The following is a 57,671-nucleotide window of genomic DNA, read 5'->3' as shown; positions in this document are numbered from 1 at the left end:
TAGTTTTACATGAGCCGATTGCATGGCTGCAAATATGTCTTGGTCGCTTGGATTAGAACTCCACCCGGCGGTGTCCTCTTCAATCAGCTGGGTCAATTGGGCAACGTTAGTCACTGCCGAATGCGCGCTGATAGCCCTATAAGCATTGGGAAATTTGGCGCCAAGGCGAAGGGCCGCAAAGCCACCCATGGACAGTCCGGCCAAAAATCGGGGCGAGCCAGAACTGCAGGCCGATGTTAGTGCGTAAGCGATTGTTGGAACTTCCTCTAAAATCCATTTCTCATAATCAGCATCGGCATGCTTAATATAGCCAGACCCATCCCCCCAAAGACCATCGGATGGCATAAGGAGCACCATGGGCGGGATCAATTTCTGCGATATTAGCGCTCGCGCGGTCAGGTGCGCTTCACCTTTAAATGCCCAAGCCCAATGAGAACTGAAAACACCATGCAACAATGTAACAACTGGAGCGTCCGCCCATGCCTCAAGACCTTCGGGAATAAAAACTGTGACATCTGCCCGCCTGCCTAAGGCTTTACTTTTAACGGTGACATGAGACAGCCCAAATGTATCTGCTTTTAATTCCGCATTCTCAAAAGTTCTAAACATGGGCTCTGCCATTCTCAAAGATAACGACACCCTTTGCAGTGCGGCCTGCCAACATATCGTCGATGGCGTCACTAAGAGCTTCGAGACGATAGGTTTTGGAGATCATTGTCGATAAATGAAGCGTACCTTCAGCTGCCCAGTGCATCAAGCGAGGAAAGTCCCGATCAGGGACGCAGCCGCCATAAAGCGGAGTTACATACCGCTTATCCCACCAGAACATAGGCATTGGGACCTCAACTGGCCCATGGGCCCCACTTACTTGGACGGCCATCCCGCCATTGCGAATGAGTTTCAACGGCAAAAATGCTAACGCTGCAACACCTGTGGCTTCGAACGCAAAATCCACGCCGCGTCCCGCTGTCTTGGCTTTAACCTGTGCGGCCAGGTCATCATGATTGGAGTCCAATGGATCGACAAGGATAAGGTCTGTGGCCCCCATCTTGCGTGCGCGGTTCAAGCTTTCCTGCCGAAGGTCAATCGCTATAATCTTGCTGACACCGGCCAAGCGTGCACCCTGCACAACCGAAAGACCCACCCCACCACAGCCAACAATTGCGAGTGTATCGCTGGGACTTGGTTGCGCGACATTCAGAACAGAGCCCACGCCCGTCATAACGCCACAGCCCAGAATACAGGCATGCTCGACAGGAATTTCCGGCAAAAGTGGGGTTACAGCCGACCGGCGAACCAAGGTAAACTCTGAGAATGTGCCAAGATTAAAGGCACGCTCAATAGCTTGGTCCTGCCAAATGGTATGCCCTTGTCCAGCGCGACTTGTTCCGTAGGTTTCAGGATCAACCCCATGTGAACGCTCGCAGATGTTGGCGTGACCAGTTTCGCATTGCTTGCAGCGACCACAAGGTATTGCCCAGTTCAGCAGAACAGGAGTGCCAATTTCCAAATCAAAAACATCAGGTCCAACGGCTTCGACCCAACCGGCTCCTTCATGTCCGGCCACAAGGGGTCCCTCCCAAGATAGAGAAGCGTAGTCTGTATGGCATATACCGGAGGCACCAAGTGCTACCCTTACTTCGTCCCCAATTGGCGCCCGGACAGATACATAATCCAAAGCAAATCCGCCGCGGCCATCGGTAATCGCGGCCAGCCCCTTGCGGCTGCTTGTTTGGCTCGAACTCAGCATGTTGCACGCTCGTAGATTATGGGGTTTTTTGGTGTTTGGATGATTTCGCCAATGCGTGCGCCCGGACACCATTGGACCCAGTCCCCTTCTTGGATACCGTTTGTTGGCTTTTGCAGCACCATGTCTACATCCATGTAGATTATGGTCATCACACTTCGCGGCTTAGTGGAGACATTTGGTCCGGCCTTGTGGAACGTCCAACCCAAGTGAAAGCTGACATCGCCAAGCCCATACGGATTCTGGATTAACGGGAAGCGACGTGCTTCCATCATCGCTGTAATGGCGGCTTCGCTTTCATCGGAAATGCCGAGGTCTCGACCAAATGCTTCATGTTGACTACCGGCGTAAAAACTAAGCGGACCCATTTCTGCGGGGACGTCCTGTAATGGAATCCAAGCGGTAATTGTGCGGTCACTTGAAAGTGGCCAGTAATACTGATCTGCGTGCGCAGGCGTGATCCCACCACCAGGCTCTTTGTAGAGCGACTGATCATGATAAAGACGCACACCGCGTACACCCATCAGTTCTGTAGCGATACGACCCAAAGTTTTACCAAGAAGGAAAGCCTTTACACGCTCGCTTTGTTCCCACAGATTCATAACTTGTAAGAAGGCGCGATCATACGTCGTTCGCTCCTGCAGTGGTTTAGTCTGGGTGTTGAGCGTGATGGTCAATTTTGTGATCTCGCGACCATACTCAGCCAATACAGCTGGCGACATTACCGATTTCAAATGGATGAAGCCGTCTTTCTCAAACTTTTGGAGCTGTTCTGGCTTCAGGGCAAAGGGACGATCGAGATCAGGGTTGAGAACAAGACTCATGGACAGAATCCTTGGCTAGATAGCGAGGGAAGAGAGACCAGAAAGGCCGATACCGGACCGAGCAAGATTTCATTCCTGTCGAGCGATACTTTGCCGACAGTCAAAGCCGGTTGCTCAAGCAGCGACTTGGGAGCGGGGACTTTTTGACTCTGGCCTGAGAAATTGAAGCCCGCCAGGCAAGTTTCACCAGAATAACTGCGGGAAAAGATGAGACAGGAGTCATCCTCGTGAAGTACTTCGAAATCGCCGTGGCGCAAAGCAGCACTCGACTGGCGTAATCCAATAGCACGCTTCGCAAAAGCCAATACCGAGGCTCGATTCTTGGCTTGAAGGTTGATGCTATGGTCCCTATGTCCTTCTATAACTGGCAACCAAGGCTTCATGTCTGAAAAGCCCAAAAAGGCTTGATCATGGAGCCACGGCAGAACAGTCCTGCAACCGTCACGGCCTTTGTTAGCAGGCCAATTGGCAATCCCGAGTGGATCTTTTAAGTCCTCAAATCTGATTTCTGCTTGAGTAAGTCCTAACTCCTCCCCTTGATACAGAAAAATTGTGCCACGCAGAGCAAGGAGGAGTGCTAAAGCGAATTGAGCGACTTGATCTGATGGTGCATCGAGCTCCCATCGGCTGGCCACCCGCTCGCAGTCGTGATTGCTCAACGCCCAAGACGGCCAAGCTAGTGTGCCTAGCCCTTTAGTCCATGGTACCATCGCTTCGGTGAAGTGTCTCGGGTCAGCGCGATTGCTCAATAGCTGAAATGAATAGGCGGTATGTAGATGATCTGATCCGGCCGTGTATTCAATCATACGAGCGAGATTGTCATCGGAGCCAATTTCACCAACGACAAAGCTACCTGGAAACTCGTTCAACAATCCTCGAATTTGCTTCAGGAAAGGCAGATTTTCAGGCTGACAGACATTATATATGTGCCGCTGCATCGTGACCGGACTCTCCCCGGTCTTTGGCGGATTATTGCGAAGCTGCTTGTCGTGAAAGTAGTAGTTCACCGTGTCCAACCGGAAGCCATCAACACCACGTTCGAGCCAAAACCGCCCTATATCCAAAATGGCTTCCTGAACCTCTTGGCAATGAAAATTCAAGTCGGGCATCTGGGGTAGAAAGTTATGCAAATAGTATTGGCCGCGACGGGGTTCCCAAGTCCATGTGCCGCCGCCCATCCAGCTCTGCCAATTCGTCGGGCAGGATCCATCACACAGTGGTTCGGCCCAAACATACCAATCCGCCCTCGGATTTGTGCGACTTTGACGGCTTTCCTGAAACCACGCATGTTCAATCGCCGTGTGCGACCAGACCTGATCGATGATTACCCTTAGACCGAGAGAATGCGCTTTGGCGATCAGAGCGTCAAAATCTGACATGTTCCCGAACATAGGATCGATGGCGCAATGGTCACTGACGTCATAGCCAAAGTCCCGCTGGGGTGAGGCAAAAAATGGAGACAACCAGATTCCATCTACTCCAAGCTCTGCGACATAGTCGAGCTTGGAGGTTGCCCCCTTTAAATCGCCAATCCCATCGCCGTTTGAATCGGCAAAGCTTCGTGGATAGATTTGATATAGCGTTGCGCCACGCCACCAATTAGCATCAGAAAGTTGCATCGTTTTGTTTAATTCGGTTACTTTGACCATGCTGAATTAGCGTGACCTGACCAGCATAGGGACTTCACCCCTGGCACGTCACAAACAATGCCATCATCAGACACGCGAAAAACTATCGCGAACTTGACCCATTGGCCCGGTAGGTTATCCGCGCTGGTTCTTCAGGAAGACTTGCGACTGAAAATCAAGATATTTGGATGCAGCGAATAAGTGGCCCTACGGCCTTAAATTTGTCTCCAATATCAAAAGGAGGTGAATAACAGTTCAGATAGGCGGTTTTCACTTGGCGCGGCCAATGCATAAACCATTAATACACCAGTTTCTGCTTATCTACCCTTTACTACGTAAAGGTAACGGCCAGCTGTGTTGTTTTCAAGGGGACAGAGAACTAGGCGGCGCGGGGATCGCGGCAATTTAGCCGTGGTAACCGGCCTTATTGCGGTCCCTGTGGCCATGATTGTAGTGATTACAATTGAGATGGTGTCGCTTAGTAGCGAGAAAGCGAGAATGCAAGCTGCTGTCGATGCCGCCGCTCTCGCTGGTGCTCGCGAACTGGCCGTTGCTGGTGGCTCAGCCCGGAATGCCAATGGCTTTGCGGAAACGTTCGCGATGAACCAAGTCTCTGATTTGTCTCCGCGAATAGCCATGACCTTTAACGCAAGCCAGAATTCCAATGGTGGATTCCAAGTTAACGGAGTCGGGCTACGCGGCTCATTTTTCGGCAATATGGTTCCCCCCGGGGGCTTCAGAATCGAAGTGAGCGCGACTGCGGAGGCACTGAACCAACAGCCACTTTGCATATTGGCCCTCCCAGAGAATGAAGGCGACGACGAGCTTGTAGGCTTGAGTGCATCAAACAACAGCGGCGTCCAAGCGAATAACTGCTTAGTACATTCGAACGGCTCTATGGCAACCAAAAACAGGGCAACGATCACTGCGGGAACGATTCAAGCATCGCGAAGCGCGATCGGAACAGGCTTTACGCCCGCAGCCAATAATGGCGCGCTACGCGTCGCAGACCCATTCAGGAGCAGAAGCATCAAGCGGATGAATGCTTGTGCTGGCACACCAATGGTTAACTTTGTCGTTAGCGGTACAATGAATGTTACCCTCCCAGCTGGCGTGCACAAGCGAAACGTCTTGGTATGGGGGAACGGCACTCTAACCCTAGGTCCGGGGGAACATTATTTTTGTTATGACTTTACTGTTCGAGGAAATGGCACCCTTCGTGGCGACAATGTCGTGATGATCTTTGATGAAGAAGAGACATTCCACGCGACAGAAAGTTCAACCATTTCTCTAACCGGCCGAACAACCGGTGATTGGGCTGGTTTTGTGATCGTCACAACGAGAGACAATGAGGAAGACATGGAGATATCCTCCAGCTTCGTCGACAGACTTCTGGGTACCATTTATTTGCCCAATGCCCAATTGCTGATTAATGCTGCGGGTTCTGTGGCTGAAGACTCCAAGTGGAGCGTCGTTGTTGCCAAGGACATAATTTTAGATCGAAATGCCCGGCTTGTTATCAATACAGATTATGTGGGATCTGGTGTTCCGGTTCCGATAGGCGTGGGTGACAAAAAGTTAAACGGCAACGGAACAAGATTGCGCCAATGATCTGTCCACGGAAGAAGGTCATAGAATTATCGCCAAAAGACTGTTGTGGCGCTGTTCCATCGGAGTGTCAGGCAAGTGCGTCTGCATCTGACGGATAAACCAAACCCGGGCTATGCTGCCAACACATCCAACGAATTGGCAATTCCCCTCTTGATTGCAGCATCTTCCTGAAGTGCATTTGTGAGCACTTATGCGCTCGGCGAGGGCTGAGCGAGCTTTAGGCTCCAAATCAAGGTCGACCGCAAATCCTCGCTCGGCCAGTTGGCGATTTAGTTCTGCCATGTGGTTTCAAGATTCGAACTACCGCCACGGTAGAGGCCTGGGCATGGCCAACAAGGCGATCTCTTAGACCTGCACTCTGACCAATGTGTTTGGCGTGTTAACCAGAATATTGATTTTTTGACTGTTTCTGACTGCACAAAAGTGATTTTTTCTGGCCTAATAGGCCTTTTTCAAAAAATTTTATTGAATGGCTTAGTTACTCCTTCACCCCCTGTTACTAGTGAGAACACTTTGGTCCTTGCTTTTTTGCGCATTGGGAACAGGCTGGTCTATGTCTGGAGTTCGTAACCTAGCTGCTTTGGCAACTTCAGCCTCGACAAGTCGCGTGCTGAATCTAAACCTGGTTGCGAAACGCTACCCAGACGATCCAATGCGTAAAAAGGCACCTCTGTTTACCGATGATCTTCTAAACCGTTCGATCTTAGTTAAGCATAGGCTTCGACGAGACGAAGGGTATTTGTTGCCGAACTCCGCTGCGGTTGCCACCAAGATCATTTTTCCTTTGGATTTTGACGACCTCGAACTCGGCGGACGTTCGATATTCGTAAACCAGAAAGGCTTCCGCCAGGCCATTTGCGATTTGGTTGGTTATCGCGAGTTGGAGCTGGAGAAGGACTTCCTTGTGCTATCCTTGCTCAACGAATTGCCCTCCCTCGATCCATTTTTGGTCCGGGAACAGTTGCGTAGAAACCACCACCAGCCAGCAGACTGCTATTTTTCGATCTCTCCTGCTGACACAAGTCGCATGCAGAGCTTCACGAATGCTGAGATGGCCCCTCTGATCCGCATGGCGTTCCAAACAAAGGCGGGCGCAACTAGTGCTGGTCTGGTTGGAAAGTTGGCTGATGCCCTTCTTTCTGCGAATGCGGATACGCGACTCGACCCTTTGAGAGAGACCCTAGGTCTGCATGGCGATCAGTTCACCCAAGGCATCTTCAGCTGGAAGGGGTTCATTTATTACAAATGGCAATTCTCTGAAATGATTCAAAGCCTCATCCGGGTTACCCAAGAGATGGAACATATCAAGCCATCAGGCCGGAATGACGCTGCAACGCGTGAGGAAATTCGGGCTTTGAAGGCCTCTATCCGAAAACGGATCCGCGAAGCCGCCCGAAACTGCAGTCGAGTCTTGGCCCTCTATGATGATGCTTTTGCAGACCTTGTGCACCGAGGCAATACGGCGGCCTTCCGCCGCTTTCTTTTAGAGGCACCTATATTCTTTTTGGACCTCGGACATTCTATGGGCATGATTTCGCACATCTCGTCCTTTTGGGGTTACCGGTTTAAGGGCGGCTCAGCCGATTTACCAACCGCAGAAGAGTTTCGCGACATTTTGGTTGAGTTTGAGACCGGGCTTGCCCCGCGGCAATCCTATTCCCAACCATGGTGAACTAACGACCTAGCGCTTGCTCGGTGTGACTGGGTTCACATCATAGGCGGCCAAAGTCGCCAAGGTCACAATTTCAGACACTGGAGCCGAAAGCGAACAGATTTGCACAGGGTGCCTCAGGCCAACAATCATGGGTCCCAATACAGTCGCTCCACCCAAAAACTCCACCAGATCTGTTGAAATGCGGGCCGAGTGAATAGCTGGCATCACCAAAACATTGGCAGGACCTGACAACCTCGAGAAAGGATAAAGGCGATGTGAGTCAGCGCTCAGCGCCACACCAACTGACATTTCCCCCTCATATTCGAAGTCAATTTCTTCCATCCGGTCCAAGATAGCTGTTGCCTCACGGCATTTCTCGGAGCGCTCACCCATAGGGCGACCAAACGTGGAATAGGCCACAAAGGCAACACGGGGGACGAAACCCAAACGCTTAGCAGCGCCAGCTGCTTGAATCGCAATGCGCGCCAGATCTTCAGCGTTCGGCATTTCGGTCACGTTGGTGTCGGCGACAAAAATGGTTCGGCCCTTAGAAATCAAAACTGAAAGGCCGATTGGCTTAGTCCGAGGAGGCGCGTCAATCGCCAACATCACCTCGCCAAGCGCTTGGTCGGTCGTCCGAGTAGTCCCTGTAACCATTCCATCTGCATCACCCATTGCCACCATTGTTGCAGCGAATACGTTTCGATCTTGATTGATCATGCGCTGGCAATCACGCAACAAATACCCACGACGCTGCAGACGGCGATAGAGATAATCTGTATAATCAACGTTGCGATCAGAAAGGCGGGCATTGAATATCTGGAGGCCAGAGTCTTCAGGCACACCCACCAGTGACTTATTGCGCCGGACTTGTTCTTCGCGGCCAATCAAAATGGCCTTGCCCATTTCCAATTGTTCAAATTGATACGCAGCGCGGATCACTGCGGGGTCTTCGCCCTCTGCGAACACAATTGTCTTCGGGTTGGCACGAACTGTCTCCTGCAGACTTTGCAGTAACGAAGCTGTAGGATCAAGGCGCTGGGCCAATCGATCTCGATAGGCACCCATATCCTCAATCGGTTTTCGGGCTACCCCGGTGTCCATCGCAGCTTGCGCCACTGCTGGTGGGATAGCCGCGATCAAGCGCGGGTCAAATGGTGTCGGAATGATGTAGCCTGGACCGAACTTTAATTGGCGGCCATGATAAGCGGCCATCACTTCATCCGGCACATCCTCGCGTGCAAGCTCTGCCAAGGCTCGAGCCGCTGCCAGCTTCATTTCCTCGTTAATGGTTCTCGCGCGGACGTCGAGTGCACCGCGGAATATATATGGAAAGCCCAAAACATTGTTGACTTGGTTCGCATAGTCGGAACGGCCCGTAGCGATGATCGCGTCAGATCTAACTTCCATAATCTCTTCTGGGCGAATTTCAGGATCGGGATTGGCCATGGCAAAAATAATCGGATTTGGAGCCATGCTTGCTACCATGGCTTGGCTCACCGCGCCCTTGGCAGATAGGCCCAAGAAACAGTCAGCACCCCTCATCGCCTCTTCCAAAGTCCGAAGCGGGGTGTCGACCGCATGCGCTGACTTGAACTGATCCATGCCCTTTTCGCGACCGCGATAGACAACGCCATCTCTGTCACAAACAATGACATTTTGATGTGGCACGCCCAGTGTTTTGATCAAGGAAATGCATGATAGGCCAGCAGCGCCAGCGCCAGATACAACGACTTTGAGGTCTTTGAAGTCACGCCCCGTAATCTCACACGCATTAATCAGGCCGGCTGCAGCGATAATGGCGGTACCATGTTGGTCGTCATGAAAGACCGGAATGTCGCATAATTCTTTGAGGCGACTCTCAATGATAAAGCACTCAGGACTTTTTATGTCTTCTAGATTAATTCCACCGAAGGTGCAGGAGATATTTCGGACTGTCGTGATGATTTCCTCGGAATCCATTGAATCCAGCTCGATGTCGATGGAATCAATGTCGGCAAAGCGTTTAAAGAGGACGGATTTCCCTTCCATCACTGGCTTTGATGCCAGCGCGCCGAGATTACCCAAACCCAAGATTGCCGTACCATTTGAGATAACGGCGACCAAATTGCCCTTTGATGTATAGTCATAGGCTGTGTCGGGATCTTTTGAGATCGCCAGCACAGGCACCGCAACGCCGGGAGAATAGGCAAGCGACAAATCACGCTGAGTTGCCATAGGCTTCGACGCAACTACAGATATCTTACCCGGCGTTGGCAGGCTGTGGAAATCGAGAGCCTCTTGGTCTGTGAAAGTCTTGCGCTCACTGCTCATCAGATGTTTTTCGTCCTACGCTGTCCTATTTGATCCTTGCTAGACTGGGCCGAGCGTTCGATCAACGTGTGTCTACTTTGAAAACAGTCTTTGACACTTTGCCAGCAAAAGAATCCGCAGCTAAACCCTTCTGATGATACCCTCTGGAACCACACCCGTCATGGCGCAGTATCTGGCCGCCAAAGAACAGCATCGCGATGCTTTGCTATTTTTTCGCATGGGTGATTTCTACGAACTTTTCTTCGAAGATGCCAAAGCCGCAGCTTCAGCGCTCGATATTGCGTTGACCAAGAGGGGTCAACATCTGGGGGAGGATATCGCGATGGCAGGGGTTCCGGCCCATTCTGCTGACGCATACATCGCAAAATTGGTCAAAAAAGGCTTCAAAATCGCGATTTGTGATCAAACCGAAGATGCTGCCGAAGCACGCAAGCGCGGCTCCAAATCGGTAGTGCGGCGGGATGTGGTTCGTATCATTACCCCAGGCACATTGACTGAAGATGCTTTGCTGGACCCGCGTCACGCAAATAGACTAGCAGCACTGTCATACGCAGCAGGCGGGCTGGAAGCAGCTTTGGCCTGGGCCGATGTTTCGACTGGTGAATTTGCTGTGATGGAAGCCCCAGTCCAGCGCTTAATCGATGAAGCTTCGGCTTTATCAATTGGTGAGTTAGTAATTGTCGACAGCGATTTAAGCAAAGCCAGCGCAAAAGCCATTGCATCGGTTTCAGGTTCGGTTACGCCGCGCCCGGCCAAGACGGCTGACGCAAAGTCGGCGGCGCGTGCTTTGGAGCAGGGTTTCGGCGTTCAGACACTGGATGGTTTTGGCACTTTCGGCAAAGCTGAACTGATCGCGTTAGGTCTCATCTATGATTACATCAGTTTAACCCAAGCTGGGCTCGCCCCACGTTTGATGCCCCCCAAGCGGGTTGAGACTTCAGGCATCATGGCAATAGATGCGACAACGCGAGTAAGTTTAGAGCTAGATCGCTCACAACGCGGGACTCGGGAAGGCTCGTTGCTTGCCGCAATAGATCGCACCCGCACCGCTGCTGGTGGCCGTCTGCTGGCAGAGCGGCTTTGTCGACCTTTGCTCGATCTGCCTATTATTAAAGCTCGTCTAAACTCGATCGAATTTCTGGTCGGCGACAGCGATCAACGACGTGAGATACGCGAAACCTTAAGTCAAATCCCAGATGTTAGTCGGGCACTGTCTCGACTTGAACTGGGCCGAGGCGGGCCACGTGACTTAAGAGCGCTCGCGATCGCACTCGTTGAAGGGGCTCAAATTAGCGCACGTCTTGCGATTGATTTGCCCGAGGAACTGGCATTGGTACGGAGGCATCTTAGCCTAATACACCAGCCTGCCTTAGCTGCGTTGGCGCATAGACTAATGGCCATGATCATTCCAGAGCCTGGGCTCCTAACGCGTGATGGAGGTTTCGTCGCAGGAGGCTTTGATCCAGTTTTAGACGAAATTCGCCTGCTTTCGACGAATGCGAGACAAGTGGTTGCGAATCTTCAAGCAGAAGTATCGCAGCAATCAGGCCTGCCTCTAAAAATCCGAAACAACGCGGTCTTGGGATTTTTCATTGAAGCTACTCCCAAGCAAGCTGAAGCGCTGATGAGCCCGCCGCTCAATGCGCTCTTCATCCACCGCCAGACTACAGCCAGCGCAGTTCGCTTTACGAATCAAAGGCTGATGGAATTGGATGGTCAAATCGCACGGGCGTCAGAACGCGCGCTCGCCCGAGAGCTTGAGCTGTGGAACGAAGCCCTAGCAGAAGTGGTAGCCCACAGCGCAGGATTAAGGGATGTTGGCGATGCCCTAGCGACCTTGGACGTAGCCGCGGGGCTTGCCGAGTGGGCGGTAGAGGTAGACGCCTCGCGTCCGTTGTTGGATGAAGGTCTGAGCTTTTCGGTTCGCGGGGGGCGGCACCCAGTTGTCGAAGCAGCCCTGCGAAAATCAGGAGAGATCTTTACCGCAAATGCCTGCCATCTTGATGGTAGCGGCGCAGAAGCACCGCGACTAACCTTGATTACCGGCCCCAACATGGCTGGAAAATCAACCTATCTCAGGCAGAACGCGCTATTGGCAATTCTGGCCCAAGCAGGCAGTTTTGTGCCAGCTGAGTCTCTCCAAATGGGTCTTGTAGACCGGATTTTTTCCCGGGTCGGGGCATCTGACGACCTGACAAAAGGGCGATCAACGTTTATGGTCGAAATGGTTGAGACTGCAACAATTTTGAACCGCGCTGGCCCCCGCGCGTTTGTTATTCTCGATGAAATCGGACGAGGGACATCGACTTATGACGGCTTAGCGATTGCATGGGCAGTCGCAGAGCATCTGCATGAGTCCAATCAATGCCGCGCGCTATTTGCCACGCATTATCATGAGTTGACTGCTCTGGCAGAGCGTTTGCGTGCATGTGGCAATGCCAGCCTGCGCGCTAAGGAGTGGAAGGGCGAACTGGTCTTTCTGCATGAAGTGGTCGATGGAGCTGCAGACCGCTCGTACGGCGTACAGGTAGCTAAGCTTGCAGGTTTGCCCCCAAGTGCGGTTGCCCGAGCGAAATCAGTTTTGGCTAAGCTGGAGAAAACCCAAAACAATGGCGGCCCAAGCGCATTAAATGACCTGCCATTGTTTGCTGCATCCAACCCGGAGCCTGAAATCTCTGCGGTGCCGAATGCCGTGGAAAAAGCCTTGATGGACTTAGACCCAGACCAACTAACTCCCCGTGAGGCCTTGGACTTTGTCTATGCATTGAAAAAGATGCTCTAGCCTAACAAGTCGGTATTGTCGTGATTTTGTCACAATATTGAAGCGTGGATGTCATATCGGCAGACTAACGCACCATAAAATGCTCAAGCACCTCTCTCGCGCAGCCGCCCAGTTTGGATTGTTGATATGACCTTCAAGCACTTTAGCCTTACTACCCTGGCAATCGGCGCCCTAATCTTATCTGGCTGCGATCAAAACGGTGGGCGAGACCGCGTAACCGTTGTGGGCTCTTCGACACTGTTTCCTTTTTCAGCAGCAGCTGCAGAACAATTCTCTGCTCGCGGCCGCTTTAAGACTCCACGCGTAGAATCTACCGGTACGGGTGGTGGCTTTGCCATCTTTTGTCGTGGATTAGGCCCAGGGTTCCCAGACATCTCGAACGCTTCGCGCCGGATCAAAAAGGGTGAGTTTGAGACATGTCAGAAGAATGGTGTGATTGAGATTGTAGAGGTCAAACTTGGCTATGATGGGATTGTAATCGCGAATTCTAAGGCCGCGACCCCTGTGACCTTGACCAAGCAGGAAGTTTACCAAGCTTTGGCAAAAGAGATTTACGACCCTGTTAAGAAGGCCTTCATTCCAAATCCGTATATGAAGTGGAACGACATCAATCCTAATCTACCATCTATCAAGATCGACGTGATGGGTCCTCCGCCGACATCCGGCACGCGAGACGCTTTTGCCGAGCTCGTCATGGCCAAAGGCGCTCAAGAAATCCCAGAGATGAAAGCTCTGAAGGACAAGGACGACAAAGAGTTTCAGAAAAAAGCGCTAACCCTTCGCGAAGATGGCGCTTGGAAGGATTCTGGAGAGAATGACAGTCTGATTGTGCAAGCTTTGTCGCGTTCACCCGAACAGTTTGGAGTTTTCGGCTTCTCATCTTTTGAAGAGAACATGGACCGCCTACAGGCTGCACCCTTGAATGGTGTGGTGCCCTCCGCAGAGGCGATTATTGACGGAAAGTATGCCGCGTCACGATCACTGTACTTCTATGTGAAGAAGGCCAATGTCGGTGTTGTGCCCGGTTTACAAGAATTTGCCATGGAGCTTTTGTCGGATCACGCGGCGGGGCTGCGAGGCTATCTAAGAGGCAGAGGCATGGTTCCTCTGCACCCCGATGAACGTGCTGAGAATTTCCAAATTGCTAAAACCCTTCCTGCTATGATTGCGCCTGAAAAATAAGGTCTTGTTTCGCGTGATTGGTTGTTGCAAACAAATCTATGCGCCTTTCACTTCTGCCCATCCTTGCCCTATGTTTCGCAACCATGAATTCAATGTTTGCTAACGCTTCAGGTTTTGAAGAGGCGACATCAAAGTTTGCCAACCTTGCCCTTTCCTGCATTCATACAGAATATCCGAATAAAATCGCTCATGTTTTGAATTCGGCTGAAGATGCAAAGACGCCTAGTCAGTTGACACCTGCGTTTTATGGTTGTTTCGACCATCATTCATCGGTGCACGGACATTGGCTTTTGGCACGCCTAGCGCGACTTTACCCTCAGGCATCCTATGCTCCGGCTGCGCGTCAAGCTTTGACGAAGAGTCTAACCAAAGCCAATTTGGAAGTTGAGCTTGCCTATATGAACGCCCCAGGACGAGCCGGGTTTGAGCGCCCCTATGGCTTAGCTTGGATGCTGCAATTGGGTGCAGAATTGCGACAATGGGCAAAGCAAGATGCCAGCGTTGCGACATGGGCCGCTGATTTTGCGCCGTTAGAACAACGGGCGGCAGGCCAATTCAAAAGCTGGCTACCAAAGCTTAGAACCCCGATGCGGGTGGGAGAACATTCCCAAACCGCCTTTGCTTTGGGCCTTGCCCGCGACTGGGCGGTCGAAGTGCAAGATACGGACTTTCTGGCCCTGATCGATGAACGAGCCATGACCTATTATGGCAATGACCGGGATTGCCCTTTGCGGTTTGAGCCTGGCGGAGAAGATTTTGTGTCCGCTTGTTTGGGCGAAGCAGATTTGATGCGCCGCGTACTGCCACCGAAAGCCTACGCCAAATGGTTGAGCGTCGCATTACCTACCATCCCCAACACCGGAACTTCGGACTGGTTGCCTGTCGGCATCGTGACCGACCGAACCGACGGTAAGTTAGCCCATACCGATGGCCTCAACTTGTCGCGTGCTTGGATGCTAGAAGGGATGGCCTCAGGGCTCCCCGCATCAGATAAGCGGAGATTGGCATTGCTCGCTGCAGCCAAGGCCCATCGCGATATCGCATTGCCTGCGGTAACGGGCGAGCATTATGAAGGCGGTCATTGGTTAGGTACTTTTGCGACCTATCTGGTGACCCAGCGCGGCCTGACGGCTGGTCAATAAACCAAGTATCAGCCCTTAGGTTTGGCTTTGAGGAATATACCAATATGGGTGGCGACTGGCCTCTCTGTACCCGGAATACCGCCTTGAATGGGTCGATTCAAGACGCGAGGACCAAGTACGGGGTCGCGATAGACTAACGTCGTGGATCCGCCACCATCAAGATTGATAGCATTGGCCGCGCCTAAAGCCTGTAAAATGAGGGCGGTCTCTGCGAAACTTGCGCCCTCGCTAAATCCCTTTTGCCGACCGTCAATCGTCACGAGCCAAAGCCGGTCACCGGTGGCATTCACGCCGAGAGCGGAGCGGGGGTGACGGGTCAAGTTCTTTGGATCAACTTTGACGTCACCGGCCTGAACCAGTAATGGTCCAGCTGCGAGGCCGTTGGCAAAGTGATCAGGACAAGCCAAAGTTGCCAAAATCTGTACTTGCTTTCGGTCAAAGCACACAACAGCTTTGGCGACCCCAGCTGTTTCCGGCGCGGCGGCGGATGAAACGACTCGACCATTGGACTTCGCAAAACCTTGGGCGTCTTGCGGTTGGCCTTCGACTGCGACGACCGGGCCAAAGTAGCCGCCGTTGATTGCAACCACTGCTCCCGACTCTCGCAGATATGTCGATGTTGTCTTGGATCGGTATTCGGACGTGTCTGATAGGTCGCCGCCAGAAATAGCAAATGAAAGGCCTTGGGTCTTCAAGTCGATCTCAACGATTGCAACTTGCATAGGCACAGCGCCAGGCCAGGCCCTTTGACTATAGGAAATACCCTCTGCCACTAAATTCTGTGGCGGCGTCAGATCGTAAGGCTTGCCCGATGATAGCGGCGCACCGCTGGCACAGGCTGAAAGCAACAGGGATGTGACTAAGGCCAGATAGTTTCTCGCATGCCTCATCGTATCGGTAATCCTCTCAGGGGTGACACTGCGCGCATCGCTAGTGCCGTATTGACCCTAACAACGCTTGGGAGGCGAGTAAGTACTTCACGGTGAATGCGTTCTAGATCCGCCACGTCGCGGGCTGCGACCCGCAACAAATAGTCGGAATCCCCCGTCATCAGCCAGCATTCCAATACTTCTGGTGCGGCCCGAACGGCGCTCTCAAATGCTGCAAGGTCACGATCAGTCTGAGCACCGAGTGCGATCGAGACAAACACCGTTAAACTAAAGCCCAAACTTGCTGCATTCAGCTCAGCTCGATATCCTTCCAATACGCCTGACTTTTCCAAAACGTCCAGTCGTCGGCGGCACGCACTCTCTGATAAGGCAATTTTGTCAGCCAATGCCGCAATACTCGCCCTCCCGTCTCGTTGCAAAAGGCGAAGCAAAGCGCGGTCCTTATCATCAAGTGCAACGGTTTCCATTGTTAAACGTCCTTTTCGTAGCGCTTTCAGCTAACAGATCTGGAAAGCTTGGGCAAGTTTGCGCGGAACCGCCATTCGAAGCGTGCTAGCTTCGTTCAAAACAGGAGACAGACATGAAAATTGGCGTGCCCAAGGAAATCAAGCCTCAAGAAAACCGAGTCGGCGCCACTCCAGGCACCGTCGCCCAACTCGTTTCCGCGGGACATGAGGTCTTCGTCGAGTCCAATGCTGGTGCCGGAATTGGTGTTTCCAATGAGGCCTATGAAAAAGTGGGTGCGAAGATTCTCGCCAACGCCGACGCTGTCTTTGAAGCCGCAACCATGATCGTGAAGGTGAAAGAGCCTCAGCCAATCGAGTGTGCACGCTTAAGGCCGCACCATGTCCTGTTCACCTATCTCCATTTGGCCCCCGATCCGGAACAAGCCAAAGCCCTTATGGCCTCGGGCTGCACCGCAATTGCTTATGAAACCGTTGTGGGCCGCGATGGCGGGCTTCCGCTTTTGGCACCCATGTCCGAAGTTGCGGGCCGCATGGCGACCCAAGTTGGTGCACATTGTCTTCTAAAGCCACAAGGTGGGCTCGGGAAGCTTATGGGCGGCGTACCGGGCGTGGCCCCAGCTAAGGTCGTTATATTGGGCGGCGGCGTGGCAGGCCTCAATGCGTGCGAAATCGCACACGGTATGCGCGCGGATGTGACTGTTTTTGACCGGTCTAAAGCTGCCTTAGTCGCGATTGATCGCCAATTTGGCGGCATGGTCACTACCTTGATGTCGACCCCGGATGCGGTTGAAGAAGCTTGCATCGAAGCGGACCTAGTCATTGGTGCTGTCTTGATCCCCGGTGCTTCGGCTCCCAAGCTTGTCACCAAGGATATGCTGTCGCGGATGAAAGATGGATCTGTTCTGGTTGACATCTCGATTGACCAAGGCGGTTGTTTTGAAACCTCTCGTGCGACAACCCATGCAGAACCTACCTACGTCGTCGATGGCGTGGTCCATTATTGCGTAGCGAACATGCCTGGTGCTGCACCCTTGACTTCAACTTACGCCCTCAACGGCGTAACGGCGCCTTACATGTTAGCCTTGGCAAATAAGGGCGTCGATCAAGCCTTGGCCGAAGATCCAGGCTTTGCTCTGGGCCTTAATGTACGGGGCGGGCAGATCATGCACCAAGCCGTCAAAGAAGCGCTCGGCCTTTAAACTGCACCTTCGATCGGGAGAGCCAAGTCGGTTCTCCCGTATCGGCTAGGTCAAGCCAAGCGGGTGGCCACTTCTTCCCCAATCGCGAAGGAAGAGGTTAGGCCCGGAGAGTCGATCCCGAACAAGCAAACCAAGCCTTCAAGTCCATGGCTCGTTTGATCCAGAATCCGAAAGTCCTCAAACTGATTGAGTGCATTGCCGATCTTGGGCCGAATGCCGGTGTAATCGGGCTGCATCAGGCTTTCATCCAAGCCTGGCCAATAAGCGCGGATCGACTCGGCAAAGATGGCCTTTCGGCTTTCATCGACGCGATAATCCAAAGTCTCGACGGGCTGAACATCCGGGCCAAAACGGGCATGGCCGCTCATATCCGGTGTCACATGAATGCCCAGCCCACCAGCTGATGGCATTGGATAAATAAGGTGCGAAAAGGGGGCCTTACCGTTGTAAGTAAAGTAATTGCCTTTTGCGAACTTGGTATCTGGCACCAGATCGGGATCAAGGCCCTGCACCGCAAGACCAACTTGGGTAGACCAAAGACCGGCGGACAAAATAAGCTTGCGCGTTGTCAATGTCATCGGCTCATCGCCACCAACCCGGACTTCAAAACCACCAGAAATCGGTGTAGCGCCCAAGAAAGGTGCATTGCGAGCAAGCGCTCCCCCATGATCTTCGATCACCCCCAGCAGAGCCAACATATATGAATGGCTGTCTACAATCCCGCTCGAAGGGGACCAAATGGCGGCCTGGGCCACGATCTCGGGTTCCATTTCTTTGATCTTTTCAGGGCCCAAAATCTGTAAGTCCGGAATATCATTGGCGTGGCCGCGATCATGGATAACTTGCAGAGCGGCGACATCAGAGGCCAAAGGGGCGACTATCAATTTGCCAAGCGCCCGAGCGGATATCCCACGCTCAGCACAGAAGGCGTACATGGCATGTTTGCCCGCTACACAAAGGCGGGCTTTCAACGAGCCCGTTGGGTAGTACATGCCCGCATGTATGACCTCGGAATTGCGCGCTGAAGTCTCTTCGCCAAAGCGACCATTCTTCTCAAGCACAATGACACTTTGACCGCGGACAGCAAGCGCGCGGCCAACCGCTAGTCCCACCGCGCCGGCACCGACAACAATGACATCTGTGTCAGTCACGGCGTAGATTTCCTACTAGACTTCAACACCGGTCCCGATCGAGCAAGCCACGCCGGTCCCACCAATCCCACAGTAACCTCCAGGATTTTTGGCCAAATATTGTTGGTGGTAATCTTCAGCATAATAGAATTCCGGTGCCTGCATCACTTCGGTGGTAATCGGGCCATAGCCAGATTTTGCCAAAGCCTTTGCATACTGGCCACGCGTAGCTTCGGCAACCTGCAAGTCATGAATATCATTCACATAAATGCCAGACCGATATTGGGTACCAATGTCCCCTCCTTGGCGCATACCCTGCGTTGGATCATGACTCTCGAAAAAAACCTTCAGTAAAGCCTCTAAAGTGATCTCATTAGGGTCATATACTACCAGAACCACTTCATTATGCCCTGTCATCCCACTGCAGACTTCTTCATAGGTCGGATTTGGCGTGTAGCCAGCGCTATAGCCCACCGCCGTTACGTAAACGCCTGGCGTCTGCCAGAATTTACGCTCTGCGCCCCAGAAGCAACCCAAACCGAAAGTCACTGTCTTGAGGGGTTGCGGCCAAGGACCCTTTAGTGGCCGACCATTGACAAAGTGACCGGCGGGCACATCTAGCGGTGTAGGTCTGCCCTTCAAAGCTTCGTGAGCCGCTGGCATTTGTAATTTCTTCTGTTTGGAAAATAGCATAGTAATCGCTCCAGAGCTTTCCTAGATATAGGTCTCAAGATCGTTTACGCCAGATGCGTCTTTCGGGTTGCGTGTCAGTCTTTGATTAATCACATTCTGCCACACCTACTAGGATGAGTATGACAGCTGAACTTGCCACTCCGCGATTGCTTCCCCGCCGTTTTGGTTTGAGCAAACCAAAGTTGGAGGTGCATGAAGGCGATTTGGCGCGCGCTGACCTAATCTTGTCGCGGGCTACCTATTGCGACCCGCAGTCCAATGCAGCCCTGTTGGGCGACAAACGTTTGCTGTTTTCCCCCTCGGGTCGCAGCTTTTTGAGCTTTGCTCTAAAAGGGCGGACTTGGTTGGCCTTTGGTGCGCCAGTTGGCCAAGCAGAAGAAGCCACAGGCCTTGCACAGCGCTTTATCCACCTAGCTCGAAATCGTGGTGCAAAGCCGGCATTTTATGGGATTGGTCCAAATTTTGACCCCATTGCTGAAGCACTGAATTTGCATAAGGTAAAGACGGGCGAACGCGCAATTTTGGATCTCAAGACCTTCTCTCTTGACGGCAAACAACGCCAAGTCATTCGGACCCACCGTAATCGACACATTAAGAACCATTTTAGCGTGCGCATTGAAGGTCCGGGTGCCGTGCGTGCTAATCTCGCTCGTTTGCAGACAATCTCTGATCAGTGGCTGGCACATCAGGCAGGGGGCGAAAAGGGCTTTGGGCTTGGCCGATTTGATGTCCACTATATTGATCGGCTGCCTCTGGCGACCGTGCGTGCGGCCGATGGCCATATCGCTGCATTTGCCTGCCTTTGGCCTACCGCAGATAAATCTCGCATTGGCGTCGACCTGATGCGTTATGGAGAAGACGCACCGAACGGCGTGATGGATTATCTCTTCGCAGAGCTTTTCTTGTGGGCCAAATCGGAAGGCTATCAGGCGTTTGACTTAAATACATCGCCGCTGGCTGGCGTCGAGCCGTGTAGCCGCTCACCTTTCGTCACCAATCTCGCTAAGCTAATGTATGAACATGGCGAGAAGCTGTACAATTTCCAAGGCGTCCGGCGGTTCAAGAACAAATTCCATCCGGACTGGGAGGATGTGTATTTGGCTGCCCCAAAGGGTGTCTCACATTTTGTAGCTTTGGCGCGCGCGACCCTATTGATCAACCGGCCGCAATAGCTCTTCAGCCGTACGCCAAAATCCGCACTCGACTTCACAGAAAGCACGGCTAGAGTGTTCGCATGCGTACGATCCTCTTTGCTCTCCTGTCGTTTTTGACCTTATTTGTCAGTCCTGCTTCTGTAACAGCCAAGTCGTTCCAGCCAGAGATCGGCAAAGGTTGGCAGGAGGTGGTTGTTCATGTCTCAAAGCCTGGCCCTTGGGTTAGCTTCTTTACAGAAGACGCGGGATGGAAAGTGGCGTCACGTGGGCCGATCGACCCCGTTATTCTCAGAGCTTGGAAATTAGAAGGCACGGTTACAGGCACAGAAGTGCTGCTGGTGAATGAAGGTGACGCAAAAGGTTGGATCCGCTTGGTCACCTTGAAGGGCGTAAAATCAGAGCCAATCCGTCCGGCGGCACAGGCTTGGGATCCGGGTGGCTGGTTTTCGCTGATGACCCGCTCACGAGACGCGACCACGCTATATAACAAGGCGATTTCCCGTGGCTGGACGGCTTACAACAGTCCACAAGAGTTCAGCTTCGGTGGCGTTCAATTGCGCAATGTCGTGATCCGCGGACCCGATGGTGTCAATGTGTCGATCTATGAGCGGTTGGTACCTAAACTGGAAGGGTGGGAGACCATAAAGGGCATCAGTCGGGTGTTCAATGTTATGACCATGGTCAAGGATTTCGAAGCTGAACGCGCTTTCTTTCAAGAGGGCTTGGGCTTTGGCGCTTGGTTCATTGGAAATTATGAAGACACGACCGAAGTCGCCACCAATTTCGGCTTGCCCGTCAATTTCTCAACTCAAGTTCCGCGACGATCGGGGATTTTATGGGAGAGCCAAAGCGAAGATGGTCGGGTTGAGCTGATGCGCTTTGTTGGTCTCGAAGGGGTCGACCATGCCTCCCGCGCCCGCTTTTCAAATCGCGGGATTGTCGCCATACGGCTGCCCGTTGCAAATCTCGAGGTGTGGATCGCCAAGGTGCGGGCAAAAGGCATCGAAGTAAATGCCACGAATCTGACGGCACACCTCGCGCCATATGGCCGAGTGAAATCAGCTTGGGTGCAATCCCCCAATGGCGGAATCGTCGAAGCTTTTGAAGTTCTACCCTAGAAGGAACCGCCAAGGTTTGGAGGCCCGAAGGCAGCGATCAGTTTCGCAAAAGCCGCTTCCCGCATCTCGGCCATAGTTGCTCCAGCTTCCTTCATTTTCAGGCGCTCAGCGGCAAGAGCTTCCATCATCTCATCCCAGGCCTCAGGGAAGGCGGCAGCCAAACGTTCCCGCGCAAATGAGGCCGCCGCGGGACTCCCGCCGCCAGTCCCCGCGCTCAACACTAAACGGCCACGACGGACGATGGCTGGCGTATGGAAGTCACAAAGGGGAAGAACGTCTTCGGTATTGAGAAGCACTTTTGCAGCGCGCGCCACAGCCCCTAAAGCTTCGGCCTCTGCTGGCTCGAGATCTGCCACCCACAACACGTGCAGGGAAAGCAAATCATCGGAATTGGGCAAACGTGAAATCAATTCAGAGCCTGCTGCCGCTGCAAGGTCCGGTCCGGGGCAATCAGAGAAGAGCAAAGGGGTAACACCTAGACCCTGAAACCATCCCAATCGACGAACGGTCAGGGGGCCGCGCCCCACCAAGCCGATCCTAGTCTTCGCTGGGTCTAAATGAATTGGGATCATGCCGGCACCTCGTCAACTTTCAGCCCCATTTAGGCGGCTTTCTGTTTGGATTGAAGCCCACACGAGACTCAGAACCCAATGCCGGGCGGATTACGGCTGTGATTGCTCGACGCCGCTTCAAAATTGGCGCAAGTAACTGGCTCACGATTTCTTGATCAAGGAATAGAACCCCATGCCGCGACATCTTGGACATACCGAACGCCACGCAATTGCTCGCATTGGCTGGCTTCGCGCCGCCGTTCTGGGTGCCAATGATGGCATTGTCTCAACTGCAAGTCTCATTGTGGGTGTAGCTGCCGCAGCAGCAGCACGGGACTCCATCCTTTTGACCGGTGTCGCAGGCCTAGTGGCTGGCGCTATGTCTATGGCAGCGGGCGAATATGTCTCGGTTAGTTCGCAAGCCGATAGTGAGGCTGCCGATATCTCGAAGGAGCGTCAAGAACTGCTTGAGACCCCAGATCACGAACTTGCCGAACTGACAGCAATCTACATGGCTCGAGGTCTCGAACGGGACCTTGCGCATCAGGTCGCTGTCCAAATGACGGCTCATGATGCGCTGGCCGCCCACACACGTGACGAATTGGGCATTAGCGAACACACCACCGCCAAGCCCATTCAAGCTGCTTTGACGTCTGCCGCCACCTTTAGCGTTGGAGCTGCCTTGCCTTTGGCCACTGTTGTCCTTGTTCCAGCAACGATCATTATCCCGGCTGTGTCGATTAGCGCACTCGTTTTTCTTGGCGTTCTTGGCGGACTAGGCGCAACCACCGGCGGGGCTAAACCCTTACCCGCTATCATGCGTGTGACGTTCTGGGGGGCGCTGGCGATGGGGTTAACCGCAGGGATCAGCCATATGATTGGGGGGATCGTTTAAAGCATGGCATGTGCCTACTCCGGATGTGTGTCATTTTCGCAATGATGCCCAAGAAACGTGCACACGGCGTGATCACATTGAGGAAGTTCAGCTTCATAAAGCCGTTTGGGCGCCTCGCGACCCCACCGTCGCGCTTGCGCGGCAACACAACACAAGATTAGTATATTCTTTCTGATGGGGGCATCGGCAGTTACTGGCATCTGCGTCATGACCGAGATTCCCATACCTTTTGATGTTTTCGCATTGAGCTTTGGGAGAATAAGCCATGAAACTTCGCAACTGGGCACAGGTCGGTTTGTTGACCTGTTTAGCCGGCCCCGCGTTGGCACAAACAGCTGCCACCACACCAGAGGCCGAGGCCAAGCCGGTCGAAACGATTATCGTGACCGGATCTAGCATCCGCCGGCAAGTCGAGACGAGTGCCCTGCCTTTGCAGATCGTCAGCCGAGACGACCTCAGGCGCGAAGGTATAACCAGCCCCGAGCAATTGATCGCTTATCTAACCGCCAACGTTGCCGGTATCGACAACCTTGCCTCCAACGCTGACGTGACTGAGAACCGTGGCGCTCGTGGTGGCTCATTTGCAAACCTGCGCGGCCAAGGCTCGGCGGGGACTTTGATCCTACTCAATGGGCGTCGCGTCGCAGCGCACGGGATCAATGGTGGCGCGGTTGATATCAACCAATTGCCCGTTGCTGCCATGCAGCGCATAGACGTTCTGAAAGATGGGGCATCGGCAATTTATGGTACCGATGCCATCGGTGGCGTTATCAACTTCATCACACGGACAGATTTCCAAGGCTTGAACGCGCGCGTCTTCACCGACGTGACCGAGCAGGGCGGCGGGAACATTTATCAAGCCTCATTGTTGGGCGGGTATGGGGATATCTCGACCCAAAACTTCAATATTATGGCAACCGTCAGCTATCGGAAAAACGAAGAATTGCTGGCAAGTGAGCGCGACTTTATCGATACTTTCCAAATCAATCGCGGTCTGTCCGTCGACACACGTGGTACGCCTTTCGGGACTATTTTCCCGCTGGCAACCACCTCAGCCACCCCCTTTACGCCCAATGGTACACTCTGGGGCACCGCCGCAACTGCACCACTGGTCCCAGGCTCAACCACGCTGCGCTACACCAATGGTGTGAACCCATTGGCTTTACCGGGTGGCCTTGGCTGTTCGGCCATTAAAGATATGGACGATTACGCAGAGCAGCTTTGGTTCTCGCCCACCAATTCGGTAACGGCAAGTTTGGCTTGTTCTTGGGATTCAGGTGAGCAGGCCAGCATTCAACAAGAACAAGAGACCTTAAACGGTCTGGTCCGTGCTGTTTATCGTCTCGGCAATCATCAGATTGTCGGCGAATTCACCGCTTCGGATGCGACCGCGGACAATCGCTTCTCGCACATTCAGCTCATTCCCAATGCGACGGCAATCAGCGGTCCTGACTCAACCTCCTTGAACTTCGCTTATTTCCGAGTTCCAGGTGTAAATGAAGCAATCTATGACCGGATCGCAAATGCGCTGGTGGCTGCTTTCCCAACCGATACGGCTTTGGCTGGTCGCCGCGCACTGAACCTGCCAATCGCAATGCGCTGGCGCTGTATTGAGTGCGGACGTCGCGAAATCAGCACGAATACTAAAACCAGTCGCTTCTTCTTGGGTGCCGACGGCCCCCTGCCATTTGGTGACTGGAATTATCGCGTCGGCGCTTCTCAGGCCACCAGTGAAGCGGAGTCGACTTTGGGCAGCGGGTATTATTACCGCAACGCACTCACGGTTAATGGCGTTCAACGCAACAATGGCATTGTGAATGTCTTCAACTCTGGGGTCATCAATCCATTCCTGTTGCCCGGCCAACAGCAAACTGCCGCCGCGCTTGCGGCACTCGAAACAGCCTCTGCTCGCGGTGTCACCCTGTTTGGTGGCAAGTTCACCGTCACCCAATTTGACGGATCTATGTCCGGGCCGATTTTCGACCTTCCAGGCGGCAAGGCCTACGCGGCTATTGGTTTCGACTTCCGTACAGAAGAGTACGAGTTCAATGGCGATCGTCGTGTAGCTGCAGAACGGGCTAACATTCTGGGGGCCCCGTTTGATGATGCCAATGCTCTCAGCGCCGTAAGCCGGGATGTGAAGGCTGTTTTTGCTGAAATGGTTTTCCCAGTCCTTGAGAACCTTGAATTCACCATTGCCGGGCGGGTTGACGAATACGACGGATTTGGTCGGACAACCAATCCAAAATATTCATTCAAATATAAGCCATTGGACATGTTGCTGTTCCGTGGCTCCTATAGCACTGGGTTCCGGGTTCCATCGTTCAACCAAATCTATAATGGTGTAACAGCGGTCGACTTGGCTTTGGGCTCAGCAGTGGTGGATCCCAAAACCTGCCCAACCTTGGTTGTTTCAACCTTGCCCGGATGCAGCAACATTTTGGACCTCGGCCCAGTCCGTGAAATCACCGGCGGTAATCTGGGCCTCGGCCCCGAAGAGGCTGAGAATCTTTCCTTTGGCTTTGTCTTGAATTTTGCCAAGAATGCGTCGGCTTCGGTAGACTGGTGGCGGATTGAGCGCACCGGCACAATCGCAACCCTGACCCGCACGCAATTGCAACAGAACTATTCTGACTTCGAGGGCAAATTCGTTCGCGATCCTGTGTCGGGCCGTATCATAACCATCGACCGCCGTATCTTGAACGCTGGCGGCAATTTGATGGAAGGTATGGAAATCAGCTTGCGCAATAGCGGCGAGATCATGGGCACAAAGTGGAGCGCAGCGCTCGACGGTACCCATATTATCAACCGCCAATCTAAGCTGCTACCGTCAGCGCCCTATGGCGCGAATGAAGTCGATAGATGGACCCGCTTCCAAGACTTGACCCTGTCTTGGCGACACAATGCCTATGTGACGCTGACCCGCGGTGACTGGTCAGCGACTTTGTCGCAGTCCTACCGTCCCAGCTATTTGGACAATGCGAACTATCTGGGCATTGCATCGGGCGTATTTGTTCCACCAAACTATCAGCAACGCGTGAAGAGCTACACGACTTATAACACCACTGTGACCTATCGCGGGATCAAGAATATGGTGATCACGGGCGGCATCAAAAATCTGTTGAATGAAGATCCACCCTTCACCTTGAGCTATGATTCTGACTTGGGCAGCGGTAGCTCGTGGGACCCACGTGTAACCGACCCACGCGGTCGCGCGTTCACGCTTAGCCTCGAATATGAATTCTAAAGCCCGACCCGCTTTTGAAATCGCAGATATGAAAACGGGGCCTGATGGCCCCGTTCTTTTGCTTGAGGGATATAATCCCCAATGATTATCTTCAGGCTTAACGGCTGCCGATCGATGTACCGATGCTGTTGAAGCGAAGGCTCATATTGTTGCCAAGACGACCCAAGGAGGTAATCAACACAACAGCAATCAAGGCGGCGATCAAACCATATTCAATGGCTGTTGCGCCAGATTGGCCCTTCCGAAACTTTTGTAGAAACTTTTTCAACGGACTTTTCCTTCTGACATGCGCACGTGAGACGGTGCCTTCTATTCGAGAAACCTATCTCCACTGCGGACACACTTAGAGCAAAACTATAAAGATCAGGTAAAACTGATAGTGAATAACTTATCGTCCCTAGTATTAATATGGCTCTGCACCAAAATGGGCCAGATAACTATAGATCATCATTGGTATAAACCCGCAAATAAAACCCATTAGTAACTAGACTGGCACCGTTATATTCTTTCCGCCAAACACAGACTGCCAATTCTCAATCTCATTCACCACCACGTCATCTGTAGCATGAGCAAGTTCGGCGACATGCGCATAAGAAATGAGATCATCAGGGCCAGCAAGTAGGAGCGCTCCCCGCTCGGCAATCACATCAAGCTTTTCGGCTGTGACCTCTGAAATAGCGGAGAAACGCTCAAAATCACCGAAATAGCGAATAGATGCGATGGCACCGCCAAAGGTCGGCAGAAAGACACCAAGAAAGGTAAAGAGTTTTGAAAAATGGCTCGCCACTTCCTTGTCGATCACCTGGGTTGAGCCAGCAAGCTTTAGGGCAAGATAAAGAGAGACCGAAAGTACGGCGAGGGTGAAGAGGGCTTCGGACAATTGGTCTAAACGATGATGTGTCTTGTGCAGGCGCTTGGACTTCTGTCGGTGATAGGCACTCTGTGCCGCGACATGACGTAGAACAAGATCAGATAGCGCTGTCCGCAGATAAGCCGACGTGATGGTCACGCGCGGCAAACCAACATCTCGCAAGCCATGACGTACGTACCATTCTGGCCAAGACGTTTGGGTACCCCGTGGCCAGCGACCACTTGGACGCGCCACACCCAGCGTAAGGAGGATGGTTGCATGGCGCAAATATTCGGCAACACGGCGTGTTTCAAACCAACGCCTGTGCCACCGTCGCTTCTGACCAACCCACGTGATTGCGAGAATGCCGGCAAGCAAAACCAGCTCAAAGCCGGCAAAAATCCACTTTTGCTCACTCGATGCAATGGGCAGGTAGGCAATGCCCCCCACCACGGCGAAAGCTCCAAATAGGAAGTTCAACACCATCCCGCCGCGATAGGCATCGGATAAATGCGACGAGATGCCATCAGCCCATGCAAGCCGCTTTAGAATGTCGGTTGAAATCCTCGTAACAAAACTGGGGTCTTGCTGCAGAAGATTGCGGGCCGCCTCAATTTGCGATTGGCCGCTACCGGTCAAGATCGCGTCCGGGCTTTCATAGTGAATGGTGAGATTGCGAAACCGATCGCGCATCCGCTCTGAACCGAAGAAAGCCTCAACCCGACGATAACCATGCCATATAAACTGGCTCTTTGGTCGCCACTTTTCGGCATCGAGAGCCTTAAGTCCGTCTTCGTGGTCCCCTTTATGCGCCATGGTCTTACCAGGTGTTGGTCGCAAAACAGTTTCCACAAGCGCCCGCAATTCGGCTATCGGCTGGCGCGCTTCGCCTGCGGAGTGCGGCAAAGCGGCCAAATGCTCTGGCACTTGCAAGATGTGCCAATTCCGTGGGTTACGTGCGTCAATCCACAATACGGGCGTGCCCATTGATAATGCGAGCGCAATGGTATGTCCGGTACCCCCAACGAAGCTGGTGCTTCCACCATCCCAGACACCAACGACCATGTCAGATTGTTCAATCATCACCTGAGCAGCCAATGCAACACGCTCAGAAGCGGCAAAAGAATATGCCTGCGCCGCATCTACATCCGTCGGAGCGGAGAGCTTTGCCAAATAGAGACGCTCGATTAATGCATCTCGATCTGCCAACTCAAAGAGTCGAGCAGACTCGACAAGGTCGTCAATAATGGTAGCCCGCTCTTGCGTTGCCGCAGAACAGACCCCATCCCCCGAAAGAAGAAAACGAGCTTCGTCGGCATTTAGCGGATGGGCGTTAACCGCTGTGTTCAATCGACGGCCAAATGGCAATGGCGCGACCAATTCCCACGCGCGCCCTAGGGCTTGACGCGCTGCAATTTGATCGAGGCCATCAACCAACAAGGAATGCATCCGGGTCTCAGCAACAACCTTAGTCGGATTTGCCACGCGCTCGGCAGCGACCACCAAATCAAACAAATCGAATACTTCGGCTAAAGCTTCTTCTATGGCACTTCGATTAACTGAAAAGGCGGGATTGGCGTCGCGGTGACCAGTAACCCCCAAGCAAAGTCGGATCGAAGGGGCGGAAGGCGCTGGAAATCGAGCAGGGTTAGACATGGAAGCCGCCTAGCGGGTCTTCATGCAACGGGTTCTCCTTACTGGGCCAAAGGCTCTCGAGGCGACAATGTCGCACCTCCAAAACATCCATCTGCGCCACGTCGTCTTCCAACCTAGAATAACAATCCCTATGCCAGCGTTACAGGAGCCTAATGCTCTCGTCGAGGGTTTAATGAGGCCGAATTCGCCCTTTCACACCTTGATTTTTACACCACCTGATCGATACTCCATAGCTAATTGATCCATGGTGGATAACTTTTGTGTCTCCTTCAAGCTCCCCCCTCTGGATACGATTGTTGCGCATAGCATGCCTGGCGGTGGCCGCTATGGGCTCCAACGCGGCAGCACAGTCAGAAGAGCCAGATGCGCCCTTCGCTTTGCCCGAAACGATTCAAGGTGAGGCAGATCAGGACCTTGAGGTAGCCCCTTTTGAACGCTTAGATGTTTTGGGCGGGTGTATCTATTTCCTTGATGGCAGACCAAAATATTGCACCCATAAAGGCATTGGCGGCTTCTTTCTCGATAAAGACAAAGCGCCGTGGCAAGCACAGCTTTCAACCAATATCCCCGCGTCAGAATATCGCGCCACGACGCTTCGCAAGTATCCCCTATGGGAGCTTAATCATCTATGTGGCGGGTCGTTGATTGCGCCAAACTGGATCCTTACCGCCGCTCATTGTATCAAGCGTGACGAGATGCGGCGCTATGGCCTTACCGTCCGTCTCGGTGTTGGAGACCTATCAACACCCGAAGGTGTCGCGTTTCGAATTGATCGTGCCGTCGTCCACCAGGATTATGATCCGAAGACAAAACTCAATGATATTGCCTTGGTTCGCTTTGTTGATGAGCGCCCAAACAAAAGACCACTTCGCGAACTTGGCATAGAGCCCATCGCGCTGCACGGGAGCTTGCCGGAGGGCCCTCGCTTGAAGCCGGAAGAGGAGCTCATCACAATGGGTTGGGGGGTGACATCGGTAGGCCCGGACGGTCGCAATTCGAAGTATCTTTTAGGTTTCCAACTCAACCGGATGCCGAACGAGTTCTGCGCGCAAGCTTTGAAGGCACCCGAACGTGTCAATGCCAGCGTGATTTGCGCCATTGGGCCAGGTCGAGATGCGTGCCAAGGCGATAGCGGCGGCCCCTTAAACACAAAGGTTTATCACTTTGACAGCCGGCGGGTGATCGCGGTTCAGGTCGGCATTGTGAGTTGGGGCAAAGGTTGCGCCACCCCTGGTGTCCCCGGCGTCTATACCCGCGTCTCGGCTCATTTAGGGTGGATCAGGCGGGCTATGGCCGCACCCGAAACTGTCACGACACTCCGCTAGCGCGAACGGGTGGCGATATGAGAAAGGCGGGCACACGCATCCCTGCTTTGCACCCGCCTTTGAATTGCCGAACGCGACGTTCAGATCCTGCTGAGGATGAAGTCTTATTTAGGTTCGGAGCTGGCTGGAGCTCGACGGTCGGGGTTTGCGCGATCTTCTTCCGGTGGGACCGCGTCCTCGACAGTATTTGTCCCAGCATCGACAGCATTCATGCCTTCTGTAGGCATCGCGGCGGCCGCGTCCGTCGCGTTCATAGCAGCATCTGCTGCAGCATCAGCCGCAGGTGCAACTTCATTCGTGGCCGCTGCGTCAGCGGCAGGCTCGGTAGCCTTTGGTTGGCTGCAACCAGCCACTGCAATGCCGGCAACAGCGGCAAGCGCAATGAGTTTCAATTTCAACATTTCAGACCCTCCCAAACAATTGGACCTAGAGCTTATGCTGACCCGCCGATTTGGCAATGATGAAAATAGCAAGTCAGGCTCTTTTCAGGCCCTCATCCTGCCTCTCCGCTCCGATTTGTTTACCAGGGGGTCCGATTTTTGTTGCAGCCGCGCCAAAATGGGCAAATATGGGCAATCGCTTGCCTAATCTGATTTAGAAAATGCCTGTGGAGCCCTAAACATGACCCAGAACGCGGCCAATCCCAAACACGTCTTTTCGAACGTTCAGTTGCTGGCGGTCGCAGTGATCAGCGTGGTTATCGCCATCTCTCCCTTATCTGCCCAAGCCCAAGCGACAGCCGAACCAGAACCGGGTTCAGGGATTTTGGGGGGTGCGGAGTTGGACGCTGAGCCGACCCCCGATGGCATAAGCCAAACTCTGCCACCGTGCAGAGCGGGACAAAGCGCCCTTCAGTCGTGCGAAGAGACAATCATTGGTGGGCAAAGCGTCGGGCCAGGAGAAGCCCCCTGGCAAGTGCAGATCTTTCGGGCCTATGATCTCAAAGAGGGCAGGAATCCCTATCAGAATTGGAAGGACCATGTACTCTGCGGTGGCTCCTATATTGGTAATAATTGGGTTTTGACCGCGGCGCATTGTTTTGAGGATGCGAATTTCGATCTAAGCCAATATCGCGTACGACTTGGTGCCCGCGACATCAGCAAAGATGAAGGGGTAAGCTTTCGAATTGACCGGGCCGTGCGTCACTCAGGCTATAATTCGAACCAAAAACTCAACGATATCGCCCTTCTACATTTTGTGGATGAGCGGCTCCTGAAGTGGGACTTGTCACGCTATGGCGTTCAGCCCATCACTTTGCACGGCGATTTGCCTTCGGGCCCCTCTTTGACGCCAAATCAACTCTTTACGGTCACGGGATGGGGACTCACATCCTATCGAGACAAAGACAGCTTCTCCCCAATCTTGCAGAAGGTCCAATTACAGCGCATGCCAACCGCACCCTGTGCTGAGAAGCTTGCCTCTCCCGATCGGATCAATTCAACGGTATTGTGCGCGCGGGAACCAGATAGTCAGATGTTAAATGATCGCACCGGTGAGGAGAGCCAAGATGCCTGCCAAGCCGATAGCGGAGGACCAATGACGATCGTCAATGGGCAGGGCACGCCGATCCAAGTTGGCATTGTGAGTTGGGGAAAGGGATGCGGCTTTCGAGGATTCCCCGGCGTCTATACGCGTATCGCCATGCATATTGAGTGGATCAGAGCGGCCAAGCGCCTCCCTGAGAACCAAAGATCCTTCCCATAGAGACCTAAACAAAGCCGATTACTTTCAGGAGGCGCTGGTACTCTGAATTGCCCTTCAGCTTGTCGAGGAGGGGATCGGTATACAGATTGGCAAGACCTGCATCCTTGACCTCATAGGCCCGTCGTAATTGCGCCACTGCACGATCCAACTCACCCCACATAGCAAGCACCTGTGCCTGCTGATAGAGGCCCGAGTCCCCGGCCTCGCGAACAAGTTTTTCAAAATTGGCTTGCGCAGAAGCCTTCTGATCGGCCTGATGATCCAAAATTGCAAGACCCGGGAGGGCGAAGACGCGATTTGGTTCGGCTTCAAAAGCCTGTCGCGCTTCCCCTTGGCGCCCCAGCAGCATGAGAGCTGTTCCACGAAGGCTGGGTGCAACGCTCATCTTTGGGTTGATGCTCAAGGCCCGATCAAAGAAAGGGAGTGCTGCGGCGTATCGGCGAGCCAAGAGCTCAATTGTGCCAGCCGAGCGAAACACAGTTGGATTTAAGGGGTCCAAAGTTGCCGCGCGTGCAATCGTGGCAGCCGCCTCACCGAACCGACCCGTGCGGGCACAGAAGACCGCAAAACCAGTCAAGACATCACCATCGCCCCGCCCATATTCAACCGATTGTTCGAAAACCGTCTTTGCAGCTTTGACGTCCAACCCGACATTAAAGAGGCTAAAGCCCAAGGCCGAGTATCCGTCGGCAAAATCGGGGGCAATGGCCACAGCACGACGCGCTGCCTCAATGGCATCGAGTCGCATCCTTTCTGCCGTGCTTGATGCCATGGACTGCCCATATAACACCGAAAGCGTGCGCGAACGCCATGCATGAGCGGCGGCATAATTTGGATCAAGGGCGAGGGCAGCCTCAAATTCAGCCAAGGCATCAAGGTCGGTCTGCCCGCCTAAAGCGGACTCAAACAAGGCACGACCCTTAAGTTTATGCTCAAAGGCAGCAACATTTTCAGTGCCGCCAGAACTGACCCGTCCAGGCCCTTTGGCCAGCTTGCCTTCAGAGGCCTGGCGCGCGACGCGGTCGACCAGCGCGGTGGTAACCGATGCCGCAATCTCGCTCTGTACCGCGAACACATTATCAAGCGGGCGCTCAAAGGTTTCGGCCCACAAGCTGAAACCCGTACGACCATCAATCAATTCAGCATTCACTCGCACCGTGGAATCGGCCTTGCGCGCATTGCCATCGAGCAAATAGGCAACGCCTAACTTTTCTGCCATTTCCTTCGCGGACTGAGTCCGATCCTTGAAAGCGGAGGAAGATGTCTGCGCCGCCACTTGCAATGCAGCATTGCGCGCCAGCTCGGCGCGAACCTCTGCCGAAAGTCCATCGGCAAAATAATCCTGCTTCGGATCGCCACTCAGATTCTTGAACGGCAGCACCGCGACACGATTGTCTTCTGGTGCTGTCGACCCATGGAGACCGCCACTTTGCTCTTGGCGGTTTAGCCACCATATCAACCCAGTGCCGGCAAGACTTAAGCCTGCCACGCCACCGCCAATCAGCATGCGCCGATTGACGCCTTGCTTCGACTTTGGATCTGAATAAACCTCTTGAACGCTGGGCACTTCGCCAAGAGGGGCATCAGGCTTCTTCACCTCGTCGTCTTTGGATCGGGCAGCCAAATGTTGGCGCACATCGGCCAAGAATGACCGCCAAGCAGGATCTGCTCGGTCACCTGACCAATGGCTAAGTTCGGCCGTTTGAGTGAGTTCAAACATGATTGGGCGTTCGCAGGCCTCAATCATGGCGGGGACCAAGGTCTTCTGGCGGTGGGCGACGGTTGCCTCGGCGCGAACCCAGCGCGAAGCTACAGATTTTTTGGACCATAAGACAACGACAGCACCCGCATCGCGAAGCGCCCGCTCCGTCACTTCGTCATAAGCCTCACCGGCGCGGAGCGTTGTATCCCACCAAACTTTGAAGCCCTCAGCCGCAAACGCATCAGCAAACAGCCGCGCTTTGGCTTGGTCCTCTCGATTATAGGATAGGAAAATGTCCGGCACGCAAATTCCCCATGCTTTCGCTAAAGCCTCTATAGAAAGCTGGGCAGATCGTCGAGGCCTTTGGCCAAATAGGGGATCAAAATCAAGCGATTTGCCGTTGGTAACGGCACGTCAGCTGAACCTTAAGCACGGACTAAGCCCGATGCTGCATGCAACGCCGCCTCGTCGAGCCCAAGCGCCCCTAAGGCCGCAGCCTGAATGCCCTGACTATCAAGACCGGCTTCGGCGATCATCGCCGCCGGGCTTGCTTGATCCTGGAAACGATCAGGCAAGGTTAGCGTTCGAATGCGCAAGCCTTTGTCCAGCGCCCCTTCTTTGGCGAGGAAGTGGAGAACAAACGCGCCAAAGCCACCCACCGCACCTTCTTCAATGGTAATCAAGACCTCGTGCTCACGCGCTAAGCGGCGAACCAGATCCTCGTCAATTGGCTTGGCAAATCGGGCATCTGCCACAGTCGTCGACAAGCCCATGGCGTTGAGACGATCTGCGGCGCGCAAGGTGTCACTCAATCGAGCCCCAAACGACAAGAGCGCGATCTTTGTCCCCTCGCGAACAATTCGGCCCTTGCCGATTTCAAGCGGTGCAGGGTCTGCAGGGATTGCAAGGCCTAAAGCTTCACCACGGGGATAGCGTACGCCGCTGGGCCCATCATCATAGGCTGCACAAGTTGCAACCATCCGCGCCAGCTCCACCTCGTCTGCAGCCCCCATCATTACAAAACCCGGCAAGGCACCCAGGAAACCAATGTCAAACGAACCTGCGTGGGTGGCCCCGTCTGCACCAACGAGACCGGCGCGATCAATAGCAAAACGTACAGGTAGTTTCTGGATAGCCACGTCATGCACGACTTGATCATAACCGCGCTGCAAGAAGGTGGAATAGATTGCCGCAAATGGCTTCATGCCGTCGGCAGCAAGTCCGGCCGCAAAAGTCACGGCATGCTGTTCCGCAATCCCAACATCGAACATGCGATCTGGGAAAGCGGCTTCAAACACATCCAGTCCCGTGCCCGTCGGCATGGCGGCCGTGATGGCTACGACGCGAGAATCCTTCCGCGCTTCATGGACCAAGGAGTCGCCGAAGACTTTGGTATAAGAGGGCGGACCGGCCGGGGCTTTCTGCTGCTCGCCAGTGATGACGTTGAATTTTGAAACGCCATGATATTTGTCGGCTGCGCTTTCCGCGGGAGCATAACCCTTGCCCTTCTGGGTGCGAACATGAACAAGCACTGGCTTATGGTCAATCTCGCTGGCATTGCGCAAGATTGGGACCAGCGTATCGAGATCATGACCGTCCACGACCCCGATGTAATGAAACCCTAGCTCTTCGAAGAACGTGCCGCCTTGAACCATCCCACGGGCAAATTCATCGGCCTTACGGGCAGCATCTGCCAAAGGTAAAGGCCACACTTCGATCATTTTCTTGGCCGCCTTACGCAGCGATAGAAATGAGCGCCCCGACAACAAGCGCGCAAAATAATTGCTCATCGCGCCAACCGGTGGCGCAATCGACATATCGTTATCGTTTAAGATGACGATCAGTCGCTTGGTGGAAGATGCTGCGATATTCATCGCCTCATAGGCCATGCCGGCAGTCATAGAGCCATCGCCAATTACGGCGATGACATGATTACTTTCACCCTTGAGATCGCGCGCTACACAGAAGCCGAGCGCTGCAGAAATCGAGGTTGCCGCATGGGCTGCGCCAAAGGGGTCATATACGCTTTCACTGCGCTTGGTGAAACCCGAGAGGCCGTTGGCTTGACGCAGCGTTCGGATGCGGTCGCGACGACCTGTCAGAATCTTGTGGGGATAGGCTTGGTGGCCAACATCCCAGATCAGAATATCATTCGGGGTATCAAAGACATGATGAAGCGCAACCGTCAGCTCAACTACGCCCAGACCCGCACCCAAGTGACCGCCTGTGACCGAGACTGCATCAATCATGGTATCGCGAACTTCTCCAGCCAATTGGGTCAGTTCCTCGCGTTCCAAGAACCGCATGTCTGCCGGAGTTTGGATTCTATCCAAGAGCGGGGTTTCGCGCATGGCCTGCTTCCTTCTAAGGCAAGAGGGGCAATTTGGATGTTGCGAGGGCAACCAGCGGAGCCTGCGTTGCGAGGCTGGGGCTAAGTCGTCGGATATTCTCGAAAACAAAGATAATTGGGGCCAATGCACGTGCATTGGCCCCAAGGATACGCGTCAGCTTAACGCGGTGGAGCGTAATTATGGACTTCAGCCCAACCATACCAGTCGCTGACGACAGTTCCGGTCAACAAGATGCCAATGCCACCGGTAAGTGTTGTCAGAACGGCAAACCACCAGGCCCAACGGTGGATCGATTCCATCGAAGCATTGAAGCCCATGGTCCAACGCCAGAACAAGGCGGCCCGCTCTGAGGCCGTGCCCCGATCTGTGATCTGTTCGATCTCACGCTCACCGCCATATCGGCTGACCGCAAGAATGGTTGCACCATGCATCGCGAATAAGAGAGCCGACCCATAGAGGAAGACGATCGAGAGGCAATGGAACGGATTGTAGAACAAATTGCCATACGTGATGGAGAAGGCACCAGTCCAATCCAAATGGGTAAAGATCCCAAATGGCACCGCTTCACTCCAGCTACCCATCAAGGCTGGGCGAATGAAACCCAGAACGAGGAAGAGCCAGATTGCTGAAGCAAAAGCCCAAGCAACATGTGTGCCCAAGCCCAGTGCCTTCGCCCGGTTGTAGGTACGGACCCACCAGAGGATCAGGGACGTGGTCAAGAAGAACCCGGCCATGACCCACCAGCCGCCCTGGTCCAGTGGCGGAAACAGGTTGAAGCCTTGCTCGGGTGGGGGTGGATTAAGGGTCAACCAAGGCAGGCGCCGGATGAACTCAATCGGATCCCAGTTCACCGAAGCAAACATATTGAGACCAATGATTTCAAAGGCGAGGAAGCCAAAGAAGAGTGAAGCAATGCCGGTCCAACCCAGATAGATTGGCCCAATTTGCGCATTACCAATGATGCCCAAGAGACGAGAAATGCCAATAAAGCCTTCCCCATCGCGTTCCAAGCTGCCTTTCGGTAGCGGAACCCCGAGCTCGACGGGGCCGCGTACTTGGACTTGAGTAAAGATGTTTTGATAGCCAGCCATTGTGCGTGCTCCTGCCTATTAGCCCCAGATTGGGAGTTTAAGCCACATGTCCCACCACTCGGGCCAACCGAGCGACCAGACTGGACCACTGATGACGATACACACCGCACTCCAGAAGCCAGCCGATAGCGCCAAGAAAAGGCCTAAGCGGTGGATCCCAAGTGTACCGATGGAATAGCCAAGGACGTCGCGGAAGAATGTGTCTTCATGTTCCGGGGTTTTAACCACCTCGCCCTTGCCGGGATTGGTCGCAGACAGGATGAGAGAGCCGTGCAACGCCAATGCGAAGGTGTTCACAAAGAAGAAGCTGACAGCCACCATGTGCGCCGGATTATAGTGGAAGTTGATGTATTTGTAGCCGGTGTTGGACACCCAATCCAAATGCGTGAAAATCCCATAAGGGAAACCATGGTACCAAGCACCCATCAAAACTGGGCGAATGACGACCAAGGTCACATAAGCAAAGATCGCCATCCCAAAGGCAAAGGGCACGTGCAGGCCAATGCCAAGCTTGCGCGAAATCTCGACCTCACGCAGCGCCCAGGATGAGAATGCGCCGATGGCGCACATGGTCACGACTTGCCAGATCCCACCTTCTTTCAAGGGGGCCAAGCTAAGGCCATACGATTCAGCCGGCGGCTGGATGTCAATCAGCCACGGGTTCCATGTCGGCCCCAAGGACGCGCCATAGGCAATCAATGCCGTGCCCAGCACAGCGAAAAAGATTGCGGTTACTCCAAAGAAGCCCACGTAAAAGGGCCCCACCCAAAAGTCGAAGAGGTCGCCGCCAATCAGCGTCCCACCCCGAACACGGTATTTGCGTTCAAAACTCAGCAAGGCCATGATCCGCGTCCTCCTTGGCTCTGAGAAGCGCCTGCTTCAAAGAATTCGTGAGATGAATGAAATGCGGGGCAGACGAACAAAGCAGGGGGGCCTTGCACGTCTGCCACCACGGACGTGTCCGAAAGGATTTTCAGACACGCGCTGTTGGTTATGCTCAGGTATTTGCTGAGCCATCATGTTGCAGAGCTGCGGCTGGAGCTGGGGCTTTTGGGCCTTCGATCCAGTTGAACCGGTCAGTGCTGAGCAAGATGAAGTGGATGAAGATCGCCAGCGTGAACAGGAAGACCGTGAGGGCCACCAGGACACGGCGGGGATCAAACAGAAGCCAAATCCGATACATGAGTTATCTCCCTTAACCGAAAAAGGTCTGTGCCAGTTGGGCTGCATGCTCCACCGCGCCTTGGAGTTCGGCGTAACCGCCAACCCCAGGGAACCATGGACGCCACGACCAAACTAGGAAGTGTGCGACGATCGCGATCACAGTGAAACCGATGAAGCCCAGCATAAACAGGCGATGGAATTCCTTCGCCTCTTGTGCTGTCAGACCGGTCAATGTGTCTGTACTTGGGTCTCTAGCCATTAATTACCCTCCATTTTGATTGGGACGGCTATTGCTGTGGTAATCCCCACAGCTGGACCGGTCGCGGCGGAGCCCGTCGCGGCGGCTGGGAAGGCGCACATCATTTGCGCCAAAGGGGTCGATCCGCGGGCAGCAGCCCGGGAGGAGATGGGGTGGATCGTGGGGACGAAGGACATCATGATCGCTCCCTCACGCCATTTCTTGCTGGGTGCGCTTCACGCGCTCCAGAATTACGGTGGTTTCGCCAGCTAGGCGCGCAGCACGTTCGGCACTATCGCGCAGGCGCTTTGCGGCAGAAATGCGAACCAGAACAGGTTGTTTGTCGACAATGGCATCAAGTGCCGCTTTGGCATCATCATCCCAAGCCAATTCGACATGCCGACGCGCCGGTGTGGCCTCGACCTTATCCATTTGCCCAGCCAACGGCAGAATATGGAACAAGGCATCAAATAAGGCGTTGCAGACTTCTTGGATCAGATAGGTGGCGCCGGAATAGCCCATGAACGGCGTCCCAAGATGCCGCCGGATGATCGCCCCGGGGAAACTGGCTGGAATGAAGCAGGCGCGAGAGCCAAGCTCCGCCATATACATCCGCTCATTCACACTGCCGAAAAGGATCAGCGGCGGACTGGTCTTGAGGGCCTCTAAAACTGCTTGATTATCGGGTTTCACACCTGCTCGACGGCCGAAAGAGAAGGTGCAGGGCAGGCCCATATCTGTTTCAAGAAAATTACGGACGCCGCGAGCATAGGTCTCATTGGCCACGATGGCAAAGCTGGCTGTGCCAAAGAAATCTTGCGTGACCGAGCGCCACAAGTCCCAGATCGGTTTGATGGTGGTATGCTTTTCCTTGGCAATGAAAGGCTCTGGATCCAGGCCGGTCAGTTCACCCAGTTTGCGCAAGAATAACGTGGTGGATTCAAGGCCGATGGGGGCCTGCAGGTAAGGCCGCTCCAAGACTTCGCAAAGATTGCGGCCAAATTCGCGATACATGCAAATGTTGACTTCGGCCTCAGCCAATCGCTTCACGTCTGCTAGGTGCGATCCGAGCGGAAAGACCATGCCGACCTCAGCACCAATACCTTCGATCAGGCGGCGGATTTCTGCCAAGTCAGATGGCAGATTGAACATGCCATAAGCGGGGCCAATGATATTGACCTTCGGCTTTGCCCCTTCTTTGCGGGGCTTAAGTTTTGGTACTTTCTTGGTGCCAAAATTCGTCCAGAGCCAAGTCAGCGCCCGGTCTGCACTTTGCCATTGATCTTCATCGATGGTGCGCGGCAGGAAGCGTTGGATATTGGTTCCTTCTGGCGTCACCCCGCCGCCAATCATTTCGGCGATAGAGCCCGTCACCACAACGGCGGGCAAATGCGGGTCGAGTGCTTTCCAAGCCCGCTTCATCGCGGCTTCAGTACCCGTTTGGCCTAATTCCTCTTCGCCAAGCCCGGTCACAACGATAGGCAATTCGTGGGGAGGAAGGGCGTCAGTATAATGCAGGACCGACGTTACAGGCAGGTTTTCACACCCGACCGGTCCATCAATAATGACTTGTAAGCCCTTGATTGCGGTGAAGGCATAGACAGCCCCCCAATAACCACCAGCGCGGTCGTGATCGAGCACTAAGGTCATGTTCCCACGGCCTCCTCTGCTGCACGTGAAGCGGCTAAGGCTTTGGCATATTTGGCTTTGAATTCTGGCCGATCGACCGGTGTGTCCTCCCAGACCCCCGCTGTGTCGTGGGCACCAACACCTTCAAAGAATGCGGTCATTTTCTCAAACCGCGCGCGATTGGCTAATGCGGCGTTGATGACAGTCGCAAGCGATCCCGCACCGGCGGGGCCCATCAAGGGCCGAGCTGAAATCAGATTGGTGAAATACAGCGCGGGAATAGACAATTGCTTGGCATGCTGCACCACAGGTGTAGTCCCGATGGCAAGGTCTGGCCTGATCGCGTCAACGGCGGCAATGTCTTGCTCTAAGGATGCCCGATATTGAACCAGAACACCTTTGCTCTCGAGCCATTCCCGATCGGGCTCCGACCAAGGTGTGCGCGGACAAGCCGTGCCGACATAGGCCACTTCCGCCCCGCTTTCGATCAGTAAGCGCGCAACCAAAAGCTCCGACCCTTCATAGCCCGATACAGTTAGGCGGCCTTTGATAGGTGCGGTTAGCAAGGCAGCCTTGATGGCGGGCAAGAAGCGATTTTTCGCAAAGTCGACTTTTGCTTGGGCAATACCGCAAGCGTCCCCAATCGCGTCGAGCCATGCGGCCGTACCGTCCCGACCCACCGGCGCGGACCCGACGACTTTACGACCAGCCGTCTGAAACTCGCGGATGCTCGCGGTATAGAAGGGGTGGATAGCGGCAACAGCCGCGCAATCAAGTGCCGCGTAAAGTTCTCGCCACTCTCGCGTCGGCACAACGGGCCCAGCAGCTAAGCCCAAAGGCTCGAGCATCATGCCGATGCCGACAGGATCGGCGGGGAACATCTCGCCCAGAAGCGTGATGGTAGGCCGATCCTTGGACAGGTTCTGCGGAGCTTGAACGGGGCCAGCTTCTGCCTCGGTTCTGGCGTAGCGCAACATCGCGCCTGCCAAGACGTCTTTTGCCTCCGCATGGGTTGGGATGCCAAAACCTGGCACATCAATCCCGATGATGCGCACGCCATTAATCTCTTTTGGCAAAAGCTGAAGCGGCACGCCCGACGCAGTTGGCACACACAAATTTGTCACGACAATTGTGTCGTAATGGAGGGGGTCCGCGAGCTCGAATACCGCATCGCGGATATCTTCAAATAGCTTGCCGGTGACCAAGGTCTCAGAACTGAATGGCACATAGCCGACACTACGGCGCGCACCATAGAAATGGGACGTGAAAGTCAGACCATAGACGCAGCATGCCGAGCCAGACAAAACGGTTGCCGTGCGCCGCATCCGCAAGCCCACGCGCAGAGAGCCGAATGCGGGGCACATGCTTTGGGGTTGGTCGTGTGGACCTTTTGGATAATCGACTGCGTAGAGGTCGAGAATATCAGACTTTCCTGCTGCCTTGGCAGCCGCAGCCATGGTTTCTGCACCCGCATGGCATCCTCGCCCTGCTTGATCTTGGGAAGCAGGTCCATCATCCAGCAGCGGTCGGAAGGGAGCTTGATAGTCGGTCATCGCTGGTTACACCGTGTCATAGACCACCTCCAGCGTTGGCTTTTCAGCAAACACGCCGCCGCGCATGTCGGCTTGGGTCGCCGGGCGCAGAACGAAGTCGCCACCCGTCTGGTCAGGTGCAAACAGGCCGAGGAGGCCATCTTGGCTTAGGGGTGTTGGACGAACGGGTGGGGCCGAAGCTACGTTGGAGGCAAGCTCTTCAAACAAGGGGCCCCAGGTGTCACCTGGTGTGCCAATGATCTGATAATTGGCCGACTTCCGACGAATATCTTCATCCGCTGGAATAGCTGACAAGACAGGAATCCCAACGGCCTTTGCAAAGGCTTGGGCTTCGCCGGTGCCGTCATCCTTATTGATCAGCATGCCGGCCACACCGACATTGCCGCCTAATTTGCGGAAATATTCCACAGCCGAACAGACATTGTTGGCCACATAGAGAGATTGTAGATCGTTGGAGCCAACAACAATCACCTTTTGGCACATGTCGCGGGCTATCGGGAGACCAAAGCCACCGCAGACCACATCTCCCAGGAAGTCGAGGAGAACATAATCAAAGCCCCAATCATGGAAGCCAAGTTTTTCTAGAAGCTCAAACCCGTGAATAATGCCGCGACCGCCACAGCCGCGCCCAACCTCAGGCCCGCCCAACTCCATGGCGAAGACGCCATCGCGAACAAAACATACATCCTCGATACGAACTTCTTCACCAGCGAGCTTCTTCTTGGCCGAGGTCTCAATAATGGTCGGGCAGGATTTACCACCAAAGAGCAGTGAAGTGGTGTCAGATTTTGGGTCGCAGCCAATCAAAAGGACGCGCTTGCCCTGTTGCGCCATCATATAGCTAAGGTTGGAGAGAGCGAAGCTTTTGCCGCTGCCGCCCTTGCCATAAATGGCAATGACCTGCGTCTCTTTGGTGACTTCACCCGTGTGAACAGGATCAGGCTCCTGCGAAGCTTCTTCTACCAGTGCACGTCTATCCAATAGCGTTACGGTCATGCGCAGCCTCTCCAGTCCAGGATCATTTTTAGGCAGGCAGCATCGGTAAATGCTGTCCTGTAGGCACCGGCGGCACCTTGGGCTTCGACTTCGTGGGTGATGAGATCGTCCAAGGAAAGACGGCCATCAGCGACGAGCTCTAACGTCGCGGCCAGATCGGCCGGGGTCCATTCAGCGGCGATGCGGATACGTGCTTCGCGCATAAAGGCTGGGGGGAAGGCAAAGCTGATGGGCTGGTCGTAGAAGCCAGCCAAAACAATCTCGCCCCCACGGGCCAAGCGCCCGATCCAGCTATCAATCAGAGTGCCAGCACCGCTGGCGTCTAGGATGACGCGATAATCACGACGATCATCATCAGACGGATCACAAACGCCATAACCGATAGCCCCAGCATGCCGGTGGGGGTTGGTCTCCCAAACCACGGGGGCAGGATATCCCTCTGCCACCACGATACGGGCCAAAAGACGGCCCAAGACGCCGTGTCCAATGATCAATTCGGGGGGAAGCGCACCGTCGGCAATCGCATGGCGGGCTGTTGCCGCTAAGGCGATCAGCACACCGCGGCTGGCCAAATTCTCCTCAATCGGAATGACTCGCGTACTGGGTGCAACCAGACGCTGAGCCGCGCCGCCAAACAAACCGCGGGCACCGATGAAGCCCGTCGAACCGGGAATGAAGACCGTCTGACCAATGCGGTCTTTCGCATCATCACCAGCGTCCAACACGCGGCCAACAGATTCATAACCCGGAACGAGCGGATACCCCATGCCCGGAAATGGCGGCATCCGCCCGCTCCACAACAGACGTTCGGTACCCGTGCTAATGCCGCTAAAGTGAACATCCACAATGACGTCGTCGCGGCCAGCATCCTTAAGCTCAAGCGTTTTCAGCGAGAGTTTCTCGGGTGCCTCCAGAACAACGGCCAAAGTTTCCATGCCCATACTTCCTTCGTGAATGCAGCAGCCACACCCACTCTTCCAAGGTGTCACTCTAATTGGACGATTAGATATGTCAATTCAAACTGACGCAGAATCGTAACGATCACTGAGGGAAAGTTTTTTGGCAAAATGGCCGATTTATCGGGGCTTTTGGCCGGATCGACTTAGGGATAGGCAATTAAAACACGGACCAGCATGGGGGTTCTGGTTGGTTTGTTCACGATGCGGCTAAAGCCAGCCGCACGTGCCATCGCGCTAATCTCGGCAGGAGTACGGGCTTTGCCGCGTCCCATGGCCATCAAATAAAAGCCGAAATAGGCCTCGGCCATTGGATCCCGCGCGGGAAAGCCTGACATAGGCTCGGCAATCATCAAGACGCCGTTGGCAGGCAAGGCAGTATGGGCCGCACGCAAGAGTTTCATGACGGTTGGCTCATCATGGTCGTGCAGGATTCGCACCAAAGAGATGATGTCTGCCCCCTTGGGCAAAACGCCATCAAGAAAATTGCCGCCAAGCGCTTGAGCCCGATGGGTAAGCTGACTGGCTTCAAATGCAGCACGCGCCCGGTCGGCCACGGCGGGCAAGTCAAACACGCGCACGTTCAGGTGGGGCGCGTGGCGAGCTGCAGCCGCAGCAAAGGCCCCCTCGCCTCCTCCGACATCCATCAAGACCTGATGTCCTGTAAGTGGATAGGCATCCAAAATATCGCTGGCAATCATCGGTTGGGTGGCCCCCATCAGGGCCGAATAAGGGGAAATAGCTGCCGCTTCTGTTTGATCGGGCCGATCATAGGCCGCATAAGGCCAGAAGGATGCCAGCTGTCCTTGACCACCGCCCTGCTTCAAGAGCGCCACGGGATCGGCAAGGTCGGCATAAAACAAGGCATGATGGCGGATCATGTCGCCCAGCCCTGCATTGCCAAGAAGGGCGGCCCCCTGCATGCCCAAGGCATACCGATCCGCCCCAGCCAATTCCACCAAATCAAGCGATTGAGCAGCGGTCAGAAGCCGCGCGGCAGACACAAGCGGCAAGTCCATCGCCTCGGCCAAGGCTTGTGTGGTTTTGGGACCATCCGACAAGAGTTCCGGCAAGCGCAATTGCACACATGCCAATAAAACTTGAGAATAGACAAACCCTGCCACGAGACCAAACAATCGATCCGCGCTTGTGTGGGCAATCGGTCGGGTCAGGAAAAAGCCGGCAGCCCAACGCTGGAAGCTTGGACTGGAAACCAAGCGATTGCGCCAAGCCGTCCAAGCATCAAGCCAAGAACGCGGGATCATGGAAATCTAGGCGGCACTGCGGGCAAGTTGCTTTGGCACCAATCGTGTCGCCTGAACCCGCACCGTTTCGCGCAAGGCTTTCGCCCCGGCACAATCTGGAATGGAGTGGGCCGCCCGATCCAAATGCGATTCCAGCAAGGCCACTGCGCCTTGCACACCCAAAGCGGTCACCGCACTTGGCCGTTGAAGAGCATGGTCACGACCACTGGTTTTGCCCGACTCTTCGCAATCTCCCAAAGCATCTAAGAGATCATCCGCAACTTGATAAGCTGCACCCAATCCTTCGCCCAGAGCCCGCCACGGCGTGGGGTCTGCACCCGCGGCCAAAGCGCCTGCGGTCGTTGCGGCAACAAAGAGCGCACCCGTTTTGGCCTGATGATAGGCGTCAACCGGTGCGGACGCCTCACACTCCCAAGCTTGTCCGGCCACAATTCCATAGGGCGCACCAACGCCGCGTGCGATGCAGGAAATCAAGCCAGGTAGCCTTGCAGGGTCCTGCGCGCCGGCACGCGCCAAGACATCAAACGCCATGACGATCAGGGCATCGCCTGTCAAAAGGGCCAAGGGCACGCCAAACTTTGCATGCACCGTTGGCTTACCCCGCCGCAAATCGGCATCATCGAAACAAGGCAAATCGTCATGAACCAAGGAGGCGCAATGCAAGAGTTCAATCGAAGCAGCCGCCGCATCAGCCAGTTCCGGATTGGCCCCACCACAGGCAGCAGAGACGGCTAAGCAAAGCTGCGGGCGGACACGCGCGCCGCCCGGAAAAACCGCATAGCGCAGAGCGGCAGCCAATCCGGGCGCTGCATCATCCGCCTGCGCCATGGCCACGGCGGCTTCCAATGCCCGCTCAATCCGTGCTGTATGCGACATATCTCGCTCTCCAACCTCAATCTGTCATAGGATTTGGACACAGGTTAGCGTCTAGGTCAATTGACTTTTTGACGGTTTTACATGGAACTGACGTCTCAATGGTGCAGCTTTCTCCCAATCAAAGCCTAAAGGGCCCCAATTTTACCGCGCCGGTGGGCGGGGATGGCAGCTATATTTGGTGGTATCTGGATGCGGTCAGCGATGATGGCAAGTATGGCGTGACGCTTATTGCTTTCATCGGAAGTGTGTTTTCCCCCTATTATGCTTGGTCGAAGTGGAAAAACCCTTTTGACCATTGCGCGATCAATGTGGCCCTGTACCGTTTGGATGGTGCAGGCGGCCGATGGGCGATGACCGAACGGCGGGCAGATCAATTAGATCGGCGTGCCCACCATTTCTCCGTCGGCCCAAGTTCCTTGCATTATACGGGTGGTGAATTGGTGGCGGATATCTTTGAAGTTTGCGTGCCCATTCCCTCCCGCTTGAAGGGCCGGATTCGGCTGATCCCAGAAGTAGAGACTGAAGCCTGTTTTGATCTCGACCTCAACGGTCGCCATCAGTGGCGCCCCTTGGCGCCACGGGCTCGGGTCGAACTGAAATTCGATAGCCCAAACCTGTCTTGGTCCGGCGATGGTTATTTTGACACCAATTCTGGGCAGGAACCCCTCGAGAGAGCCTTTGTCGATTGGCACTGGGGACGGGCCCATCGCGGCGAGGACTTACGGCTATTCTATGATGTCACCAATCGAGCAGGGCCCCGCAAGGGCACATGTTTGAAGGTGACGCATGATGGCAGCATTTCAGAAACCGAACCGACCGCACAACGACGTTTGCGCCGAACATTTTGGGGGATAGATCGTGAAGCCTGGTCAGACGGGCCAGAGCCGGCACGCGTGATTAAAACCCTCGAGGATACCCCTTTCTATGCGCGATCCGCCCTCGACAGCCGGCTTGAGGGCGAGAAAGTTCTGATGATGCACGAGACCTTGGATCTGGATCGGTTGAAAATGCCAATTGTGCGGGCGATGTTACCCTTCCGGATGCCCCGCCGAACCTTTTAAAGCCGCCGCCTTCTCGGCTTCAGCCTGCTTCTTGGCCTCTTCGGCGGCAATCCGCTTGGGCGAAAGCGAGATGACTTGCCAGATTGCAAACACCAAAAATACGCCACTGAACAATAAGAACTCGAGGAAGAACATCAGATTGGGGTTCATCGACTTCGGCTCCCGGTGCGATCACGCAGTTCGAGGTCAGAGAACAGATCAATGACCCAATTGAGATCGTCTTTAATGCTCTGCCCGCGCTGATTTGCGGGACCAAAACCCGGTGGCGAATGAACAATCGCGGCCACCAAGGGTCTTCCGACCCCACGAGTAGTGGATAATTCACCCTTCGGGGCCGGACGTGCTGCCCGTTGCATGGCAGCACCGACCAGCCACGCCTTGCGGGCGGCTGTGGTGCTGGCGCGCTTTGAGACGGAGTCATAGCCTTGCGCCCGGATGACTTTGCCAATTTCGGCATAGAGCAAGCGCGCCGCAAAAATGGCGGGCCGAACTGTCGCCGGCAAGCGGGCAATAGCTTGATCTGCCCGACGATAAAGCTCATCTGCGCGCGCCAGTAAGCGCTCCGTCAACGCAGCAATGGCCGGCGAAAAATGAGGCTGCGCCAGCCAAGCTTCGGGATTGAGCCCGACCTCTCGCAACCAGCTGCGCGGGATATAGAGCCTAGCTTGCCGGGCATCTTCGCCGATATCGCGGGCGATATTGGTCAGCTGCATAGCCACGCCAAGATCACAAGCGCGTTCGACCATGGCAGCACCGCGCACCCCCATCAGGGCGGCCATCATAGCCCCGACTGAACCTGCAACCCGCTCGGCATATTCTTCGACATCGGCCAAAGTCTCATAGGTGCGCTCTGCCACATCCCATTCAAAGCCCTCGAGCAACGCGTCAAACACCGCGCGCGGAATACCATAGGCGCGCACAACATCGGCCAAACAACGATCAGCCGCTTCGGTTTGGGGGCGACCTGAATAAACACCATCCAACCGCGTCCGCAGCCGGGCAATGGCATCCCCTTGGCCGTTTTCCACGTCAACCGCATCATCGGACAAACGACAAAAGCCATAGAGGGCATAAGCGGCCTCGCGCAGCGCTTCTGGCAGCAACAGGGAAGCCGAATAAAAAGAGTGCGAGCCCGTTTTGATCAGATCCCGACAGGCGGCGCGGTCAGATGGGGTGGCATAGGGCAGCGCACGTGGCGCTGGCCCGGCCATATCCAAACTCTCGGCTGCGAAACTCAGCATGCCCATCCAATCTGTTGGTTTAGGTCCAAGACCTGCACGCGGCAGCTAATCATGGACTGAAAAACTAGGCAAGCGCGCATCAGGCAGCCTCCAACCGCTCACCCTCGAACCAAGAAATGTCTTGGGTAGAGACTTGGCCAAAGGTTTGTTGCTGGCGGATCGACATGGCGATGATCGAAAAAGCGGTGATCGGCATGGTGATAAAGGGCATGGGATCGCGGGCATCCCAGGTAACATCCTTGGCCGTACGCAGCACTTTCAGCCGCTCCCAATAATGCGGCCCTCTAAACATCGCGGCCTGCACTTCCGTCAGGGTCGGGTAGAATTGCTGCATCAGCTTGGCTTGTTTGAAGCGAATTGGCGTGGTGGCTGGAGTCAGAACAGCGGGGGCTAAATCCTCTGTCTCGATGAAGTGCACGCCACTTGTAACACGCGGATTGCATTCAATCGCCCAAGCTTTACCAGCTTCATCGACAAAAAAATCAAACGAGATAAAGCCACTATGGTTTTCGTGGCGAACGAAGCTCTCTACCCAGCCCTGGATAGCGGGAAGCTCTACGCGCTCAAAGGCAACGGCGACGCTGCCGGTCATCACCGCCCCTTGATAGATGACATTGACGAGAACCTTGCCGGCATGGGCGATGGCAAAGGTGCTATATTGTTTGCCCTTAACTTGGACTTGCACCACCGCGGGCTCGGTCAAGGTCGCTGCAATGCCGATCAATGACGTGCCTGCCGGGTGAAGACTGACCGCGCGGCCAGAGCATGAGAAAATGGGCTTCACAACAAAGTCGTGGCGGCTGGCAATGGTTTGGGCCTCGGGGGTTTCGATTAAGGCCGTTGCCGGCACCGGCAGCCCATGCGCTTGGGCACGGGATGGAAAGCGCGCTTTATCATGCAGCGCCAGAAGATGGTCGACCGGGGGTGCATAAAGGCGCGTTCGGCTGGGCAATCGGCCCGCCAGATGCGCCACATGCATGGTTTCTTCCGACAAGGGCAGGACGAGATCAATTGCTTCGTCCTCAATCAGACGCAAGAGCTCGACCAGATAGGCCTCTTTGCCCTTAGAGGGCGGAGGCACTTGAAAGGACCGATCAACGCACTTGGATGCACCGGTCAAATGCGACTTAAACGGCTCGGCTACCAAAACGCGCCAACCCGCCGCCTTAAAGGATCGGGCAAAGTCCAATGCTTTGGGCAAGCGGCCGATGGTGATCAAAACAGTTTGGCTCATGCGCGGCGTGTAACCTTCATTCTAATTTCTTGTGCCGGACGCGTGGTCAGACGCGCGACAGGACGCACGCGTTCGGGCTCTTGCACCTCAATACGATAAGTTCTCAAGATACGTGCAAGAATCAAGGTTGCTTCCGTTGTCGCAAAAGCTGCACCGACACACACACGCGGGCCCGCACCAAAAGGAATATAGGACCCAGAAATAATCTCATGCTCACGTTCTGGCGAGAAGCGGTCAGGGTCGAAAACGTCGGGGTTAGACCACAACAAGTGATGGCGATGCACCGCCCAAGGCGCGATCATCACCATGGTGCCGCGCTTGATTTTCTGCGTGCCGATTGTGGTCGCGCGGGCGGCAACCCTTGGAATAAAGGTAATGGGTGGATAGAGGCGCAAAGCCTCTTTAAAGACATTGCGGGCATAGTTGAGCCGCTTCACATGCTCAAATTCAATTGGGCCAGAGCCTGCCACATCAATCGCTTCGGCACGGATTTTATCGGCCACTGCGGGTTGCATCGCGGCAATGAAAAAAGCCCAAGTCAGCGCGCTGGCGGTGGTTTCATGGCCAGCCAAGAAGAACACGCCCAATTGGTCGATCAGTTCTTCGCGGCTAAAGCGCGTGTCGGTTTCAAGGTCGCGCGCGGCTATGACGGCGGCGGCAATATCATCAAATTGTGCGCCCGCCTCTAAATGCGTGTCGAGCAGGCGACCAATATGACCGCGAATGCGGGCGCAAGCCTCCAACACATCGGCACGCTGAGGTATCTCGTCAAACGGTTTGCCAAAGATCAGGCGCACCAATTCCACATGGGCCACACTGCGCTCAAAAAAGGCGAAGGATTCAAACACGTCGCGCGCCGTGTCATTGGCGAGCGAGGCCGAAAACACCGTGCGGCAGATAATATCGGCGGTTAGCTGTCCCATGGCGAGGTCTAGCGACATGTCCTGACCAGAAGCTGCCGCTGCCTGCAGACGGGCCTCAAAATCATCCAAAGCGCCGACCATAGACGGAAAGGCCTTCGCCAAACGAATATGGGAAAAGGCCGGATCGATCATCCGCCGTTGCTGCCGCCATAACGCGCCGCTCGACACAAACATGCTGTCGCCAACCAAGGGCGTCAGCGCACCAACCATCAGATCATTCTTAGGAAAAATGTCTTCGGGATCGGCCAGAATAGGCTTGGTCAAAGCCGGATCATTCACAATCTTGATCGAACGGCGCGAATAGCCCAGTGGCCCCATAGGCAACAAATAGGCATCGGCAGGCATCAGACTCAATAGATCACCATCGCCTTGCCGGATCACACGGACCAGACTGGCCAATGGCCCCATCGGTGCAGGCCGGGGCGGCTTATAGAATGCATCTTGCGCGTGAAAACCGTCCGCCGCCACCCGTCTACCCCAGCCTACTCATCCTGATCGCTCCGCAAAAAGCCGCGCCCAACCCCTTGAAGCCTAACGCTTGACGCGTCACTATGTCCAGCCCGTTAGACGCTCGCGACTGGATAGACAGTGATGCTTACCTTGTTTCACACGTTGGTTGCCATCCATATCGCATTTGGAGCGGTGGGGCTGGTTAGCTTTTGGGTTCCAGTGCTTGGCAAGAAGGGTAACCGAACTCACCGGCTGTGGGGTAAAATTTTTGCACGGTCCATTCTGGGTGCGGGCTGTGTAGCCCTATTGCTCAGCATTTGCACCCTGATTGATCCCTTAGGCACCCATCCACATTTGAAAGACGCTGTCTTTGTGCGCGGCATCTTTGGCATCATGATGTTCTACCTGGCGATCTTGACCATCAATCTGGCGTGGTACGGCTTAGAAACGATCAAGAATAAAGCCAATCACGCGGCCAATCGCCGAGGCCTGAACATAGCCCTACAACCGATTTTGATCGCCGCCGCTTTTGCCTGTGCGATTGAAGGAATACTCATCGGCCAATATCTGATGGTGGGCATGTCTATCGTCGGCTTTGCCACAGCCGGTACGAACCTCTTCTTCATGCTGAACCCCGCCCCCGGCCCGAAAGTCTATTTGATGGAACATGTGAAGGCGATCGTGGGGGCTGGCATCTCGGTCTATACGGCCTTTTCGGCGTTTGGCGCCGTGCGCCTCATGCCGTCCATGGCGTTGCATCCAGGCTTGTGGGCCATCCCTTTGGTGACGGGCCTTGCCATCATCCTCTACCACCACCGCCTGATCCGATTAAGCTTACGCAATCGTGTGAGCCAGACCGCAGGCGCGGCTTCGTGACAGCAAAGAAAATTATCGTCATTGGCGCCGGTATGGGCGGTCTTGCCGCCGCCATCGATCTTGCCCGCCAGGGCTATCACGTCGACGTTGTGGAAAGGGCCGCCGATGTAGGCGGCAAAATGCGCCACGTGCCGGTCGGGACTAGTCTCATTGACGGCGGCCCGACCGTCTTCACCATGAAATGGGTGTTTGACGGTCTGTTCGAGGATGCAGGCTTAGTCCTTGAGGATCATCTGACCTTACTGCCAGCCACCATCTTGGCCCGCCATGCATGGACACAGGGCGGTGATCTGGACCTTTATGCCGACCGCGAGGAGTCCGCCGAGGCGATACGCGAATTTGCTGGCCCCAAAGATGCCGAGGGCTATCTGGCTTTTTGCAAGCGCAGTGCGGCCATTTACGAGACGTTGCGTGGACCCTTTATCGCCAGCCAAAGACCAAACCCGATAGAGCTTGTCGCCCGGGTTGGCTTCAACCGATTGGGGGCGATGTGGCAGACCGCCCCGCATCAGACGATGTGGCGTGCCCTCGGGGCTTATTTCCGCGACCCACGCCTTAAGCAATTATTTGGCCGCTATGCCACCTATTGTGGCTCCTCGCCCTTTGCAGCACCTGCGACTTTGATGCTGGTCAGCCATGTCGAGCAAGAGGGGGTTTGGCGGGTTAAAGGCGGTATGGCGAAAGTCGCTGCAGCGCTGAAGGCGCTCGCGATCAGCCAAGGGGTGCATTTTCACTTTCAAGCCGATGTTGAACGCATTGAGACTCGTAATCGACATGTCAGCAGTATCATGTTGAAGAACGGTGTGGCCATGTCCGCCGATGCCATTGTGTTCAATGGTGACATTTCTGCCCTTGGTCGCGGTCTGCTAGGGCCCGATGTCGTGCCCGCCGCTAAGCCCGTCGCTTTGCCGCAACGCTCACAATCGGCCATTACCTGGTGCGCGAGAGCCACCACCAGTGGCTTGGCGCTCGCCCATCATACCGTCTTGTTTTCGAAGGACTACAAAGCCGAATTTGAAGATGTCTTTACCAGCCAACGCCCACCGCAGACCCCAACAATCTATATTTGTGCGCAAGACCGTGACGATGCGTGCCTGCCCCCCGATGGGCCCGAACGCTTGTTGATCCTGATGAACGCCCCCGCCACTGGCGACTGGGAGGAGTATGGACCAGACGCGCAAAGCATGGCGCAAGAAAGCGCGTGGGCGATGATGGCCAGTTGTGGCCTGGCGCTATCTGTTGACCAAGCTCAGATCACCACCCCACATGGTTTCAATGCCCTGTTTCCAGCCAGTGGCGGCGCGCTCTATGGGCGTGCCAATCATGGACCGATGGCCAGTTTTCAAAGACCGGGCGCGCGCAGCGGCGTAAAAGGGCTTTACCTCGCCGGCGGTTCTGCCCATCCGGGCCCCGGCATCCCTATGGCCGCTCTGTCGGGACGGCTTGCCGCCGCCCGCCTACACGCAGACCTGTTGAACGCCTAGGCGGTTTTGACCTTTCCAGCCCAAGCACTTGCGGGCGGGATTAGCCGATCAATGACTTTTGCCGACGAGACCACACCGGGCAGCCCCGCGCCGGGATGCGTGCCCGCGCCCACGAAATAAAGCCCCGGCACATCCGAACTGATATTGTGCGGCCGGAACCACGCACTTTGGAACAGCTTTGGCTCCATACCAAAAGCCGCACCATTGGTCGAAAGCAGGCGGTCTTTGAAATCTTGCGGTGTCAACATGTGCGAGGAAATAATAGATTGAGACAAGCCCGGCAGCAGGGTTTCCTCAAGACGCTTTTCAATCTTCTGCCGGTAGGGCTCGGCCATACTGGCCCAATCGACGCCGCTACCCAAATGCGGTACGGGGGCTAGGACATAAAATGTATCGCATCCCTCCGGCGCAAGGCTCGGATCATTGGCGGTTGGACGATGCAAGTAGAGGCTGAAGTCCTCGGCCAGGGTCTTTCTGGTAAAGATGTCGGTCAGCAACTCCTTATAGCGGGGCCCCAGCACCATCGTATGCTGATAACAATCCTCAAACTTTCGATTGGTACCGAAATACCAAACAAATAAGCTCATGGAATAATCCGCGCGGGCGATTTTTTCGTCCGTCCATACTTTGCGTGGCACGTTGCGCAACAGCTTGGTATGGGTCCAGCCAAGGTCGGCATTGGAAACGACAAGGTCAGCCTGCACGGTTTCACCACTGGCCAAACGAACCCCAGCCGCGTGGCCGTTTTCGGTTATGATCTCGTCAATCTCAGCATTATAGACCAGATGATTGCCCTGCCCCTCGATCAATTCGACCATGCCACGCACCAAAGCCCCGGTTCCACCCAAGGCATAATGGACACCAAAGGTCCGCTCGAGATGGGCAATCAAGCAATAATAAGAAGTGGTGGCAAAAGGATTGCCGCCAATCAAAAGCGGGTGGAAACTAAACGCCACCCGCAACTTCTCATTTTTGAAAAACTCCGACACTTTGCCATAAACCGTGCGGAAACCGCCCAAACGGATCAAGTCCGGTGCAGACTTGAACAAAGTCGAAAGCTCATGAAACGGCTGATCCACCAGCTTGGTGAAGGCCTCATCATAAATCGCCTCACTGGCGATCATATAGCGAGCAAAGCCCTCAAGATCGCCGGGCTCGAAACGCGCGACTTGGGCGCGCATGGCTTTTAAGTCCGCGGTGGCCTCAAAAATGGTGCCATCGTCAAACCGGATCTTGTAAAAGGGGTCGATGCTGCGCAACTGCACATGGTCAGACATGGTCTTACCGCAGATGTTCCACAATTCTTCAAAGATGAAAGGGGCCGTGATGATGGTGGGACCGGCATCAAAGGTAAAACCGTCTTGTCGATAGACATAGCCGCGCCCACCCGGGCCATCCAATTTTTCATAGACGCTGACCCGATAGCCCTTGGCGCCAAGCCGGATGGCAGCCGCAAGGCCACCAAAGCCTGCGCCAATGACAATGGCATGAGGACGGGTGTCGGCACGGGCCGCAGCGAAGTCGGAGGGTCGTGTTGTAAAATTCATTGGACAATTAAACCCGCAATTTGAGTGGACGCAAGGCCCGGGCAAACCCTTAAACAAGCAGGTCAGCAAGTTTGGCGTTACAGGCCCTTAGTTTAAACCCATTTGCCGTCAGGCGGGATAGATTTAGGTCGCGGACGGGCCGAGAACAGAGAAGACCACAGCGGCCACAGCGTTTGGATCCTCCTCATGCGCCAAATGGCCCAGTTGCGGCAGTGGGATGAAGCGGGCTTGGGGGACGGTTTGGCACAAGGTCTGGGCACTTGCCGGGGTCACCGCAGCATCCTTTGCACCCGACACCAAATAGATTGGCACCTGAAGCCCTGCCATCTTTCGAACCAAGGGGGCAAGGTTCCAATTCGCCATCATGCCCAACATACCAGCAACATGGCCCGGTGCGGTGAAGAGATCACGATATCTGGCCACCATGTCAGCGGGAATTTCAGAGCCGGTACTGCGCATCAGTTTTTCGATCCTGCGGCTATCTTTCGCGCCACTGGCGACAGCGTAAATGGTGAGAGGATTGAGCGCCAGGACATGGGCCGCAACCGGGAACAGAAGTGCCGCCAAGCCTTTAAAGGGCTGAAACGCCCCATTGATGGCAATAATCGCTTGTGGGCGAACATAGCCCGAAAGGGTCATTTCCGCCGCAATGGCCGCCCCCGCCGAATGGCCGATCAGGGCTGTGGGCTCTATATCCAAGGCCGTCAGCAAATCGCGAACAAGCCTTGCCATGCCCATTAAGGACTGCCCCGATTCAGGGGGTGTTTGGGTAAAGCCATGCCCGGGCAGGTCTGGCATGACCAAGGTAAATTGCTCGGCAAGCACGGGGGCAAGGCCCGCCCAAGTATGACAAGATGAGCCCGTTCCATGCAGCAATAGAATCGGTGGGCCTTGGCCCATTGTCTGTAAGTGCCACTTTTGATCACCGACTTGGATGAAGCGGCTGTACTGGCGATGCGGCCAATTCATCCCTTCCCGGTTCCATTTCGGCTTTCTGTACATCAGCTGGGTTCCAATTAATCCTGCAGGGAATCAAAGCACAGATTGATCATCGGCCTTGGCCATGTTTCGAATGTGTCCACAGCGCGGTCACCGCAAATTCGCCCCGCAGCGATTGTCAAATGTTCTACTACTATCGCCCGTGTGACCCCCTAACCATCGGTGTGACAATAACCTGCTAAGGTCGTGCGAACCAGAGCCTTACATTGACAAGCTTGTGACAGGCGGCAAGCCAACCCGTTCAGGCGGATCTTGGGAGAAGAAGAGCATGAGACGGCAAGGTTTACAATGGAAGTTTCATCCCCAGCGTGATCTCTTGCTGGCAGAGGCGCATGCGCGGCCTTCTACGCCGGTGCAAGTACCTCATTTGGCCTCACGTATCGCCACCATGTCGGGCGAAGGCGGGGTTGGCGCAGACCGTGCCCATATGGCGGCCTTATGCCGCAAAATAGGGACATCAGAGCCGGGGCCCGACGCTCGTTGGTGCGTCGTGGATGGCGGCACATGGCGCTTGCGGTGGGAGCGTCACACCGAAATCTCGACTTGGACCGTGTTTCGAGACAGCCCCGCAACGCCAGACTTTATGTTTGAAGCCACAGCACTTGATTTGATCCCGCAGGACTGGTTGGCAGACTTGCCAGGGGAAGTCTTGTGCGCGGCACATGTCGTTTTATCGACACTGGCGCCCGAGCATCTGCCCTTTGCCGATAGCGACGTGATTGCTGCGCGTGTTGCCAATGGCACGATCGACGTATTCAGCGATTTCCGCCCCGGCCCCGATGCCTTTACCCGCTTTGTGATGGTTCAGTCTGACCCCAATCCTGTAACGGCTGGCCGTGTCTTGCAACAATTGTTCGAGATAGAAACCTATCGTCTTTTGGCGCTCTTGGCCTTCCCGCTGGCCAATTCCACCTCAGCGACCTTGGCGCGCTTTGAAGCCGAAGCGGCTGCCTCGGCCATGCAAGTTGCCGACGAGGGAGGCGTGGAAGCCGACCGCAACCTTCTCTCACGCCTAGCGGCTTTAGCTGGGCAAGCCGAAGCTTTGGTCGGGGCAACCACCTATCGGTTTGCCGCTGCCCGCGCGTATGAAGGGCTGGTGCAAGAGCGGATCGGCCAATTGCGCGAGCAAGCCATTGAGGGTCGCCCCACCATTTCAGACTTTATGGAACGGCGACTGGCCCCCGCCATGCGAACTTGCGTGGCGGTAGCCGAGCGTCAACGGGATGTGATTGAGCGGATCGCCCGCACGACGCAAATGCTGAACACGCGGGTTGAAGTCGCTTCAGAGGCGATCAATGTCGGTCTCTTGGCCTCGATGGACCGCCGTAGTCAAGAACAATTACGCCTCCAACAGACAGTGGAAGGCCTGTCGGTTGCTGCCATCTCTTATTACTCACTAGGCCTGATCCATTTTGCGATGGAGGGCTTGGCCGAAACGATTTTCCACTTCAATGCCAAAGCCGCCACTGGCCTTTCTGCCCCTTTTGTGGTGTTCGGCGTTTGGTACATTCTGCGCCAATTGCGCAAAGCAATTTCAGGCGGGAAATAGGAAGCCACGCCACCCCCACGATGTCATTTGCGCCGAAACGAAGAGGAGAGCGGGGACGTTGTGGGACTCGGCTGCACCGTCCGGGATGGCATCGCTTATCGTTCTTTTCTTCTGGAAGGCTTTGGTGCAGGCTGTGCCTGCCCCAAAGGCCAAACTCAATTGTTCGTGGGCGATTTGACGGGTCAAGTCCGCTTCGCGCCATGGACGCGCGTTTGGTTCTTTGGAACCAAGTTGCGCGTTTAAATCAAGAAATTAGGTCCACCTCCTTTCAAAAAAGGAGGTGGACCTAGGGCGGCAGATTTCCGCAGGAAATCTGGACTTGACGCGACAAATCGCCCGAAAACGATATTCAAAGCGGTTTGGTGGACCAAGGGGATCACCAAAACGCGGCTAGACAAAAAACCTAACCAAAACCACCGTCATCCCCGCCGGAGCGAAGCGCAGAGCGGGGACTCGGTTACGCACGTGCAACACGAGATCCCGGATCGGCTAGCGCCGTCCGGGATGACAGCGCGTCCAGATAAAAAACCTAACCAAAACCACTGTCGTCCCCGCCGAAGCGAAGCGCAGAGCGGGGACCCCGTTACGCAGATGCACACATGGGGAAAAGGATCCCGGATCGGCTCACGCCGTCCGGGATGACAGCGTTAAGGGGGGGCCTCACACCAGCACCAACACTTCTAGCCCCGCGTGGGAAACCACCGGGGGTGCACCTGAAGGAGGG

The 57,671-nt window shown here is 54.8% G+C and carries 48 protein-coding genes (1 of these 48 running past the window's edge); 16 read left to right on the top strand and 32 right to left on the bottom strand.

All coding sequences use genetic code 11. The features are described from left to right. The 4 genes in view from B7364_RS01730 to B7364_RS01715 are tightly spaced (each overlapping or abutting the next) and all read right to left on the bottom strand, a layout consistent with a single transcriptional unit that may run on beyond the window. Positions 1-621, bottom strand: the 5' portion of a protein-coding gene (locus tag B7364_RS01730) for an alpha/beta hydrolase (RefSeq protein ID WP_085338216.1). 210 nt of this gene lie to the left of the window's left edge; the window shows 621 of its 831 coding nt (coding positions 1-621); it begins with the start codon at positions 619-621; the stop codon falls past the left edge of the window. Next, the gene (locus tag B7364_RS01725; RefSeq protein WP_085338215.1) at positions 602-1,750 is read right to left on the bottom strand and encodes a zinc-binding dehydrogenase; all 1,149 of its coding nucleotides are present in this window, start codon (positions 1,748-1,750) and stop codon (positions 602-604) included. Before B7364_RS01725 ends, B7364_RS01730 begins: the two co-directional genes overlap by 20 nt. After that, entirely contained in the window at positions 1,744-2,571 is an 828-nt protein-coding gene (locus tag B7364_RS01720) for a phytanoyl-CoA dioxygenase family protein (RefSeq protein ID WP_085338214.1), read from the bottom strand. The genes B7364_RS01725 and B7364_RS01720 overlap by 7 nt, the downstream gene beginning before the upstream one ends. Then, entirely contained in the window at positions 2,568-4,220 is a 1,653-nt protein-coding gene (locus B7364_RS01715) for an alpha-glucosidase (RefSeq protein WP_085338213.1), read from the bottom strand. Before B7364_RS01715 ends, B7364_RS01720 begins: the two co-directional genes overlap by 4 nt. A gap of 333 nt (positions 4,221-4,553) precedes the next feature. Here B7364_RS01715 and B7364_RS01710 point away from each other — a divergent pair, with 333 nt between their 5' ends. Both B7364_RS01710 and B7364_RS01705 read left to right on the top strand, forming a co-directional pair. After that, the gene (locus B7364_RS01710) at positions 4,554-5,810 is read left to right on the top strand and encodes a pilus assembly protein TadG-related protein (RefSeq protein WP_332835067.1); all 1,257 of its coding nucleotides are present in this window, start codon (positions 4,554-4,556) and stop codon (positions 5,808-5,810) included. 553 nt (positions 5,811-6,363) lie between these two features. Beyond that, positions 6,364-7,482 (top strand): hypothetical protein, encoded by a 1,119-nt coding sequence (locus B7364_RS01705; RefSeq protein WP_085338211.1) that lies wholly within the window; start codon positions 6,364-6,366, stop codon positions 7,480-7,482. 9 nt (positions 7,483-7,491) lie between these two features. Here B7364_RS01705 and B7364_RS01700 read toward each other — a convergent pair whose 3' ends face one another. Continuing rightward, positions 7,492-9,777: an NADP-dependent malic enzyme gene (locus tag B7364_RS01700; RefSeq protein WP_085338210.1), complete on the bottom strand. Its 2,286-nt coding sequence runs from the start codon at positions 9,775-9,777 to the stop codon at positions 7,492-7,494. 133 nt (positions 9,778-9,910) lie between these two features. On the opposite strand from B7364_RS01700, the gene mutS reads away from it, so the two are divergent. The 3 genes from mutS (at position 9,911) to B7364_RS01685 (ending at position 14,883) form a co-directional block, all read left to right on the top strand. Next, complete coding sequence (mutS, locus tag B7364_RS01695) at positions 9,911-12,559, top strand: DNA mismatch repair protein MutS (RefSeq protein WP_085338209.1); 2,649 nt, start codon at positions 9,911-9,913, stop codon at positions 12,557-12,559. A gap of 126 nt (positions 12,560-12,685) precedes the next feature. Then, complete coding sequence (locus B7364_RS01690) at positions 12,686-13,741, top strand: substrate-binding domain-containing protein (RefSeq protein ID WP_085338208.1); 1,056 nt, start codon at positions 12,686-12,688, stop codon at positions 13,739-13,741. A 38-nt stretch (positions 13,742-13,779) separates the two neighbouring features. Beyond that, a complete protein-coding gene (locus B7364_RS01685) occupies positions 13,780-14,883 on the top strand; it encodes a DUF2891 domain-containing protein (protein ID WP_085338207.1) in 1,104 nt (367 codons plus the stop codon). Positions 14,884-14,891: 8 nt separating this feature from the next. On the opposite strand, the gene B7364_RS01680 is transcribed toward B7364_RS01685, so the two are convergent. Further along, on the bottom strand, positions 14,892-15,605 hold the full coding sequence (locus B7364_RS01680) for a phosphodiester glycosidase family protein (protein ID WP_157893419.1): 714 nt from the start codon (positions 15,603-15,605) through the stop codon (positions 14,892-14,894). A gap of 164 nt (positions 15,606-15,769) precedes the next feature. Then, positions 15,770-16,240, bottom strand: a complete 471-nt coding sequence (locus tag B7364_RS01675; RefSeq protein WP_085338205.1) for an Lrp/AsnC family transcriptional regulator — start codon at positions 16,238-16,240, stop codon at positions 15,770-15,772. Positions 16,241-16,353: 113 nt separating this feature from the next. On the opposite strand from B7364_RS01675, the gene ald reads away from it, so the two are divergent. Next, positions 16,354-17,439 (top strand): alanine dehydrogenase, encoded by a 1,086-nt coding sequence (gene ald, locus B7364_RS01670; RefSeq protein WP_085338204.1) that lies wholly within the window; start codon positions 16,354-16,356, stop codon positions 17,437-17,439. A 50-nt stretch (positions 17,440-17,489) separates the two neighbouring features. On the opposite strand, the gene B7364_RS01665 is transcribed toward ald, so the two are convergent. Both B7364_RS01665 and msrA read right to left on the bottom strand, forming a co-directional pair. Continuing rightward, positions 17,490-18,590: an NAD(P)/FAD-dependent oxidoreductase gene (locus B7364_RS01665; RefSeq protein ID WP_085338203.1), complete on the bottom strand. Its 1,101-nt coding sequence runs from the start codon at positions 18,588-18,590 to the stop codon at positions 17,490-17,492. Positions 18,591-18,605: 15 nt separating this feature from the next. After that, a complete protein-coding gene (gene msrA, locus B7364_RS01660; protein ID WP_085338202.1) occupies positions 18,606-19,262 on the bottom strand; it encodes a peptide-methionine (S)-S-oxide reductase MsrA in 657 nt (218 codons plus the stop codon). Between the two features lie 119 nt (positions 19,263-19,381). Here msrA and B7364_RS01655 point away from each other — a divergent pair, with 119 nt between their 5' ends. Both B7364_RS01655 and B7364_RS01650 read left to right on the top strand, forming a co-directional pair. Continuing rightward, positions 19,382-20,434, top strand: coding sequence for a phosphatidylglycerol lysyltransferase domain-containing protein (locus B7364_RS01655; protein WP_157893418.1), 1,053 nt, complete (start codon positions 19,382-19,384; stop codon positions 20,432-20,434). A 62-nt stretch (positions 20,435-20,496) separates the two neighbouring features. Then, positions 20,497-21,534, top strand: a complete 1,038-nt coding sequence (locus B7364_RS01650) for a VOC family protein (protein ID WP_085338200.1) — start codon at positions 20,497-20,499, stop codon at positions 21,532-21,534. Here the strand turns inward: B7364_RS01650 and B7364_RS01645 are convergent. Continuing rightward, a complete protein-coding gene (locus tag B7364_RS01645) occupies positions 21,531-22,106 on the bottom strand; it encodes a precorrin-2 dehydrogenase/sirohydrochlorin ferrochelatase family protein (RefSeq protein ID WP_085338199.1) in 576 nt (191 codons plus the stop codon). The two genes, B7364_RS01650 and B7364_RS01645, sit on opposite strands and share 4 nt — an antisense overlap. A 172-nt stretch (positions 22,107-22,278) precedes the next feature. On the opposite strand from B7364_RS01645, the gene B7364_RS01640 reads away from it, so the two are divergent. After that, positions 22,279-22,980, top strand: coding sequence for a VIT1/CCC1 transporter family protein (locus tag B7364_RS01640; RefSeq protein WP_085338198.1), 702 nt, complete (start codon positions 22,279-22,281; stop codon positions 22,978-22,980). Positions 22,981-23,245: 265 nt separating this feature from the next. After that, positions 23,246-26,227, top strand: coding sequence for a TonB-dependent receptor domain-containing protein (locus B7364_RS01635; RefSeq protein ID WP_085338197.1), 2,982 nt, complete (start codon positions 23,246-23,248; stop codon positions 26,225-26,227). A gap of 97 nt (positions 26,228-26,324) precedes the next feature. On the opposite strand, the gene B7364_RS01630 is transcribed toward B7364_RS01635, so the two are convergent. Together B7364_RS01630 and B7364_RS01625 are read right to left on the bottom strand one after the other, a co-directional pair. Beyond that, positions 26,325-26,495, bottom strand: a complete 171-nt coding sequence (locus tag B7364_RS01630; protein ID WP_085338196.1) for a Flp family type IVb pilin — start codon at positions 26,493-26,495, stop codon at positions 26,325-26,327. Between the two features lie 216 nt (positions 26,496-26,711). Further along, positions 26,712-28,733 (bottom strand): hypothetical protein, encoded by a 2,022-nt coding sequence (locus tag B7364_RS01625; RefSeq protein WP_157893417.1) that lies wholly within the window; start codon positions 28,731-28,733, stop codon positions 26,712-26,714. 296 nt (positions 28,734-29,029) lie between these two features. Between B7364_RS01625 and B7364_RS01620 the strand changes: the two genes are divergently transcribed. Beyond that, positions 29,030-30,058, top strand: a complete 1,029-nt coding sequence (locus B7364_RS01620) for a serine protease (protein ID WP_157893416.1) — start codon at positions 29,030-29,032, stop codon at positions 30,056-30,058. Positions 30,059-30,162: 104 nt separating this feature from the next. On the opposite strand, the gene B7364_RS01615 is transcribed toward B7364_RS01620, so the two are convergent. Continuing rightward, entirely contained in the window at positions 30,163-30,459 is a 297-nt protein-coding gene (locus B7364_RS01615; protein WP_085338193.1) for a hypothetical protein, read from the bottom strand. Positions 30,460-30,679: 220 nt separating this feature from the next. Between B7364_RS01615 and B7364_RS01610 the strand changes: the two genes are divergently transcribed. After that, complete coding sequence (locus B7364_RS01610; protein ID WP_085338192.1) at positions 30,680-31,762, top strand: serine protease; 1,083 nt, start codon at positions 30,680-30,682, stop codon at positions 31,760-31,762. A 4-nt stretch (positions 31,763-31,766) separates the two neighbouring features. Here B7364_RS01610 and B7364_RS01605 read toward each other — a convergent pair whose 3' ends face one another. The 13 genes from B7364_RS01605 to B7364_RS01550 form a co-directional block, all read right to left on the bottom strand. Further along, on the bottom strand, positions 31,767-33,767 hold the full coding sequence (locus tag B7364_RS01605; protein WP_157893415.1) for a TIR domain-containing protein: 2,001 nt from the start codon (positions 33,765-33,767) through the stop codon (positions 31,767-31,769). Positions 33,768-33,889: 122 nt separating this feature from the next. Then, positions 33,890-35,815, bottom strand: coding sequence for a 1-deoxy-D-xylulose-5-phosphate synthase (dxs, locus tag B7364_RS01600; RefSeq protein WP_085338190.1), 1,926 nt, complete (start codon positions 35,813-35,815; stop codon positions 33,890-33,892). 158 nt (positions 35,816-35,973) lie between these two features. Continuing rightward, positions 35,974-36,906: a photosynthetic reaction center subunit M gene (gene pufM, locus B7364_RS01595; protein ID WP_085338189.1), complete on the bottom strand. Its 933-nt coding sequence runs from the start codon at positions 36,904-36,906 to the stop codon at positions 35,974-35,976. Between the two features lie 18 nt (positions 36,907-36,924). Beyond that, positions 36,925-37,749, bottom strand: a complete 825-nt coding sequence (gene pufL / locus B7364_RS01590) for a photosynthetic reaction center subunit L (RefSeq protein WP_085338188.1) — start codon at positions 37,747-37,749, stop codon at positions 36,925-36,927. A 154-nt stretch (positions 37,750-37,903) separates the two neighbouring features. Further along, positions 37,904-38,089 (bottom strand): light-harvesting antenna LH1, alpha subunit, encoded by a 186-nt coding sequence (gene pufA, locus B7364_RS01585; RefSeq protein WP_085338187.1) that lies wholly within the window; start codon positions 38,087-38,089, stop codon positions 37,904-37,906. A gap of 12 nt (positions 38,090-38,101) precedes the next feature. Beyond that, positions 38,102-38,329 (bottom strand): light-harvesting antenna LH1, beta subunit, encoded by a 228-nt coding sequence (gene pufB, locus B7364_RS01580; RefSeq protein ID WP_085338186.1) that lies wholly within the window; start codon positions 38,327-38,329, stop codon positions 38,102-38,104. Then, positions 38,329-38,508 carry a hypothetical protein gene (locus B7364_RS17790; RefSeq protein ID WP_157893414.1) on the bottom strand — a complete coding sequence of 60 codons (180 nt, stop codon included), beginning with the start codon at positions 38,506-38,508 and terminating at the stop codon, positions 38,329-38,331. Before B7364_RS17790 ends, pufB begins: the two co-directional genes overlap by 1 nt. Positions 38,509-38,518: 10 nt before the next feature. After that, positions 38,519-39,958, bottom strand: a complete 1,440-nt coding sequence (bchZ, locus tag B7364_RS01575) for a chlorophyllide a reductase subunit Z (RefSeq protein ID WP_085338185.1) — start codon at positions 39,956-39,958, stop codon at positions 38,519-38,521. Beyond that, positions 39,955-41,490: a chlorophyllide a reductase subunit Y gene (bchY, locus tag B7364_RS01570; RefSeq protein ID WP_085338184.1), complete on the bottom strand. Its 1,536-nt coding sequence runs from the start codon at positions 41,488-41,490 to the stop codon at positions 39,955-39,957. The genes bchZ and bchY overlap by 4 nt, the downstream gene beginning before the upstream one ends. Before the next feature lie 6 nt (positions 41,491-41,496). Further along, positions 41,497-42,486 carry a chlorophyllide a reductase iron protein subunit X gene (locus tag B7364_RS01565; protein ID WP_085338183.1) on the bottom strand — a complete coding sequence of 330 codons (990 nt, stop codon included), beginning with the start codon at positions 42,484-42,486 and terminating at the stop codon, positions 41,497-41,499. Continuing rightward, positions 42,483-43,421: a chlorophyll synthesis pathway protein BchC gene (gene bchC / locus B7364_RS01560; RefSeq protein ID WP_085338221.1), complete on the bottom strand. Its 939-nt coding sequence runs from the start codon at positions 43,419-43,421 to the stop codon at positions 42,483-42,485. Before bchC ends, B7364_RS01565 begins: the two co-directional genes overlap by 4 nt. 167 nt (positions 43,422-43,588) lie before the next feature. Continuing rightward, the gene (locus B7364_RS01555) at positions 43,589-44,707 is read right to left on the bottom strand and encodes a methyltransferase (RefSeq protein ID WP_085338182.1); all 1,119 of its coding nucleotides are present in this window, start codon (positions 44,705-44,707) and stop codon (positions 43,589-43,591) included. A gap of 6 nt (positions 44,708-44,713) precedes the next feature. Further along, positions 44,714-45,583 carry a polyprenyl synthetase family protein gene (locus tag B7364_RS01550; RefSeq protein ID WP_085338181.1) on the bottom strand — a complete coding sequence of 290 codons (870 nt, stop codon included), beginning with the start codon at positions 45,581-45,583 and terminating at the stop codon, positions 44,714-44,716. A gap of 98 nt (positions 45,584-45,681) precedes the next feature. Between B7364_RS01550 and B7364_RS01545 the strand changes: the two genes are divergently transcribed. After that, positions 45,682-46,644, top strand: coding sequence for a hydratase (locus tag B7364_RS01545; RefSeq protein WP_198533995.1), 963 nt, complete (start codon positions 45,682-45,684; stop codon positions 46,642-46,644). On the opposite strand, the gene B7364_RS01540 is transcribed toward B7364_RS01545, so the two are convergent. From B7364_RS01540 to B7364_RS01525, 4 genes are all read right to left on the bottom strand, one after another. Next, on the bottom strand, positions 46,612-46,794 hold the full coding sequence (locus B7364_RS01540) for a hypothetical protein (protein WP_085338180.1): 183 nt from the start codon (positions 46,792-46,794) through the stop codon (positions 46,612-46,614). The two genes, B7364_RS01545 and B7364_RS01540, sit on opposite strands and share 33 nt — an antisense overlap. Next, positions 46,791-47,885, bottom strand: coding sequence for a phytoene/squalene synthase family protein (locus B7364_RS01535; protein WP_198533994.1), 1,095 nt, complete (start codon positions 47,883-47,885; stop codon positions 46,791-46,793). Before B7364_RS01535 ends, B7364_RS01540 begins: the two co-directional genes overlap by 4 nt. Before the next feature lie 79 nt (positions 47,886-47,964). Beyond that, positions 47,965-49,119: an ATP-grasp domain-containing protein gene (locus B7364_RS01530; RefSeq protein ID WP_085338179.1), complete on the bottom strand. Its 1,155-nt coding sequence runs from the start codon at positions 49,117-49,119 to the stop codon at positions 47,965-47,967. After that, positions 49,116-50,510 (bottom strand): cytochrome P450, encoded by a 1,395-nt coding sequence (locus tag B7364_RS01525; RefSeq protein WP_198533993.1) that lies wholly within the window; start codon positions 50,508-50,510, stop codon positions 49,116-49,118. Before B7364_RS01525 ends, B7364_RS01530 begins: the two co-directional genes overlap by 4 nt. A 123-nt stretch (positions 50,511-50,633) precedes the next feature. Between B7364_RS01525 and B7364_RS01520 the strand changes: the two genes are divergently transcribed. Then, positions 50,634-51,368, top strand: a complete 735-nt coding sequence (locus tag B7364_RS01520) for a hypothetical protein (RefSeq protein ID WP_085338178.1) — start codon at positions 50,634-50,636, stop codon at positions 51,366-51,368. Then, entirely contained in the window at positions 51,365-52,852 is a 1,488-nt protein-coding gene (gene crtD, locus B7364_RS01515) for a 1-hydroxycarotenoid 3,4-desaturase CrtD (protein WP_085338177.1), read from the top strand. The genes B7364_RS01520 and crtD overlap by 4 nt, the downstream gene beginning before the upstream one ends. On the opposite strand, the gene B7364_RS01510 is transcribed toward crtD, so the two are convergent. Continuing rightward, on the bottom strand, positions 52,849-54,399 hold the full coding sequence (locus B7364_RS01510; RefSeq protein WP_085338176.1) for a phytoene desaturase: 1,551 nt from the start codon (positions 54,397-54,399) through the stop codon (positions 52,849-52,851). The genes crtD and B7364_RS01510 overlap by 4 nt on opposite strands. Before the next feature lie 123 nt (positions 54,400-54,522). Continuing rightward, positions 54,523-55,401, bottom strand: coding sequence for an alpha/beta fold hydrolase BchO (gene bchO, locus B7364_RS01505; protein ID WP_085338175.1), 879 nt, complete (start codon positions 55,399-55,401; stop codon positions 54,523-54,525). A gap of 265 nt (positions 55,402-55,666) precedes the next feature. On the opposite strand from bchO, the gene B7364_RS01500 reads away from it, so the two are divergent. Further along, positions 55,667-56,947 carry a DUF3422 family protein gene (locus B7364_RS01500; protein ID WP_085338174.1) on the top strand — a complete coding sequence of 427 codons (1,281 nt, stop codon included), beginning with the start codon at positions 55,667-55,669 and terminating at the stop codon, positions 56,945-56,947. The last annotated feature ends 724 nt before the right edge of the window (positions 56,948-57,671 follow it).

Origin of the sequence: Aquidulcibacter paucihalophilus (genome assembly GCF_002105465.1) — a bacterium.
In the GTDB taxonomy this organism is placed as follows: domain Bacteria; phylum Pseudomonadota; class Alphaproteobacteria; order Caulobacterales; family Aquidulcibacteraceae; genus Aquidulcibacter; species Aquidulcibacter paucihalophilus.
Note: the sequence above shows the minus strand (reverse complement) of the source record. Positions and strands in the feature narration are given on the sequence as shown.

Bases quoted from the DNA above. Each gene is read 5' to 3' on its own strand.
- bchY (WP_085338184.1), bottom strand. From the start codon at position 41,490: ATGACCGACTATCAAGCTCCCTTCCGACCGCTGCTGGATGATGGACCT.
- B7364_RS01680 (WP_157893419.1), bottom strand. From the start codon at position 15,605: ATGCAAGTTGCAATCGTTGAGATCGACTTGAAGACCCAAGGCCTTTCA.
- B7364_RS01685 (WP_085338207.1), top strand. From the start codon at position 13,780: ATGCGCCTTTCACTTCTGCCCATCCTTGCCCTATGTTTCGCAACCATG.
- B7364_RS01690 (WP_085338208.1), top strand. From the start codon at position 12,686: ATGACCTTCAAGCACTTTAGCCTTACTACCCTGGCAATCGGCGCCCTA.
- bchZ (WP_085338185.1), bottom strand. From the start codon at position 39,958: ATGACCTTAGTGCTCGATCACGACCGCGCTGGTGGTTATTGGGGGGCT.
- B7364_RS01545 (WP_198533995.1), top strand. From the start codon at position 45,682: ATGGTGCAGCTTTCTCCCAATCAAAGCCTAAAGGGCCCCAATTTTACC.
- B7364_RS01705 (WP_085338211.1), top strand. From the start codon at position 6,364: ATGTCTGGAGTTCGTAACCTAGCTGCTTTGGCAACTTCAGCCTCGACA.
- B7364_RS01645 (WP_085338199.1), bottom strand. From the start codon at position 22,106: ATGATCCCAATTCATTTAGACCCAGCGAAGACTAGGATCGGCTTGGTG.
- B7364_RS01625 (WP_157893417.1), bottom strand. From the start codon at position 28,733: ATGTCTAACCCTGCTCGATTTCCAGCGCCTTCCGCCCCTTCGATCCGA.
- B7364_RS01650 (WP_085338200.1), top strand. From the start codon at position 20,497: ATGCGTACGATCCTCTTTGCTCTCCTGTCGTTTTTGACCTTATTTGTC.
- dxs (WP_085338190.1), bottom strand. From the start codon at position 35,815: ATGCGCGAAACCCCGCTCTTGGATAGAATCCAAACTCCGGCAGACATG.
- B7364_RS01565 (WP_085338183.1), bottom strand. From the start codon at position 42,486: ATGACCGTAACGCTATTGGATAGACGTGCACTGGTAGAAGAAGCTTCG.
- B7364_RS01550 (WP_085338181.1), bottom strand. From the start codon at position 45,583: ATGTCGCATACAGCACGGATTGAGCGGGCATTGGAAGCCGCCGTGGCC.
- pufA (WP_085338187.1), bottom strand. From the start codon at position 38,089: ATGTATCGGATTTGGCTTCTGTTTGATCCCCGCCGTGTCCTGGTGGCC.
- B7364_RS01530 (WP_085338179.1), bottom strand. From the start codon at position 49,119: ATGAGCCAAACTGTTTTGATCACCATCGGCCGCTTGCCCAAAGCATTG.
- B7364_RS01500 (WP_085338174.1), top strand. From the start codon at position 55,667: ATGAGACGGCAAGGTTTACAATGGAAGTTTCATCCCCAGCGTGATCTC.
- ald (WP_085338204.1), top strand. From the start codon at position 16,354: ATGAAAATTGGCGTGCCCAAGGAAATCAAGCCTCAAGAAAACCGAGTC.
- bchO (WP_085338175.1), bottom strand. From the start codon at position 55,401: ATGTACAGAAAGCCGAAATGGAACCGGGAAGGGATGAATTGGCCGCAT.
- B7364_RS01675 (WP_085338205.1), bottom strand. From the start codon at position 16,240: ATGGAAACCGTTGCACTTGATGATAAGGACCGCGCTTTGCTTCGCCTT.
- B7364_RS01610 (WP_085338192.1), top strand. From the start codon at position 30,680: ATGACCCAGAACGCGGCCAATCCCAAACACGTCTTTTCGAACGTTCAG.
- bchC (WP_085338221.1), bottom strand. From the start codon at position 43,421: ATGGAAACTTTGGCCGTTGTTCTGGAGGCACCCGAGAAACTCTCGCTG.
- B7364_RS01700 (WP_085338210.1), bottom strand. From the start codon at position 9,777: ATGAGCAGTGAGCGCAAGACTTTCACAGACCAAGAGGCTCTCGATTTC.
- B7364_RS01715 (WP_085338213.1), bottom strand. From the start codon at position 4,220: ATGGTCAAAGTAACCGAATTAAACAAAACGATGCAACTTTCTGATGCT.
- B7364_RS01535 (WP_198533994.1), bottom strand. From the start codon at position 47,885: ATGCTGAGTTTCGCAGCCGAGAGTTTGGATATGGCCGGGCCAGCGCCA.
- B7364_RS01555 (WP_085338182.1), bottom strand. From the start codon at position 44,707: ATGATCCCGCGTTCTTGGCTTGATGCTTGGACGGCTTGGCGCAATCGC.
- B7364_RS01510 (WP_085338176.1), bottom strand. From the start codon at position 54,399: ATGAATTTTACAACACGACCCTCCGACTTCGCTGCGGCCCGTGCCGAC.
- pufB (WP_085338186.1), bottom strand. From the start codon at position 38,329: ATGGCTAGAGACCCAAGTACAGACACATTGACCGGTCTGACAGCACAA.
- B7364_RS01635 (WP_085338197.1), top strand. From the start codon at position 23,246: ATGAAACTTCGCAACTGGGCACAGGTCGGTTTGTTGACCTGTTTAGCC.
- B7364_RS01540 (WP_085338180.1), bottom strand. From the start codon at position 46,794: ATGAACCCCAATCTGATGTTCTTCCTCGAGTTCTTATTGTTCAGTGGC.
- B7364_RS01615 (WP_085338193.1), bottom strand. From the start codon at position 30,459: ATGTTGAAATTGAAACTCATTGCGCTTGCCGCTGTTGCCGGCATTGCA.
- B7364_RS01640 (WP_085338198.1), top strand. From the start codon at position 22,279: ATGCCGCGACATCTTGGACATACCGAACGCCACGCAATTGCTCGCATT.
- mutS (WP_085338209.1), top strand. From the start codon at position 9,911: ATGATACCCTCTGGAACCACACCCGTCATGGCGCAGTATCTGGCCGCC.
- msrA (WP_085338202.1), bottom strand. From the start codon at position 19,262: ATGCTATTTTCCAAACAGAAGAAATTACAAATGCCAGCGGCTCACGAA.
- B7364_RS17790 (WP_157893414.1), bottom strand. From the start codon at position 38,508: ATGATGTCCTTCGTCCCCACGATCCACCCCATCTCCTCCCGGGCTGCT.
- B7364_RS01725 (WP_085338215.1), bottom strand. From the start codon at position 1,750: ATGCTGAGTTCGAGCCAAACAAGCAGCCGCAAGGGGCTGGCCGCGATT.
- pufM (WP_085338189.1), bottom strand. From the start codon at position 36,906: ATGGCTGGCTATCAAAACATCTTTACTCAAGTCCAAGTACGCGGCCCC.
- B7364_RS01520 (WP_085338178.1), top strand. From the start codon at position 50,634: ATGCTTACCTTGTTTCACACGTTGGTTGCCATCCATATCGCATTTGGA.
- B7364_RS01720 (WP_085338214.1), bottom strand. From the start codon at position 2,571: ATGAGTCTTGTTCTCAACCCTGATCTCGATCGTCCCTTTGCCCTGAAG.
- B7364_RS01655 (WP_157893418.1), top strand. From the start codon at position 19,382: ATGACAGCTGAACTTGCCACTCCGCGATTGCTTCCCCGCCGTTTTGGT.
- pufL (WP_085338188.1), bottom strand. From the start codon at position 37,749: ATGGCCTTGCTGAGTTTTGAACGCAAATACCGTGTTCGGGGTGGGACG.